Here is a 57343-nt window from a genome sequence, read left to right on the forward strand (position 1 = left end):
CTTCGCCGCCGGCCTGTGCGGCTTCAACGGCGCGCTCGCGGCGCTGGCCGCCAGCGCACTCGGGCCGCGCGCCGCGATCTGTGCGACGATGCTCGCCGCGGCGCTGCATCTGGCCGCGGTACGCCTTGGCCTGCCCGCGATGACCGCGCCATTCGCGCTCGCAGGCTGGAGCGTGCATCTTGCCTGGCGCTGGCTGGATCAAAGCCTGCGCCAACCGGACAACCCCACCGCGCGCTGAAGGAGCCGCCATGTCATTCGCCCATCGCCCGACCGGCATCGCCGACGCCACGCCGGTTAGCGCAGCGGAGCGGCAACTGCGCATCGATCTGGCCGCCGCCTACCGCCTGATCGCGCTCTACGGCTGGGACGACCTGATCTACACGCACGTTTCCGCCGCCATACCGGGCGAGCCGGGCCGCTTCCTGATCAACCCGTTCGGCCTCGCCTTCGACGAAGTGTGCGCCTCGAATCTCGTCAAGATCGACACGGAAGGCCGCATCGTCGGCCATAGCGATCACCCCGTGAACGCGACCGGCTTCGCGCTGCACGCCGCCGTGCACCTCGCGCGCGCCGATGCCGTCTGCGTCATGCATCTGCACAACACCGCGGGCATCGCCGTGTCGATCCAGCGCGACGGCCTGCTGCCTGCCTCGCAGCATGCGCTGCGCTTCTACGGCCAACTGGCGTGGCACGACTACGAAGGCCTCGCGTTTACGCCCGCCGAAGGCGCGCGCCTCACGACGAGCCTGGGCAACAAACCCGCGATGCTGCTGCGCAATCACGGCACCCTCACCACCGGCCGCACCGTCGCCGAAGCCTTCGTGCTGATGGCGACGCTCATCAAGGCCTGCGAGATCCAGTTGCAGGCGCAGGCAGGCGGCGTGCCGCTCGTTACGCCGCCGCCCGAAGTCTGCGCGCGCACCGCCACGCAGCTGTTCGACGGCGGCGCCATCGAAGGCGAACTCGAATGGCCCGCGCTGCTGCGCAAGCTCAATCGCCTCGACCCGTCGTATCGGGACTGAATTCGCCTACATCGCTTTCCACTTCAACCCAGGAGCTCTTCATGCCCACGTTCCACGTCGAACTGTTCGAAGGCCGCAGCGTCGAGAAAAAACGCGAACTCGCCGCCGCACTCACCGAAACCACCGTCAAAGTGCTGGGCTGCGACGCCCAATCCGTCGACATCATTTTCCACGACGTCAAGCCGGAAAACTGGGCGACAGCCGGCAAGCTCTGGAGCGATCCGCGCTAATCCCGCGCTAATCGCTTCCAGGCTGATTAAATCGGTATCCTGATTATTTTTATGCGAAGCGCCGCCTTGCCGTCGGTGCTTCGCCTCCCCTCCAGGCTAAGTTCCAAAAATCCGGTTCGAACACCGTTTCTTCGCGCACCTGGGCCAATTGACGCACCACGCGCGCGCACCTTGAAAATTGACGCATATTGCCGCAGCGCGCACCTCTTGCGCTAGATCAAGTCTCAGCAACACTCGCGTTTAAATTAATCCATATCAATGCTTTAGCGCAGTCAATCGCCGCCTGATGATTGACTACTGCGACATGCTGGCGCATATCGCGGCGCAGCAAAACGCACGCGCTTCCCCTACGCTTACGTCCATTCGCACGACGCTTCGCGCGACGGTTTCCCCGCCGCCGCACTGCGCGCGCCGTGCAGAGTTTTCCGACGCATAAGCAAGCAACACGTACGCATAAGGCACGCACATGCCCCCGTCACTCCCCGCACTGCCGGCCATATCGGCATTCGATCTGGCCCGGCTCCAGTTCGCCTTCACGGTCTCCTTCCACATCGTCTTTCCGGCGCTCTCCATTGGCCTCGCGAGCTTTATCGCGGTGCTCGAAGCGTGCTGGCTCAAGACGCGCCAACCCTTCTACAAAGAGCTCTGCCACTTCTGGTCGAAGATCTTCGCCGTGGCCTTCGGCATGGGCGTCGTCTCCGGCGTGGTGATGAGCTATGAGTTCGGCACCAACTGGGCCGGCTTTTCTTCGTTCGCCGGTCCCGTCACCGGGCCGCTGCTGATGTACGAGGTCATGACCGCGTTCTTCCTGGAAGCGGGCTTCCTCGGCATCATGCTGTTCGGCTGGAACCGCGTGAGCGAGCGCGCCCACTTTGGCGCGACGCTGATGGTCGCCATCGGCACGCTGATTTCGACGTTCTGGATTCTCGCCTCCAATAGCTGGATGCAGACGCCGCAAGGCTTCAAGATCGAAGATGGCCACGTGGTCCCCACCGACTGGTTCAAGATCATCTTCAATCCGTCGTTTCCGTACCGCCTCGCGCATATGGCGATCGCCGCGTTTATCGTCGCCGCGCTCGTGGTGGCCGCGACGGGCGCATGGCACCTGCTCAAGGGCCGCCGCGATCCGGCCGTGAAGAAGATGTTCTCGATGGCGCTGGGTCTGCTGTTGATCCTCGCGCCGGTGCAAGCCTTCGTGGGCGACGCGCATGGTTTGAACACGCGTGAATACCAGCCCGCCAAGATCGCCGCGATCGAAGGCATCTGGGACACCGAACACGGCGGCACCGCGCTCAACCTGTTCGGCATCCCCGACATGAAAGCCGAAACCACCCGCTACGCCGTGCAGGTTCCGCACCTGGGCAGCCTGATTCTCACGCATAGCTGGGACGGCGAAATTCGCGGCCTCAAGACCTTCCCGCCCGAAGATCGCCCGAATTCGACGCTGATTTTCTGGACCTTCCGCGTGATGGTCGGCTTAGGCATCCTGATGATCGTGCTGGGTGTGGCCGGATGGTGGCTGCGCAAACGCGGCACGCTCTATGAATCGCGTCTGTTCCAGCGCTTCACGCTGCTGATGGGCCCGACCGGGTTCATCACGCTGCTGGCAGGCTGGATCACGACCGAAGCGGGCCGCCAGCCCTGGGTGGTGTATGGCGTGATGCGCACCGCGCAGGCAGTGTCGCCGCTCACCGCGCAGCAAGTCGGCATTTCGCTGATGGCCTTCGTGTTCGTGTATTTCCTCGTGTTCGGCACGGGCATCTATTACCTGCTCAAGCTGATGCGCAAAGGCCCGGCGCTGCCCGGCGCGGGACACGACGGCAATCATGGCGGCGATGACAACCATCGCGTAGTGGAAGCCCATCCCGCGATCGCGGCGAACCAGACCGCGCGCCGTCCGATGGCCGCCGTCGACGAGCTGATCGACGCCTGACGCGCGCGGCCGTCGACTCGCAGCGATCCTACATACGCACACAGCAACCGCACACAGAAACGAGGCAACGCAACATGGATGTCACCGTCATCTGGGCCGCGATCATCGCGCTCGGTCTTTTACTCTACGTCGTGCTGGACGGCTTCGATCTGGGCATCGGCATCGTCTTCCCGTTCTTCCCGGACGAAGAAGAACGCAACCTGATGATGAACACGGTCGCGCCCGTGTGGGACGGCAACGAAACCTGGCTCGTGCTGGGCGGCGCGGGGCTGTTCGCCGTGTTTCCCATCGTCTACTCGACGGTGCTCTCGGCGCTCTATCTGCCGCTGATCTTCATGCTCGCCTGCCTGATCTTCCGCGGCGTGTCGTTCGAGCTTCGCGCCAAGGCCAATCGCACCAAGCATCTGTGGGATCTGGCGTTCATCGGCGGTTCGACCGGCGCGGCGTTCTTCCAGGGCATCGCGCTGGGGGCGTTCCTGCAAGGTATTCCGATGCAGGACGGCCATTTCGCGGGCGACGCCTTCGGCTGGCTCACGCCGTTCAGCCTGCTGACGGGCTTTGGCCTCGTGGCCACGTACGCGCTGCTCGGCAGCTGCTGGCTGGTCGCCAAGACCGAGGGCGATCTGCAACGCCGTCTGCACAAGCTCGTCTGGCCGCTGACGGTCATGCTGCTCGGCTTTATCGCGCTGGTGAGCCTGTGGACGCCGCTGCAAGATCCGTCGATCGCCAATCGCTGGTTCTACTCGGGCCTGTTCTGGCGTCTTGCGCCGGTCCCGCTGCTGGTGGTGGCCTGCACCGTCTGGATGCGCTGGGCCGTGCAGTCGCGCCATCACAAGACGCCGTTCATGGCCGCGCTCGCGCTGGTGCTGCTCGGCTATGTCGGCCTGCTCGTCAGCCTGTGGCCCTACGCGATTCCGCAGCACCTGACGCTCTGGCAAGCCGCCGCGCCGCGCGAAAGCCAGACCTTCACGCTGATCGGCGCATCGTTCATCCTGCCCATCATCCTGGCGTATACGGCGCTCGGTTACTGGGTCTTCCGAGGCAAGCTCAATCATGGCGACGCTCACCACTACCACTAAGTCCACATCGACAAAACGCGCCCTGCCCGGCTGGCTCTGGTTCGTGCTGCTGTGGTGCGGCGGCGTGGCCGGGGCGGTGTCGCTCGGCTACGTGTTCAAGATCTTCATGAACCTCACCTTGTTCGCCGTGAAATAACGCACCACCCACGCACAATCAGCCCACAACCCGCCCACAAGCGTGCGCCCAGCCGCACCTGACCCGCGCGCCGCGTTAGACTGTAGGCCATCTGTAACTTCGATCACAAGAACCATGCAACAGATGACCTTCATGGAATGCGTGAAACGCGCGTGGGTGAGCGCCGGGGAAGCCGTCACGCGCATGCCCGCCGTGGTGCTGGGCGCCTTTGTCCTCTACGCCGCGCTCGGCTGGCTCGCGCTGGCCGGCCGGCCGATCCCGGGCGAAGGCGATGTGCCGTCCGCCGGGCTGATCCTGCTGGGCAATCTGGCGTCAATCTTCAACGCCCTCGTCTATCTCTGGTTCACGCTCAAGGTCTACCGCTTTGTGCTGCTCGGCGAGCTGACGGCGCCCATCATGCCCAACGGCGCGCGTCCGATGCTGCGCATGCTGGGCCTGGGCGTACTGATGTGTCTGTTCTTTATCGGCTCCGGCGCGGGGCTGTGGATCGCACTGAGGCCACAGAACGAAGCGAGCGAGCTCTTTCTCGCGCTGGTCGTCGCGGCTATCTGGATGTTCATTGGCGTGCGCGTGTGCCTGCTTTATCCGGCGCTGGCGATTGGCGGGCGCTTTTCGCTGGGCGCGGCCTGGCGCGACACGAAAGGACACTTCTGGAATCTGCTCGGCGTCTCGTGCCTGGCGGCGCTGCCGCTGCTCGTGTGCGGTTTGATCGCGCTGATCGGCATGGGTCTCGCGGGCATCTCGCCCGCTGTGGTGCAGACGCCTGGCTGGTTCACGGCGCTGGCCATCATGCAGAGCGTCGCCAATCTGGCTTTCGCGCTGCTCACCAGCTCGGCGCTGGCGTGGCTCTATCGGCGCTATGCGAATGCGCTGGGGACGTCCGGCAATCCGGCAGCTTCCACGCACTGAGCTTGCTGCCCGGCGGTTCAAACGCCGTGCGGCCGGGGTCGACGTCCGCAAGCGCTTGCAAAGCGGACTCGACCCATGCTGATGCGCGGCGTTATCAGGCCTGAGCGACTGGGGCGACTGATTCGGCCTGCGCACCCAATAGATTGCGTCGGACCCACTCTTCGAGCGAGCAAACCCCGATCCCTCGCCGTGCGTTGAAGGTCTGGCTCATGTCCCACGCAACGCCGCGCCCCTGTGCGAACACGACGCGATACTTCCTCAAGGCATTCTGCGGCTCCCCGGCCAACTGCCGCTGCAGCTCCGGCACGCTCCATTCGCTGCGACGGACCTTGACGCCAAGGACCCTGTCGAGCGTATCGGCAACTTCCCGCCAGGTCACCGTATCGCCAGCGACATGCACGACCTGGTTCACGATGCGTGGCTCGGCGAACACGACTTCTACCGTCAATGCGGCGATGTCGTCGGCCGTCGTCACCGTGACGGCATTGTCCCAGCCGCCCAGCGCGTTCACGGTCAGAGTCGCCAGATCGACCACACCGAACGACTTCTCGAACACGAAGCTCGTGAACATGCCTGTCGAAACGATGACCCATTGGGTACGCGATTGCGCACGTAGAAGATCGCGCACGTCGAGTTGTTCGTCGAACAGATCCTGAGCGCTGCCTCTGCCGATCACGTCGTAGTCGACGCCGAACTGCCACGGAAAATATCGCTCGACGCCGGCATCCAGGGCCGCTTGCGCGATCTTGCGTTGCACGCCGGGACCGCCTGCAAATCCGGTGCACGAGATGACCGTATCGAAACGCGCGAAAATCGCGGCGAGTTCAGCACTCGTTTGCGCAGCAAGATCGGCTTCGACGAATTCAATGCCCAGCGCACGCAATTCGGCCACGTCCTTTTGTTTAGCCGGATCCGCCGACGCTATCGTCGAGGGACGAAGCAATACCGCGATGCCCAGGTTGTCCGCGTGCCTCGCACGTCGGGACAGGCTGCGCAGCATGGCCATGCCGAGTTCACCGACGCCAAGAACAAGAATTGAGCTGTTGTTCAACATATGCGTTACCCATCGAGAAAAGAGGGATTGAGGAACGGCCCCAACGCGCAAATTCATATGCAAGAGCGGCCGTCGAACGAAACGCAGTGTAGTGGCGCGCCTGCTGCCCATTGTTCGTGATGCGTGAATACACAAAGCGGTGCCAAGCGCACCGGCCGAATGCGTCGGGCGGCGTCGGGTTGGTAACATGAGGCCGTTATTGGCCAGATCAGGCAGTCGCCTCCGCTGCCCAGCGCGCTCATGGATAAACTTCAAGCGATGACCATTTTTGTACGGGTCGTCGAGGCACAAAGCTTCAGCAAGGCCGCCGAGACCTTGTCGATGCCGCGATCGTCCGTCACGACGATCGTGAAGAATCTGGAAGCGCATCTGCGCACTCCGCTGCTACGCAGAAGCACGAGAAGCCTGAGTCTGACCGAGGCGGGCGCGCGATACTTTGCGTCGTGCCAGGTCGTTCTCGCGGAAGTGGCCAACGCGGAGAGCCAGTTATCGGCTACCGCTGACGCGCCGCGTGGGCGCGTGCGGGTGGATATGCCTGGGGTGATCGGCCGGTCGATCGTCTTGCCCCGGTTGCACGAATTCGAAACCCGCTATCCGGATATCGAACTGGTGCTTGGACTGAGTGACCGGCCGTCGGATCTCATCTATGAAGGCATCGATTGCGCGATTCGCACCGGTGCGCTTTCCGATTCGACGCTGATCGCGCGACGCCTGGGGCAACTCGCCTGGTTGACCTGCGCGTCGCCCCGCTATCTGAAGCGCTATGGCGAGCCGGATTCTGTGGCGTCGCTCGACGCTCACAAAGTCATCAACTACCTGTCGAATGCGAGCGGGCGCCCCGTGGAATGGCGTTTCAGCATGGACGGCAAAGACGTGGCAATGACCATGCGCAGCCGGTTTTCCGTCAATGAGACAGAGGCTTATGTTCAATGTGGTCTGGAAGGCCTCGGCCTGATCCAGCTATCGGAGTTTGCGGTGTCGCCGTATCTTCGCAGCGGGCGGCTCAAGGAGGTGCTCGTCGACGCGAGGTGTACGCCCGTGCCGGTCTCTATTGTTTATCCGCAGGCGCGTGTGACGGTGGCGATCAGAGCGTTCGTGGACTGGATCGTCGAGATCGCAACGGCCGATCTGGCGCAGTGAACGGCTTCACCACACCCCAGGCACAAACCGATACCGCACCCGCTCCAGATACGCACGATAGCCCGGCAGCTCCGCGGCCAGTGCGCGCTCCTCACGCACCGCGCGCCAGCCTACACCCGCCACCATCACCGGCACCCACGCCAGCCCCCACCACGATCCCAGCATCAGCGGCGTGCCCGCCAGCAGCAGGATCGCGAACGCGTACATCGGATGGCGCAAGTGCTATCTATATATGCGGGCAAAAAATGTTCGAAAATCCGCCAGAAGCCTTACCCCACGGGCTTCTTGACGCAGCCCATCAGCAGTTGAGTCAGATTTTTCGCCACAAGCCGACCTGCGGAGGGGCCAATATGAGAGGCTGACCGCGGCCAAATTGAGACCCTCGACGGAGCCCCCCAGATTGCTGGCAATCGTCCGAGACCAAATGAGGTTGTCCTCAGAAACGGAAAGCGAAGCACGTCAGGCCGCTGGCAATGCACAGCCCGTCCTAGACAACGCGGACAGGAACGTCGGTGGCAGATGGGTCCCGCCTCAAATCCGTACCGTCCTGACCTGGCGGCTTGCCGAACATGCGGCGATATTCACGACTGAACTGGGATGGACTTTCATAACCTACGGCGAAACCGACCGCGGACACATCCTCGCATGTCGTCATCAGGCGCGTGCGCGCCGCCTGAAGGCGAATCTGCTTCTGGTACTGGATAGGGGTCATCGACGTGACGTTGCGGAAGTGCCGGTGGAACGATGTGACGCTCATGCCCGCTATCCCTGCAAGGTCCTCGATCCTTACCGCTTCTGCGAAATGACCGCGCAACCAGCGAACCGCACGCCCAATTTGAGACATCCGACTGTCTGCAAGGCCAATCTGCCGAACCATCGCGCCTTGTGGCCCATTGATCAACCGCCACAATATTTCGCGCTCAAGGGATGTGGCCAGGATCGGCACATCAGACGGCCTGTCGAGGAGGCGCAGCAGGCGTACTACCGGATCCGCGAGATCGCTTGACAGTTCACCTATGGCGATCCCGGAGCGGCCCTCTCCAACCGTGCGCGGGTTACCCGACTCAAGCAACAGGCCGGCGATGGCCTCTGGCCTGAGCATCAGACCCAATCCGAGATAGGGCTGCTCGGGAGTCGCCTCGACGACATATGCGTTAGCCGGCAAATCGACAGAAACGACCAGACATTGGCCGGCACGATAGCTGAACGCCTGCTTGCCGATCTCCACCCGTTTGGCGCCCTGGACAATCAGCGAAAACACGGGTTCGACGACTACCTGGCATGGCAATGTCGGTCCCGGTTCTCTGACGAGAAAAAGCCCGGGCATCAGCCTATGTGGCGCTAAATCAGGCCCGGCGTGCCTCGCAATTAGCGCTCGTAATTCATCAAGTGCAGCTGTCATCATTCGCTCAGTATCGCAGATTTGCGCGTCGCTTTTCTCCTGCCGAATAAGCGCAGCATTGGTAGGATTGTGCAGCGATTTGGCAGCTTCAATCTACCGGTGTCGATCCCGCCTTTGTTCTAATTGAACCGGAAATATTTTTCATGGAGAACGCAAATGGCACTCGATCATTACGTCACGCTCGGCCGTTCAGGCCTGCGCGTCAGCCCGCTCTGCCTTGGGGCGATGACGTTTGGTGAGGACTCTGGCTGGGGTTCGTCCGTAGAGGAATCCCAGGAGATCATGGACCGCTTCATCGCCGCCGGCGGTAACTTTATCGACACCGCGAACGGCTACACGGTAGGCCATTCCGAACAGATCATCGGCGATCACATCGGCCGCCATGCGTCGCGCCGCGATCGCCTCGTCCTGGCCACCAAATTCAGCAGCAATCTCTATCTCGGCGATCCTAACGGCGGAGGTTCAGGCCGCAAAGCCATCGTGAGCCAGTGCGAGAATTCGCTGCGTCGCCTGCAGACTGACTATATCGACCTGTACTGGCTGCACAATTGGGACATGAACACGCCGATCGACGAAACGATGGCAGCGCTCGACGACCTCATCCGTGCCGGGAAAGTGCGCTACATCGGAGTTTCGGATACCCCGGCATGGAAGATTGTGGAGGCGAACATCACAGCGCGTTTTCGAGGCTGGTCGCAGTTCATCGGCATGCAGATCGAATACTCGCTGCTGGAGCGCAGCGTCGAGGCAGAACTGGTGCCGATGGCTAGCGAACTGGGCCTTGGCATCACGCCGTGGTCGCCACTCAAGATGGGCCTTCTTTCCGGCAAATACACACGCGCCACAGCCTCCGACGCCGCGAATGCCGGTCGCGCGATGTTCATAAAAGAGCATTTCAACGAGCGCACTTACACGCTGATAGATGAACTCGAAAAGATCGCCCTGGCGCACGAATCGACCGTGGCCCGCATCGCGCTCGCCTGGGTGCGACAACAGCCTGGCGTGACGTCGACGCTCATCGGTGCGCGCCGAGTCAGCCAGCTCGACGACAACCTGCAGTCCATCGAGATCACACTGAGTGCTGAGGAGCTTGCGCATCTCGACAGCCTGACGAAGCCCTCGTTGCCATTCCCGCAAAACATGCAGTCGCTCTTTCCAGCGATCCATAACGGCGGGACGACGATTAACGGTGTCGCGGGCGGCCCTTCTATCATCATCCAGGAAGGCGTGACGCCGTACTGATGAAAATAACGCCGTCGTCGTCTGCTTTTCCTACGTATCTCATGAATGATTTGGGGCGCTGTATTTTGAGGAAGCAGGTCAAGACGTCGATGGCAATTGATGGTAACGCGATCGTCTTTTCAGGAAAGCTGCGCACCCGATCAGCTCGAATGGACGTCGCTCCGAAGGATATAAACGTCTGCTCTCGCTAGATGCAAATGACTCTTGTGGGGCCGTGCTCGGTCGGTTGCCCTACTTGATGGCGCCGCGGCTCATGCGAAACGCTTCGGGCCGCAGCCGGCCATGAGCGGTCGCTCGCGCAGCCAATGTTGTATGGCCGCTTCGGTGTCGATATGCGACAGTCATTGCGACCGCGGGCAGGTCACACAGCAATAGATAGTCAATGCACCATGAGATCGAGGAGAGCCCCCGTCTGATGGTCAGACGGGGAAAAGCAGTTGCTCCGAGCCCGCGGAACGAGCTTAGGCGCCCCGACTCCTCCCTGCCACCAGCAACACAAGAGCTGCAAGCGCGATGGGGATGAACGTAAGCCGTAAAACAGCATCCCACCCATAAGACGTCAACAGGCTGCCAGACAGGAACGAGCCCATCGCCATCGTACCGAACACGATGAAATCGTTGAACGATTGCACCTTCGCCTTCTCCTCCTCGCGATGGCTCTCCAGCACCATCGCCGAAGCGCCAACAAAGCCGAAGTTCCATCCGACACCGAGCAGTATCAACGCCAGCCAGAAATGTCGCGCATCAACACCGTGCAGCCCCGTCACCGCTGCCATTGCTGTCAGCACCAATCCGGCCGCTACGACGCGACGCGCGCCGAATCGCGAGATCAGACTTCCTGTAACGAAACCGGGCGCGTACATGCCGATGACATGCCACTGGATACCCTGGTTGGATGTAACCTGCGGCAGGCCACACATCTGCATGGCAAGCGGTGCGGCTGTCATCAGGAAGTTCATGAGCAGATAGGACACGATTGCGCACACGGCGGCGACCATGAAGGACCGCTGCCTTGCAATCACGAGAAGCGGGCGCCCGCGCGCCCTGTCCGCCACCGATGGCATCGGAATATCCATGCCTGCGAGTACAACGCCGGCCAGGGCAGCCACGACCGCCTGCGCCAGAAAGGTCGCTGAAAACGTGTGAGGCGGTGCCAGGTTCATCGTGTAGGTCACGAGTTGCGGCCCGATGACACCCGCAACCACACCACCGGCCATCACCAGCGACAGTGCATGCGCACGCTGGTCGGGCTCGACACAATCAGCGGCAGCAAAGCGAAACGAGAGCACCACTGCGGCGTAGGCGCCACCGAAAAACATCGCGGTGCAAAACAGCCAGAACGCCCCCAATACAACGGCTATCGCTGCCAGCACGCCGACGACGACACCGCATGCCGTCCCTGCGAGGAATACGGGACGCCGGCCATAGCGCTCGGACATCAACCCTGCGGGAAGTGACAGTGCCGCCATTCCCACGACGAACACCGAGATCGGTAACGTTGCCAATTCCGGAGCAGGCGCGAGCATATTGCCGATGATCGCCCCAGTCGCAAAAATGACGGCGGAGTTTGCACCGGCTAACGCCTGCGCGATCGTCAATCGTGCGATGTTTGCGCGCGAGCGCCTTGCGCCGGACACTACCACGGCGTCCAGACTTTCCAGACTCACTTCAACCACTCCTTTCGTTCAGGACCAGCGATCACACTGCTTCAGTGCCTTTCTGATTCAAATCCTGTCCGGCGAGCAAGATCAAAAAAGCCCGCGATATAAGCAATATCTTCGTCGCCGCGGCGCACACCCAGATGAATCTGTTTGTGAATGCCCTGCTCGCCAAGCCGAACCGTGCGGATCGCGTAGCCGCTGCCCTGCTCGATCACTAGCCACTGCGGCAGCACCGCCACGCCGCGCCGTGCCGCCACGAGTTGCAGCATCAACTCGATCTGCTCGGCCGTGCGGTGGAATTTCGGCTTGCAATGGGCGGGCAGCAGAAAGCGCGTGTAGATATCGAGTCGCTCCTTGCTGACCGGCACCGTAATCAGTTCTTCGTCGAGCAGATCCTGTGGCATTGCCCATTCGCGGCCAGCAAGCGGATGCGATTCGTGCACCACCAGGACGAGTTCGTAATCGATAACAGGGGTAAAGACGAGTTCCGGCAGATCGACCGGATCGGGCGTGACCAGCAGGTCGACTTCGTAGCCCAACAAGGCGGCTACGCCATCGAAACGAAACGCCGAACGCACGTCGAAATCGACATCGGGCCATTCCTCCAGATACGCGGACGTAAGTCGGGTGAGCCAGCGCTGGCACGGATGGCACTCCATGCCGATACGTAGCGCGCCGCGTCGCCCTTCCGCGAAATCGACCAGCGTGCGCTCGGCATGTTCGATCTGCGGCAGAATCCGCTCGGCAAGCGCCACCAGATACTCGCCAGCCTGCGTGAATCGCAGGCCGCGCCCGCTCTTGGTCCAGAGCTTGATGCCGTGTCGCTCCTCGAACTTGCGCACCATGTGCGACAGCGCAGACTGCGTAACATTGAGGCGTTCCGCAGCGGCGGTGAGGCTGCCATGGCGTTGGACCTCGATGAGGATCGACAGATATTGCAGATCAAGCATCCTGGTGCTCCCGTCAGCGCGTGTCCGAATTACGCGAAGTCAACACAAAAGCAGCCAGCCCGAACAGCGGTCCCGGAACCAGCAGCCAGGTGGCATCGAGCCCGATATGCGCGAGCAGTGCCGAAGTCGCGGCGATCGACACCACCGTGATGGCGAAGCCGATCGAGTTCTGGATCGCCAGCGCGCTGCCGACAAGCATGGGCGGACAGGCCCGGGCAGCCAGCGCTGAGAATTGCGGCGAATCGGCGACCACCGATGCACCCCAGACCAGCAACAGCGCCACCAGTGCCGTCGGTGGCAGTACGCGCCAGCCGAGCGCAAACAGGATCGCACACGCTCCTGAAATCGCCAGCGCGCCGCCCGCGACGCGGGCGCTGCCAATACGCCGGGATAACGCACCGCCGAGCAGCGATCCCAGCGCGCCGACGCCGATTACGACGAACGCCATACCCGACACGCCAAAGCCTGGCACCCTGGCGGGCAACGACAGTCGCGAAATCAACAGCGGCACCGCCATCCAGAATGTGTAGAGCTCCCACATATGGCCGAAATAGCCGAGCGTCGCAGCGCGGAAGGCGCGAATCCGGAATACGCTGAGCACGGACAGCTGGGCCGCGTTCTCGGTGCCAGCGCTACCTTTCGCAGACACGCGCAGCATCGCATGCGGCCCGTCGCCCAGCACGCCGATCACGCACGCGCCGACCAGCGCGAGCACAGACGAAGCGCTGATGATTGCCTGCCACGGAAAGCCGGTGCCGAGCGCACGCATCGCGTGTGGCAGCGCCGTCCCCAACGTGAGCATCGCCACTAATTGCGCCAACGCAGGGCCGGTCCGCTCAGGCGCCCAGCCGACGATCAGTTTCATCCCCATCGGGTAAATACCGGCAAGGCAGATGCCAACCCCGAAACGGAACATCGCGCCAGACACGAGCCCGGTCGATAACCACGCAAAGCCAGCGTTGAGAACCGCGCCAAGCAGCGCACTGCAAACAAAGATCTGGCTCGCCCGGTAGCGGTCGGCCACACCACTGAGCGATATCGTCAGCGTGCCGAGAATGAAGCCAAGCTGAACCGCATTCGTGAGCCAGCCAATGTCGGCGGCACTCGCGTGCCAAAGCCGCATCAGATCGTCGGCGGTGCTGTTTGCGCTGAACCAGAGGGCGGTGCCGAACAATTGCGCGATGGAAATGGCACCCACGGGACCCAGCCCCTCGACCAGCCATTTCCTGAGGCCGGATGGCCTCGCTGATACGCTCGAATTCATCGAAATCTGAATAACTAGAATGACGGGGCAATTGCGTAGTAGCACGAAACGTAAACCGCGCCCTTATATCGCCCCGAGAAGATGATGCCGACCGTGCGATTAACGGCCGGCAAGCTCCGCTAACTCAGCGGACCCTTCGCACGCCAGCATTCAGGCTGCCGACAGTTGTTCGCGCCAGCGCGCGTCGCGCGGCGAGGGGCGACGATGCAGGCGCCGGTCGAGCAGATCGCGCGCCCTCCTGGCTTCGCCGCTGCGCATCAACGCCACCAGCAACGTGTCCTGAACGATCTCGCGCTGCGCGCCGCTGCCACCGATCCGCACCACGTCATGCGCCACCGGTTCAAGAATTTTGGCCGCCAATCCATACTGTTCGTCGGCAAACGCTACCGCCGCCCGGCAAATCGCTGGCACCATCGATCCAGCCGGCAAGCTACCCTGCTCGATCAGTGCGTTCAGTCCGTCGACGCGGGCTTCCACGGCACCACGATTGCCGGTCGCAGCAGCGAGCAACGCCATATGGAAATCGGCGAAGGGGAACCCGGCATCCTTGAAATAGCCAGAAGCGTAATTCGCCGCCTCATCCCACTTGCCTGCCGGTACGGCGTGACCGTAGGCCTGCATGCGCCAGAGGAAAGAGGCGGTGTCGCTGACGATATTGACCGGTGTGCCCTGAGACACGGAAGGCGCGACATGCTCGTCGTACACCGCGAGTGCACGCGCGGTGTCGCCCCGCTCCAGCGCAATCAGCGCGGAATGCCACGCGATGTGGCCGTGCAGCACGCCGGACTTCGGATATTCGGGCAGCCAGCCCGTGATGACGGTCTGAGCGTCGTCGTTCGCGCCGGTTTCGTAAAGAACGTGGGCTACCGCATGCACGGCATTGACGTTGTGGCGACGCAGTTCCAGCGCGCGTTGCGTCATTTCGCGCCCCCTCGCGACATCGCCGTTTTCGCCGTGCGCCCAGCCACGGTAGGTCAGGAACCACCAATCGTCGTTGCCGAAATGGCGGGCGTGCTGCTCACACAGATCGACGCGTGCCTGGTCATGGTCCGCCATGCCGGAAAACGCGAAGAGCCCAAACGCGCCTAGCGGCATGGAGAGGATCACGATGTCGCGGGGCCACTTATCGGTGTGCTCGAGTGCGCCGGCGAGGGCCTTCGCAGACTGGCCATTGATCGCATACGAAAGCGTCTGCACGTGGCTGCGCTCGCGCTCCGTCCCGTTGCGGTCGACGAGTTCGAGCGCCAGCGCGATCTTCGCGCGCGCCTCCGCGGGCTGTGCGCTGATCGCATGCAGGCGTGCACGTGCCGCATGGGCGAGCGCGAAATCTGGATCGGCAGCGATCGCTTCGTCGAGCGCCTCACCCGCACCAGGCCAGAGCGACAGCAGCAGATCTACGCCGGTGCGATAGCGCTCAGCAGCGAGATCGGAGTTTGTCGAAAGCGGCAGGTCGTAGCGGTCAAAACGGGCCATAAAACGTAAAACTCCAGAAATTCCCAAGGCCTTCGCGTCGTCAAAGTGCTAGCGGCGCGAGTTGTGGCTCAAGAGACAGTTGTCAATTAAAGCAGCTAACGAGATGACTGTCTTTCGACTCGTCGCCACGATGTATAGAATATCTGCCAATTCAGGCAGATTGATATGAACTGGAACACCATCGAAGCACCCGCCGGTCTCTCACCGCCGCAGCCGTTGAAGGTCCGCGTCCAGTCGATCCCCGCGCGGCACTCCTTCCCGGAGCACGCCCATCGCTGGCACCAGATGGTGTATGCGATCTCGGGCGCCTTGACCGTGATATCCGAAGGCGAATCACTGGTCATCTCACCCGAACAGGCCGTGTGGTTACCCACCGGCTTGCGCCATCGCGTCGGCTCGCTGCTGGGCGCGGAATTCCGCAGCCTCTGGATCGACGATGCAACCGGGCGCGCGCTTGCCGGCGAAAGCCCGATGGTTTTCGCGGTCTCGCCTTTGCTCAAGGCGCTGATTGTCGAAGCGGCCGCCGTCGGAGACCAGCCGGACGAGGACGGATATGTTGGCAGGATCACGCGCCTCATCCTCGACCAGCTTGCCCGCGCCCGGCCTTTGCCGGCCGCACTCGCCTGGCCGCGCGACGACACCCTCGCCCGCCTCTGCGAGGCCCTGTACGCCGATCCAGCCGATCCGCGCGGCCCTGACGAATGGGGCAACGTGTTAGGCATGTCGGCACGCACGCTCGCGCGCAAGTTTCTGGCGGAGACGGGCATGAGCCTGCGCACCTGGCGCCGGCGAATGCGGCTCTTTAGAGCGGTCGAACTGCTGGGCGGCGGAATGGACGTCACCCGCACCGCGCTTGAACTCGGCTATGGCTCGACGTCCGCCTTCGTCTACGCATTCCGACTGGAAATGGGGCGCAGCCCGCAGGTCTATATGCGTGGCCGCGAGCAGAGCGGCGCGAGCCGGCTGGCCGCGGCCGCCTCGCACGTCGAACGCTCCTGACGCAGGCCCCTTTTCGCTCAGCGCGCGCATGCGTCGAATCCGGCGACTCAGGCTCACACCAGTTGATCCTGCCGATTGCCGACATCCGCGTCCTGAGCGGCATCCGCTGTCGACTTGCCCACATAGAACCGGTACGCGACATACACCAGCGACACCCAGACAGCGGACACGACCAGCGACATACGCATATCGGGCAGCAGCGCGATACCGACCAGCACCGCCGCAACAAACGCCAGCGCCAGGTAGTTGCTGTACGGGTAGAACGGCATGCGATAGGCAATCTCGTGGTCCGTGCCAGCGCGAACCCGTAGCTTCCTGAAGCGGAGATGGCTGATGACGATGGAACCCCAGGCGCAGACCAGCGCAAACACCGTGACCGACGAGAACAGTTCGAACGCCTGCTCCGGCATGAAATAGTTGAGCAGCACGCCAGCGAACATCGTCACGAAAACCATCACGATCGCGCGATGGGGCACCTTGCGGGCGTTGGTCACGCCCAGGAATGCGGGTGCGTTCTTCTGCAGCGCCAGGTTGTAGAAGGTGCGGCTGTTGGTGAACACACTCGCGTTCACGGCCGACAACACCGCCATAATCACCACGAGATTCATGATGCTGGCTGCCGCCGGAATTCCGATGCGGGTGAAGACCTGCACGAACGGGCTGCCCTTCGTCGTGAGCGACGTCCACGGGAAGATCATCAGCAACACGGCAATCGCGCCAACATAAAAAATCAGCAAGCGCCAGAACGTGGCATTGATCGCCTTCGGCATCGTCACCTTCACATCCTTGACTTCGCCCGCAGCCAGACCGAGGTTCTCCACCCCGCCGAACGAGAACGCGACCATGACCACCGCGAGGAACGTCCCACTCGCGCCCTTCACGAAGAAGCCACCGTTGTCGACCAGGTTGTGATAGCCGACCGGCACACCGTTGTTACCGATGCCGAACACAATCATGCCGAAGCCGAAGAGAATCAGCGCGACGATCGCTACCACCTTGACGAGCGCAAACCAGAACTCAGCTTCGCCGTAGATCTTCACGCCGATGATATTCACCGCGAACATCAGCGACACCGCCGCGCCGGCCGTTACCCATATTGGAATATGGGGGAACCAGAAATGCACGTAATTCCCGAGCGCATTCAGGTCGGCAGCGCTTGTCGCTAGCAGAAAGATGAACGCGTTCCAGCCGTTGAGAAAACCGGCAAACCGGTGAATATATCGATTGGCATACGAGACATAGGATCCAGATACCGGTTCCTCTACCGCCATCTCGCCAAGGGCCCGCATCACGAAGTAAATCGCAATCGATGCGAGCGCAAAAACGAGCAGGATTGCGGGACCAGCCGTCCTGATTGCCCACGAGGAACCATAAAACAAACCCGTGCCGATCGCGCCGCCGATGGCAATCATCTGCACATGGCGATTCTTCAGATCTCGCTTGAGATCTTCCTGCTCGTAGACAGGTGTATTGGGGTGCTTATCCATATCGTCTCCACATGAATCTCACGTATTGTTTTTTCGAATCGGGATTCAGCTTTCTCACTTCGCCCGATTGCTTCGCATCACTAATTTATAAAATGAGTCTCCACCTCTTTTAGTGAACCGTCGTGGCTAGATCACGGCCAGCGCGCCCGCCAGTCTGCGCACGGCCTCATCGATTGTCGAGCGCGGACAGCCGAGGTTCGCGCGCATATACCCATGCCCGTCCATGCCAAATTTCTGCCCCTTGTCGAGCCACAATCTGGCCTGGGTCAACATGAACGTGTTCAATTCGTCCGGATCCAGACCGAGACCGCGACAGTCCATCCAGGCTAGATAAAGGGCATCCGTGGGCAGCACCTCGATCTTGGAGGTCAAGCCGTTCACGGCCTGCCGGAAAACGTTCTGGTTTTCACGCAGGTAGGGCAACAAGGCCTCAAGCCAGAATTCCCCATGCGAATAGGCAGCCTCTGCCGCCACCATGCCAAGGCTATTCACCGACTGATACATATTGCGGTCGAACTGTCGACGCAGTTCTTCTCGCAGGCGTGCGTTCGGCACGAAGAGGTTCGCGCTTTGCAGACCGGGAAGATTGAAGGTCTTGCTCGGCGCCGTGCAGGTGATGCTCATGTCGGCAAACTGCGAACTGAGCGACGCGAACGGAATGTGCTTCTTGAGCGGATTGAGAATCAGGTCCTGATGAATCTCGTCCGATATCACAATCACGCCATGTCGAAGACAGATTTCGCCCATTGCGCGCAGCTCCGCTTCAGACCAGACATTCCCGGTAGGATTGTGCGGATTGCTCAGAATGAACAGCCTGGTGTCGGGCTTGATCGCGGCTTCGAATATTTTCTCGTCGAAGCGATACACAGCCCCCTTGCGTTCAAGCGGTGCGCAGACCACTCGCCGCCCATTCAGCACTACGTCATCGTGGAAATGGGCATAAACGGGCGTCTGGATCAGCACCGAGTCGCCCGGCGCGGAGAACGCCTGGATCGCATTCTTCAAAGCCGTGATGATGCCGCTCGACTGCAGCACCCATTCGCTGGACACGTCCCAACCAAAGCGTTTTGCCTGCCATTCGATCACAGCCGAAACGTAGCGCTCCGTTGCTCCTCGGGAGTATCCGAACACGCCGAATTCGACAGCCTCATGCAGTGCGTCGATTACCGGCTGCGGAGTGCGGAAATCCATATCCGCCACCCACATTGGTAGCGGGTCAGCAGCATATTCTTCAGCGCTCAACAGCTTTTCGCCAAACGCCCACTTCAACGAATTCGAATTCCTGCGGTCAATCACCTGGTCGAAAATCGAACGGTAGCCGCCCGAAGCGGCACCGGCGCCTTGCTCTTCAAACTGTAACTTCACGATGGTTTCCATCCGAAAAACGGCACGCCCATGGCGTGACTTCGTATGGACTGGAGCGTATCAGCGCGGAATTTTGAATAACAATGGTATGTTCTCACGCGCCTATGAGCAGCGCTCATCGATGCCCGTCCGACGGGGCATCGAGCCTGTCCCCGCTTCAGATTGCCAGCGCGACGAGAAAGCGGGACACCATGTTGTAAGCCGCCACGGTGGCCACTGCCTCAACCGTTTGCGCCTCGCCGAAGTAGCCCTTGAGTTCGTCGATGACGTCTGCATCCACGCTCACGTTCCGGGTCGACTGATCGGTCAATCGGATCAAAGCCAGCTCGCGCGCATCGAATACGGTATTGTCAGGATGTTCCGCCTTGATCTCTTGCGCCTTCCGCACGCTACCACCGGCGTCTAGGTAAGCCGGGTAATGCACGCCCCACTCGAAGTCGGCCTTGTTGAGAATGGCCACGCGCAACATGATCAACTCGCGTAATTCGAGTTCGAGCTGAAAGTCGGCGCGCACGCGGCGAAGCAGTTCATTCCAGCCGGTCGCAAGCGGAAAGCTCCTTAATAGAACACGGTCGATACCGATCAACTCGCCGTTGGGACGGCGCGCCCGCATCCCTGCAAGCAGATCAGCGGGAACGTCATCGCCGTCGTTCCATGGGGTCACCCGTACGTCGTTGCTCATCGAATACTCCTGAAAATGTGATTGCGCGGCGAGCATCGCTCCTGCCGCGCATGCGTCTGACCTCATCGCCCGTGCGCATAACGCAGCCAGGGCGAAGGGTTCGTCATTGATGAAGGGGCCGTCAGGGCTTCATGACGTCGCCGTCGTAGAGCATCTGATAGTGCTGCTGGCCACCGGCCCGGAACGTATTGAAGCCGTTCTCCAGGAAAGCCGAAACCAGATTGGCGGCGACCAGCAGAATGAACAGCGCTGAAGCCGCCGAACGCGCCATCGAAAGTGCCAGCCAAAGTGCGTCAACGTCTGGCGATTCATCGGCGCTTTTCGCTCCTGCTGAGAGCGCCAGCATGACAACGCAGAACATGATTGCTGCCGTGAAGATGATGTAAGTCCACGTATACATATGCAGACCCAGCACGGCTGACCCGGTCGGTGTCGTCCACGAAGGCGCCTTCGCGAACATGAACAGCAGGCTTATGAGGCTGCCGATCAGCGCACCCACCGCACTGAGCACGTAGTTCGAGGCCTTGGTTCCATGATGCAGATTCAACAGGAACCCGCTGCCCAGAAGCATGAAGCCGACGCGAATGAGATTGCAGAACGCGCAAGGAAGCTCACCTTGAACGAGCTGGTAATAGAACGCTCCGAGCAAAACGATCGAAATTCCCAACAGAACCGCAGCATCGATGGCTTTCAGGTGTCGTGAGTCGATTGTCATTACCAGGACCCCAGCGTAGCGAGGTCGGGCACGTGATGGAAGCCATGATGGACAGTCCATACCACGACGAGCAATGCGGAGACGATCCACAGAATGCGAGCAATTTTCTGGTTACGCAGCGAAGTCAGTGCGGCGAAAAATGCGACCAGCACCGGGATAAATCCAATGTACATTCGACAACACCTTTTTTGGACAGGACGAAAGGAGCGGGATTGCAGACTGGAATTTATCTCGATGAGTGAGGAGCGTCTGTTGAGCAACGGTCGAACTGTGTCGACGAATCGCCAGTGGGCAGGAGGGGGGCTTAGAAACGCGCCGAAGACGCGAACCCGGCTGTTTTCCGGTCAGAAGCAGTCACTCAAGATGAGCAGGTCTTGTGGCCGCTTCGGGTCGCCTACTGCCGTTGGAGTCATCACTACGCCCCACGAAGCAATCTCTGCATTCGATAGTTACACAAACGAAAATATGTTCGTCGGATGGCGCAAGTGCTATCTATATATGTGGGCAAAAAATGTTCGAAAAACCACTGAACACCCTACCCCACGGTCTTTTTGACGCAGTTCACCAGCAGTTAAACCAGATTTTTCACCACAAGCCGACTTGCGGAGGGCCCGATATACCCTTTTAGCTGCCGTGTGAGACGACCCGTCGACCGGCGTAACGAGTTAGACCATGGCACGCAGTACCCGTGCCCTGCAGGCCAACAGGCGATCTACCCGGTTCAGTTCCGTCGAGCGCGAAAATCCGATAACTTTGCGTACCCATGTGAGGGCACACTCCGCCTATCAAATCACGGTCACGGCGAGTGCCGACTTAGCATCAACAGACTTTTATTGGCTCGCCCCTATGAACTGACCATCCTGATATCTATAGAAATGTGAAACGTCATTTTTAGAACCATAGACATCCCAATTAATCTTGATTCCTATCGGATTAACCTTCCACTCTATCGCCAGGTATTTCGACTTCTGGTTGGAATCGGTAGCCAAATCAAGATCATTCAGACAGCTCTGAACGGGTACGAAAAAAATTGGCGTCGCGATATTGTTGCGCAATTCGAGTACATATAGCGCCCCCTCTTCGCCCGCGCCACAGTAGCCGAGTGGGTTGGTGCTCGATGACTGATTAACAACGAGAAGAATATACTCTTTCCCGCCTATCAGGCGTGAGTGGTCGGCAGGAAAGCCAATGCTTGAAGATTTCTTGAGAACTCGAATCAGTGGGATCGGCACCTGCACGGGAAATACCTCCCGCTTACCGGCATCCACAATGTAAAGTCGATGGTCCTTTTGTTGCACAAATCGGCCTCCCTCCAGATCAACCTGCGCGGGCGAAGGTACCTTCGCGAACACACTCGCGCCACTCACACTCAGCATCAAAAGAAAAGCAAGTTGCTTAATTCCCGGCGACATGATCCGCATAGCAAATTCCCGAGTAAATCCAGACATGATCCTTGTTACACCTCTTTTGCATATTTTTGTAAGTGTCCTTATCGCGTTCGTGCAATTGATTGGCAATCTCCCCATAATTAGAGATTCAGCAATATCAACAGGATGCGGTCGATTTCAGCGGGCGCCCCGCGATCAGCAGGTATGCGGCGCCAATAGAGCAGCATAGCTACTGCACGGCACACGGCGGCCCGCTAATCAGCGAGGCGGGTCAAAAGGGAGTCTCGGGTTACGTGGATGCCAATTGGTCAACAGTCAACGCGATGTACCTTAAAGAACCGTGTTCGGGTCAAACAACAGAGGGAAAGTCGCAGCGAGCCTCACAAGCGCGTCCTCGCAGACTCAAATTCTCCCACGCGCGGCGCACGTAACCGCTCCCTGTGCGGGCGCACTCAATCACCACACCCCAGGCACAAACCGATACCGCACCCGCTCCAGATAAGCACGATAGCCCGGCAGCTCCGCGGCCAGTGCGCGCTCCTCACGCACAGCGCGCCAGCCTACACCCGCCACCATCACCGGCACCCACGCCAGCCCCCACCACGACCCCAGCATCAGCGGCGTGCCCGCCAGCAGCAGAATCGCGAATGCATACATCGGATGGCGCACATACGCATACGGCCCGCTGTCGCTCACCGCATGACCGCGCTCCCGCTGGATCTTCACAACCGGCGCGGCATAGCGATTCGCGGCGAACACGCCCCGCGTCGCATAGATATCGATAAAAATCGCCACTGCGCCGCACACGCTGAGCCACGTCGGTACATGCGACCAGTGAAAGCGCACCGCATCGAGGCCGATAAAACATAGCCATGCGCACCACATCAACGCGACCGCCATCATGAACACGCGATCCCATCCAGCCTGCTCGCGCTGCGTAAGCGGCGCAAGACGCTCGGCGAGCAGACCGGGATCGGTGCGCGCGAGCCACATGCCGATCCACGCGCAACTCGCCGCCCACTCAAGCAGCCAGAGCCACGCGGCGGCCCACGCCCACGTACCCGCCCCAACAAACAGCAGGACACCCTGAAACATCAGCCAGATGAAGGTTTGCGCGAAGAGCCGCGCGACCAGCGGCGTGTTCATCGTCTCCTCATTCGCGCCGGTTGTCAGCGGCGGTAACGCGATGCGTCAGCGATCGCTGCTCTGTTCGCGCCCTTCCACACGGGCGAACAATGCAGGCAGATCGAAACCTGCCGTATCCAGATTGAAGTTTTCCTGCAAGCATCGCGCGAGATCCTCCACGCTTTCCATGAAGCGTTCGGTCAGACGCTGGCCCTGGCCGTTGCGCTCCGTGTAGCGATCGTTGAACAGCACGGCACGCCGCCCTTCATGCGCGATGCATGCGATCAGGTTATCCCTGAAGAACGATTGCGGCGATGCGGACGTGTACCAGTTCGCCACTTCGTAGTCGACCCACTGCGCGAGTTTGTCGTCGAAGCGATAGACATCGAGCCACACATTGCCGTCGAAGCTTTCCAGCTTCCATTCGGTTTCATCGATGGGCGTCAGTCGTGCCGGTTCGAGCAGCGTCTGCTGCACGCCGCGCTCGGCGAACGCGAGCGGCGCGCTGAGCGATGCGCCGCCGAAGCCAACATCGGCAAGCCACGCCTGGCCGTCGACCTTCACGCGCAGCAGCATGTGTGTACGCGGCGTGCTGGCGCCGGCCGGCTGACCGAACAGCACGCGGGCCGCCATCGGCTCCACCTCGAAACCCAGTTGCATCAGCACGTTCGCAAACAGCGTGTTGTGCTCGAAGCAATAGCCGCCGCGCCGCGACTCGACCAGTTTCTCCACGACGGCAGGCAAGGCCACCGACACGCGCCGCGCAGCAAACGGATCGAGATTCTCGAAAGCGATCGCCCGCGGATGCAGATCATGCAATGCGCGTAGCACGTCCAGCGTCGCCGCGCGCGGACCGTCATAGCCGATGCGGGAGAAATAGTCGTTCAGATTGACCTGGTAGTTCTGGTTAGCGGACATCGATTACCTGCATGCAAATAAATGAAATAACGACATCAGAAAATGTCGTCCGAAACGGCAATTTTCGCGTTAATTCGTCATACCGTACAGCGTCAAAACTGTCCGACTGTAATGATCAGGATCGCCGATGAAAGCACTGTGTAAACAACGCGCTTACGGCACGTAATTAATGTGAGAATCATTCTCATTTGTGTTGACGCCTATATTTGCGATGAGTACGATTGCGCCGTCTCGGAGACAAACGATTCACGCCTGCTGATGAAGCGGGTATGGAGATTCAATCCCGCTATAAAGAATTAAATAAGTAAGGAATACGATGAAACTCAACCGGTCATCCCGTTCGTTCGGACGGCGTGCGCCTGCCCTGCGCGGTCTCGCGCTGTGGGCCGCCTGTGCGACCTTCGCATGCGGCGCTGCGCAAGCCCAGACGAGCAACCCCGATGCCGCGCCCGAAGCCCCCGAGGCCGATCTTTCGATCAAGGCGCAACCGTCGAATTTCATGACCGGTATCTGGTCGCGCCAGAATCTGCTCGGCGATATGGGCGGCCTGCGTCCGTGGCTCGGCAAGTATGGCGTCACGTTCCAGTTGACCGAGACGAGCGAATATCTCGCGAACCTGCGCGGCGGTCTGAACCGCGGGGGCACGTATGACGGTCTCACCACGGCGACGGTTCAGCTCGATACGAGCAAGGCACTCGGCATTCCGGGCGGCCTGTTCAATATCAGCGCATTGCAGATTCACGGCTCGAATCTGAGCGCGCGCAATCTCGGCACGCTGAATACGGCGAGCGGCATTGAAGCGCAGGACACCACGCGTCTGTGGGAGATGTGGTACCAGCAGTCCTTCCTCGACAAGAAGCTCGACGTCAAGGTCGGTCAGCAGAGTATCGACCAGGAATTCATCACCAGCCAGTACGCGGCGCTGTTCGTCAACACGATGTTCGGCTGGCCCGCGCTGCCTTCGTACGACATGCCCTCGGGCGGTCCGGCGTATCCGCTTGCGGATCTCGGCGTGCGTGTGCGCGGCCAGATTACGCCTTCGCTGACCGGCTTGATCGGCGTGTTCGATGGCGATCCGCTCGGCAACAATCCGAACAACCTTAGCGGTACGAACTTCAATCTGCACAACGGCACGCTCGTGATCGGCGAACTGCAGTACGCCATCAACCAGCCGTCGGATGGCGAACTCGTGAGTGCCGACAATCACGGTTTGCCGGGCACGTACAAACTGGGCTTCTGGTACAACAGCAATTCGTTCGCCGACCAGCACTACGACAACACGGGTCTGTCGCTGAACAATCCGGCTACGACAGGTATCGCAGCGCAGCATCATGGCGACTACAGCATCTACGCTGTGGCCGACCAGATGATCTGGCGTCCCGATCCGGACGAGCCGCGCAGCATCGGCGTGTTCGCACGCGTGATGGGCGCGCCGGGCGATCGCAATCTGGTGAGTTTCTCGGCCAATGCGGGTATCGTCATGAAGGCGCCGTTCAAGGGTCGCGACAACGACAGCGTCGGTCTTGCGGTCACCTATATCAAGGTCAGCAACGCAGTTCAGGACCTCGATCTGGACTATCGCAACTTCAACGCGTCGCCGTATGGCGTGCGTACGCAGGAAACCACACTGGAAGCGACGTATCAGTACCAGGTCAATCCGTGGTGGCAACTGCAGGCCGATGCGCAATACACGTTTAATGCCGGCGCCGGCCAGAATCCGAGCGATGCGACCGCGCCGCTGCGCAACACCTTCGTGTTGGGCGTGCGCACCAACATCACGTTCTGATATCGCGTTCCGATCGCTGCAACCGTTTATGTCTAATACAAAGTCCTCACGCCCTCACGCCGCTCGCATCGATGCCATCAATGCGGTTGCGTGCCCGCGTGAGGCACGGAGAAATACAATGAATCACGCCATGCGCAAGCTGCTGCTGTGCTCGGCTCACGCCACCCGCGCGGCGCTCGCGCTCTCCGCTGCCGCCATGCTCGGCGCGCCGCTCGCGGCTCATGCCGATCCGCAAGGTCTGCTCGAAACCGTCCACCATCACACCACGCTCATCAACACGGTGCCCGATAACGGCGACCAGAACCCGTACGCGATCTTCGTCGCGCCGGTGAGCGCGGGCAGCATCAAGCAGGGCGACGTGCTGGTCGACAACTTCAACAACGCCGCCAACCTGCAAGGCACCGGCAGCACCATCGTCGACTATCACCCTGATACGAAGCAGATGACGCTGTTCGCGACGATCCCGCGCGACCTCAAGGAATGCCCCGGCGGCGTGGGCCTGTCCACGGCGATGACGATGCTGAAGTCGGGCTGGGTGATCGTCGGCAGCACGCCCAGCAATGACGGCACGACCGGCACCAAGGGCGCGGGCTGCATGATCGTGCTCGACAGCGGCGGCAAGATTGCGAAGGTCATCAGCAGTCCGAACATCAACGATCCGTGGGGCAACATGGCGGTGGTCGATAACGGCGACCACGCTACGCTGTTCGTGAGCAACGCCGGCTTCGGCGTGGGCAGCGCGGACGGCGAACCACCCGTCTTCAAGCAGGCCACGGTGCTGCGCATGGATCTGGACATCCCGAGCGGCCAGGCGCCGGTCGTGAAGAGCGAAACGGTGGTGGCGAGCGGCTTCGGCGCGCAGGCGGACAAGGGCGTGTTCCTCGTCGGCCCGACTGGCCTCGCGCTCTCTGCCGATAACAAGCTGCTGTACGTGTCCGATGCGATCGGCAACCGCATCAACGTGATCGAAGACCCGCTCACGCGCGACACGAGCGCGGGCGTGGGCCGCCAACTCACCGCCGACGGCCTGCTGCATCGACCGCTGGCGATGATTCTCACGCCTCAGGGCCACCTGCTGGTGACGAACGCGCTGAACGGCCAGGTCGTGGAAATCGACCCGGTCGCGGCGAAGCAACTGTACGCACGCTGGATCGATACCGACAAGGCGCAGTCGCCCCCGGGCAACGGCGACCTGTTCGGCATCGCACTGACTCCGGCTGGCGACGGTTTTTACTACGTGCAAGACGACGTCAATACCCTGGTGTTGGCGAAATAAAGCTGGCGAAATCAATCATGTCCTCCGATGATTCCCAAGACCGGCCGCGGCAACCCGCGCGGCGCGGTTTCCTGAAGGCGGGCGGCGCGGCCGTCGCGGCGAGCGCTACGCTCGGCGCGACGCTCACGCAATCGCAGGCGGCGCAAGCCGCCGAAGCGAAGCACCGCATGGCGGCAGCGGACCCGTTCGCTGCCGTCGAACCGTTTTATGCGCCGCATCAAGGCGGCATCGTCACGCCGCAGCAGGCCCATACCTATGTGGCCGCGTTCGACCTGACGACCACCTCGCGCGACGACGTCATCAAGCTGCTGCGTCAGTGGACCGACTCGGCCGCGCGCATGACGCAAGGCCAGAGCGCGGTCGCGCTCGAAGGCGTGAGCGACGGACAACCCGCGCCCGATTCGGGCGACGTGCTGGGCCTCGGGCCCGCGGGCCTGACGGTGACGTTCGGCTTCGGCCCGGGCCTCTTCATGTCCGAAGGCAAAGACCGTTACGGCATCGCGCACAAGCGCCCTGCTGCGCTCGTCGATCTGCCGCGCTTTAACGGCGACCAGTTGATCCCCGAGAAAACCGGCGGCGATCTCTACGTGCAGGCCTGTGCGAACGACGCGCAAGTGGCCTTCCACGCGGTGCGCCAGCTCTCGCGTCAGGGCTACGGCATGCTGCGCATGCGCTGGGGCCAGGCGGGCTTTCTGTCCGGTCCGCGCGGTCAGACGCCGCGCAACCTGATGGGCTTCAAGGACGGCACCAACAATCCGCCGACCAGCGACGCCGCCGCGATGAAGGAATTCGTCTGGGCCACCTCCGCCGATACGCCGTGGATGCAGGGCGGCACGTACACGGTCGTGCGCCGCATCCGCATCACGCTCGAACACTGGGACCAGATGGAACTGGGCTTCCAGGAGCAGGTGTTCGGCCGCCACAAATACAGCGGCGCGCCCATCGGCAAGGAAAAAGAGTTCGACACGGTCGATCTCAACGCCGAGGACAAGGACGGCAATCCGCAGATTCCCGACAACTCGCACGTGCGTCTGTCGAATCGCGCATCGAATAATGGCGCGCAGATCCTGCGCCGCTCGTATTCGTACAACGACAGCACGAACTTCTATATCGAGCGCTGGCCGCCATGGCGTCAGGAAACCGAATATGACGCGGGCCTCATCTTTATCGCCCACCAGGCCGACCCGCGCACGGGCTTCATTCCGATCAACGAGAAGCTCGCGAAGTTCGACATGATGAACCAGTTCACCACCCACGTAGGCAGCGCGGTTTTCGCGTGCCCGCCGGGTGCGAAGCCGGGTTCGTACATTGGCGCAGAACTGTTCGAGGCCTGAAAAACAGGCCCATTTCGAAGATATTGAAGCTTTTGACACACGCAATCGACAAGAACGGATAACGACCGATCATGAAAACAACATTCCTTGGCGCGCGTCTGCGCGCCGCCGCTCTCGCGCTGGCTGTCGCCGGCCTCGCGCCGCTGGGCGCGCACGCCGCATCGATCACGCTCTATAACGCCCAGCACGAGCAGGTCGTGAACCAGCTTGCGAAGGACTTCGAACAACAGACCGGCATCGACGTGAAGATCCGCAGCGGCGAAGGCCCGGCACTGGCCGCTCAGCTCGTGGCCGAAGGCGAGAAGACGCCCGCCGACGTGTACTTCACCGAAAACTCGCCGGAACTGATGCTGCTCGAAGAAAAGGGCCTGCTTGCGCCGGTGCAGAAAAGCACGCTGGGCGTGGTGGCCGATCGCTACAACTCGCCGGCTGGCCAGTGGGTCGGCGTGACCGCGCGTGAAAACGTGCTCGCCTACAACACCACCAAGGTGCAGGCCGCGCAACTGCCGCAATCGATCTTCGATCTGGCGAAGCCGGAGTGGAAGGGCAAAGTGGGCATCGCGCCGAGCGACGCCGACTTCCTGCCGCTGGTCGACGCCGTGCTGGCCTCCAAGGGCGAAGCCGCCACGCTCGCCTGGCTCAAGGGCCTGAAAACCAATTCGCAGGTGTTCGACGACGACGAAGGCGTGGTCGCCGCCGTGAACCGCGGCGCGGTGGCCACGGGCATCATCAACAACTACTACTGGGACCGCCTGCACGCCGAAATCGGCGACAAGCAGACGCGCAGCGCCGTGGCGCACTTCGCCGATGGCGACGTGGGCGCACTCGTGAACGTTTCGGGCGCGGCAATCCTGAAGAACGCACACAACCAGGATGGCGCGCAGAAGTTCCTCGCCTACCTCGTGAGCGAGCGCGCGCAGAAACTCATGGCGCAAGGCCACATCAGCTTCGAGTATCCGCTGCGTCCGGGCGTGGCAGGCGATCCGATCAACAAGCCGTTCGATCAACTGAAGCCGCCCGCGCTGACGATCCAGCAACTCGGCGACGACAGCCAGGCCGCACGTCTGCTGCGTCAAGCCGGTCTGCTCTGATCGCATTCTAGATTCACAAGGATGTCTGAATAAATTGTGAGTGAAGCTGTTTCACCGGCACCTCCCCTGCCGGACACTTTGGAAGGCCAGGACGGCGTAACGGGCAAGCCCGTGCGCCGGCGGGCGCCGCGTGCCTTGTTGCTGGCCGCGGCGCTCGGCCCGTTACTGGTCCTGTTGCCGCTCGCGCTGACGTTCTGGCGCGCGCTTTCGTATGGGCAGGATTCCGGTTTCGCCGATGCCGCCGACCTGATCTTCCGGCCGTTGGTGGGCGAACTGCTCGTCAATACGCTCGAAATCACGTTGAGTGCGACGCTGGCTTCCGCTGTGCTCGGCACAGCCTGCGCGTGGTTCGTCGAACGCACCGATGTGCCCGGCCGACGCGCCTGGGCGCTGCTCGCCGCCGCGCCGCTGGCGATGCCCGCGTTCGTCACGAGTTACGCGTGGGTCTCGCTGAGCCTCGATTTGCAGGACTTTCTGGGCGCGCTGATCGTCATCACGACCGCGTATTTCCCGCTCGTCTATCTGCCCGTGGCCGCCGCGCTGCGTGGGCTCGATCCCGCGCTGGAAGAAACCGCGCGTGCGCTGGGCTGCAATCGCTGGACCACCTTCGTGCGCGTAGTGCTGCCGCAACTGCGCCCTGCCCTGCTCGGCTCGATGCTGCTGGTGGCGCTGGGCGTGCTGTCCGAATTCGGCGCTTTCACGCTGCTGCGCTTTCGCACCTTTACCACCGAGATTTACGCCGAATACCGCACGAGTTTCGATGGCGGTGGCGCGTCGCTGCTCGCCTGCGTGCTGATTCTGCTGTGTCTCGTGTGTCTTGTTTTCGAATTCCGTGTGCGCGGCAGCGCGCGCTATGAACGCGTCGATCGCGGCACGCGCCGCGCGAGCGTGCGTCATGCGCTCGGCCGCTGGCGCTGGCCGGTTGCACTGGGTTTCGTCGCGCTCAATATCGGCACACTGGGCGTGCCGCTCGGCATGATCGGCTACTGGCTCACGCAGCCGGGCGCAGCCGCCATCACGCCCGCCGATGTCTCGGCCGAATTGCTGGTCTCGACCACCTTCGCCTCGCTGCGTCTGGGCCTGATTGCCGCGGTGGTCACGACGCTGCTGGCGCTGCCGCTCGCGTATCTGCTCGCGCGTTTTCCAGGCCGCGCGGCCACGTTCCTCGAACGCACTACCTTTATCGCCCAGGGCGTGCCGGGTCTCGTGATTGCGCTGGCCATCGTGTCGCTCGCGGTGCGCGCGCTGGAGCCGCTTTATCAGGGCACCACGCTACTGATCGCGGCCTACGCGATCCTGTTCCTGCCGCTCGCGCTGGTGAGCGTGCGCGCGGCGCTGTTGCAGGCGCAGCAGCGCCTGGAAGAAACATCTCGCGCGCTTGGGCTGGGCTGGTTCGCCACGCTGCGGCGCGTCGTGCTGCCGCTCGCGGGACCGGGGCTGGGCGCAGCGGCGTCAATGGTCTTCATCTCCGTCGTCACCGAACTCAACGCCACGCTGCTGCTCTCGCCTATCGGCACGCACACGCTCGCCACCCAGGTCTGGTCCGATACCTCGACGCTCGCCTTTGCTGCGGCCGCGCCCTATGCGGCGCTGCTCACGGCGCTCTCGCTCGCGGCCTCCGGCCTGCTGTTCGCGTTTGCGGGCAAGTCGGCGCTTGCGGCGCACGCGTCCGCGCCCTTGCCCGCGCAACCGGCTGACGCGCCGCCGGGCGACGCAGTCTGATCGACGTTATCAAGTTTCTATGAGCACACTTCGCATTTCCGGCGTCTCCAAGTCCTTCGACGGCCATCCCGTGCTGCACGACGTCCATCTCACGGTGAAGTCGGGCGCGCTGGTCGCCCTGCTCGGCCCGTCGGGCAGCGGCAAGACCACGCTGCTGCGCCTGCTATGCGGTTTCGAGCGCGCCGATGCGGGCACGATCGAAATCGGCGGACGGCGCGTGGCGGGCGATGGGCTGCATCTGCCTGCCGAGCAACGCCAGATTGGTTATGTGCCGCAGGAAGGCGCGCTGTTTCCGCATCTCACGGTGGCGGAAAACATCGTGTTCGGTCTGCCGCGCGCGCAGCGTCGCGCGGGTCATCGCGTGGCCGAATTGCTCGAACTCGTGGGGCTGCCGCAGTCGTATGCGAGCCGCGCGCCGCAACAACTGTCGGGCGGCCAGCAGCAGCGCGTGGCATTGGCGCGCGCGCTGGCGCCCTCGCCGGGTCTGGTGATGCTGGACGAGCCGTTTTCATCGCTCGACGCCGCGCTGCGTCTGGAGACGCGCGAAGCCGTTGCACGTGCGTTGGCGGCAGCGGGCGCGACCGCTGTGCTGGTCACGCACGATCAAGCGGAAGCGCTCTCGCTCGGCCATGAAGTGGCGGTGCTGTGGCGCGGACGCCTGGTGCAGACGGCCGCGCCGCAGACGCTTTATCGTCGCCCTGTGACGCGCGAACTGGCCGCGTTTGTCGGCGAAGCGGTGTTGCTGCCTGGCCGCGTGACGGCGGGTCGCGCGCATTGCGCGCTCGGCGAATTGCCGCTCGCAGAAGGCGCACGGCCCGCGGATGGCGACGTCGACGTGATGCTGCGCCCCGAGCAGATCGATGTTCTGACTCACGGCGCGCAAGGACTCGAAGCCCTCGTGCGCGATGTCACCTTCCAGGGCCAGGACGCCGCGCTCACGCTCGAACTCGCGAATATGCCGACATCGACGACGCCTATGACGATCCGCGCCCGTGTGCCCGGTTATCGCACGCCGCGCGCGGGCGAGCGCGTGCACATCGCAGTGGGCGGCGAAGTCAACGTTTATCCGCGCTGACGCTTGATCGAGAGATCCTGCATCATCTGTTCTACGAAGTAATCGCAGGTGGGCCGGTTCGATTTCACGCTGCGCGCAACCACGATATCGAGCGGTTCGATCTTCGGAAGACCGTGCGCCTCGCCCAGCATCTCGAAGCGAGGCGGCACGCTGCAACGCGTGAGCGCCACCACCGCGATTCCCGCCTCCACCGTCGCCATCAGACCCATCAGGCTCGCGCTGCTATACGCGGCGCGATAGCGGATGCGCGCCGCATCGAGCGCCGCCACCGTATGCGCGCGCGCCACGCTACCGTGCTCGTACAGCCCCACCGGTAGCGGCGACATCGCCAGCGGCGCGGGATCGTCGGGCGAGCCGACCCACACCATGTCCTCGCTGCGCACGAATTCGCCGCGTATCTTGCGGTCGCGCGTGACGAAGGCCACATCGATCTTGTTGTCCGCCAGCATCGGCCCGAGCGCCACGCTCTGCGCGCAGACGATCTCGATCTCCACATGCGGATAAAGCGTCGAAAAGCGTCGCAGCACTGGCGAGAGCAGTGCGGCCATGTAGTCGTCCGGCGCTCCCAGCACCACACGCCCCGTCACCTCGGGCCGCACCAGCGCCGACCACGCCTCCTCCTGCAGATCGAGCGCGCGCCGCGCATATTCGAGCAGCGTATTGCCGGGCCGCGTGAGCGCCAGATTGCGCGTATCGCGCGCAAACAACGTGGTGCCCAGCATCTGCTCCAGCCGCTTGATCTGCATGCTCACCGCCGCCTGCGAGCGATGCACGGTCACAGCGGCCCGGGTGAAACTGCCCGCATCCGCCACCGCGGCGAAGGTGCGCAACAGATCGAGATCGAACTCAGGATTCATGATTCATCAGCTGCATTCATCAGCTGCATTGATGGAATTCTTCAATTTAATTCGTTTGCCGATACCCCGCAACTGACGAATACTGGGGCTGTTTTCAACCTGCTTTCCGCTTATCGCCATGCAGCCCGATCTCCAGTACAGCCGTCGACACGGCGTCGCCATGCTCGCGGGCGGCGGCCTGCTGATGGGCACCATCGGCGTGTTCGTCGAAGAGGCGCATCTGGGCGCGCTCACGCTGGTGTTTTTCCGCTGCCTGTTCGGCATGCTCGCGCTTGCAGCGTATTGCGCGTGGCGCGGCTGGCTCGCGCCACGGCAGCTCGCGCAGCAGTTCACGCGCCGCACGTTCGCGCTGGCCTTTATTTCGGGCCTGCTGATGGTCACGCAATGGGTCGGCTTTTTCGATTCGATCCATCGCACCAGCATTGCAGTGGCGACAGTCGTGTTTCATGTACAGCCGTTCTGGGTCGTGCTGATCGGCGCGGCGCTCTTTCATGAGCGACTGGGCGCGGACCGGCTGGTCTGGATCGCCATTGCGTTCGTGGGTCTCGTGCTGGCCTCGGGCGTGCTATCGGAAAGCCATGTGACCGATCATGCGCGCTATCTGATCGGCCTCGCCGAAGCGCTGGGCGGATCGGTGCTGTATGCGAGCGTCACGCTGATCGCCAAGAGCCTGCACGATTTTCGTCCGCATCTGCTCACGCTCACGCAATGCGCGGTGGGCGCGATATGTCTGCCGCTGATCGCGCCTTTCGTCGCGCCGCTGGAACTTGCGCATATTGCGCCGGTGCAATGGGGCTGGTTGATCGGCATGGGCGTGCTGCATACGGGGCTCTCGTATGTGCTGATCTACGGCGCGTTGCCGAAACTCACGACGCCCGTAATCGCCGTCCTGCTGTTCGTTTATCCGCTTACAGCGATTGCCGTCGATGCCATCGTTTATGGCCGCGCGCTGAGCGTGCCGCAATGCGCGGGCATGGTGCTGATCGTCGCCGCGAGTCTGGGCGTGAATCTGGGCTGGCGTTTGCTGCCGCCTGGCCTTGCACTCAAGCGGCGATAAAAAAGGCGCGTGCAACGCACGCGCCTTTCAAAGCGGCATGACCTCGACGATCAAGCCGGCAGCTTTTCGCCGCGCGTTTCCGGCGCGAACGGAATGATCAGCAGGCCGATCACAAACGCAATCGCCGTGAGCGCGACCGGCACACCCAGCGTGTGCATATGCAACACGGCAGCGCCCAGCAGGAAGTTCACGCCCGCGCCCACGAAGCGCCCAAACGACGTGCAGAACGCAAACGCCGTGGCCCGCACGCGCGTTTCGAACTGCTCCGGCAGCCACAGACTGAACAGCGCGAAATTCCCGCCGAAGAAGCCCAGCACGAACAGCAGCGCGATAAACGGCACCAGCCCGTTCTGCAGGTAATAGGCCCAGCCAAAGCTCGCGGCAATCGTCACCGCCATACCCGCGAAATAGACCGCAAGCGTCCAGCGCCGGCCGATGCGCTCGGCCATCGGCGGCAGCGCGAGGCAACCGAAGATCGTGCCGATCGAGAGAATGCCGGTGGCAATCGACGCCGTGCGGATTGCTTCGGCTTTATTCGCCCCCGCGCGCGTCGCCAGTTGAATCACCGCCGACGGCTCGTACACCGCGCCCGCCCACAAGCCGATAATCGCAATCGTCAGCAGCGCGCAAGCCACGACCGTACGCTTGCGATAAGCACTGCCGAAGATCTCGCGAAGCGGGCTGCCGCGATGTACATGGCTCGCTTCCGACTTCTTCCACGTCGTCGGTTCTTCAACGCGCGTGAGCACCAGAATCGCCACCACGACGGGAACTGCGCCCGTCAGGAACATCGCGCGCCAGCCGAAGTGCACGCCCACCGTGTAGTTGAGCGCTGCCGCGATAAAGAAGCCCGCGTAGTAGCCCGTCTGCAGATAGCCCGCGCCCATCTTGCGACGGTCCTCGGGCCACGATTCCGCCACGTAGGTGCCCGCCAGCGCCCATTCGCCGCCAATCCCCACGCCCGCCAGAAAGCGATAAAAGCCCAGCGCCCACACGCTTTGCGCGGTCGCTGATAGCCCCGTGAAAATCGCGAACATGAAGATGGTGCCCGCCAGCACGCGTGTGCGGCCGAAGCGGTCGGCCATCGGCCCCCAGATGAACGACAGCCCCCAGCCCACCAGGAACAGCGCGAACAGGATCGACCCCGCCAGCCCGACGTTCGACGCAGTGGCCGCGTAACCCGACTTGGGCAGCAACTCGGTGAGTGCGGGCGTGAGCACGAGCGCGTAGATGAACGAGTCCATCCCGTCGAGCGTCCAGCCAGCCCATGCGCCCCAGAAACCGGCGATCTGTGAACGGTTCAGCGGCGTCTTCTGCGCTCGTCGCGCCGACCCGGTAATCGAATTCATGATGCTTGTCTCCTCCGTGGGGCGGCGCTGTGCCTGGGCACTTTGGCCGATCCCGTGCAACGTGGTTGCTTGATCGCTCGCCTCGCGTCCGACGGACGCCGCGCAGCGTGGAATGCGCGCCGATCCACGAGCTGCATGATCTGCACGCTGCGGAAGCTCGCTGTAAGGCACTTGCGAGCGTCCTGTTGTCTATCCCGTCTATGCTGGGTTGCGGGTTTGCGAGACTTCCAATGTCACCGTTTTATATATAATATTCGATGTCATGAGTAACGCAACGAATGGTTTTCCCCTGGATGGCGCCCAGGCGTCGACCTCGCGAACGGCATTGCTGGGCGTGGCGGCGCCGCTTGCGCCGCCGATCAGCACCTCGCACGTGATCGCGGACGCGCTGCGCACCGCCATCGTCGAGGGCACGCTCGCGCCCGGCGCACCGCTGCGCCAGGACGCCATTGCGCGGCATTTTTCGGTCAGTGCAATTCCTGTGCGCGAAGCGCTGCGCCAACTGGCCAGCGAAGGCTGGGCGCGCATCGAACTGAATAAAGGCGCGAGCGTCGCGCCGCTCTCGCGCGACGAAGCACGCGAGATCTATGAAATCCGCTCGGCGCTGGAAAGTCTCGCGCTGGGTCTCGCCATTCCCAATCACACTGACGAAACATTGCGCGAAGTCAGCGCGCTGGCCGCGTCCGGCTTGCACGAAACCGATCCGTCGCTGTACGTGGAGCGCAACGAGGCCTTCCATATGAGCCTCTACGCGCCTGCCGGACGTCCGCAACTGATGGAGATGCTGAGCACGCTGCATCGGCGTGGCGAGCGCTATCTGCGCCTCAAATTCGGCTTTCCCGCCTATAAGGGCGAGTCGGATGCCGAACACGTCGAAATCCTCGCCGCCGTCCAGCGCCGCGATATACCCACCGCCCAGGCGCTCGTGGCCGAGCATTTGCTTGGGACGGGCGAACTGATCTACCGTTTCCTGACCGAGCGCGAGGCGGCGCAACCCGCGCACAAAAAGCGGCGTGCGGGCCAGTCCACGCGCGCCGCCGCTTCGTCAGCTTCCCCCGCTGGTGATCCCGCCTCTCCCGCAACACCCCGTTCCCGGAGCCGAACTCCCGATGAAGCCTCAAGCTGAAACGCCCTCCACGGCGAATGCGGCCACCGCCGCGCCGCGTTCGTGGACCACGCGCCGCGACGAGAAGAACCGCCGCCTCGCCTCCGTCGCCCACTGGCTGGAAGACGGCATATTGCCCGCCGCGCGCATGACTGAAGCGCTCGAACTGCTGATCCGCCCGGGTGACCGCGTCGCGCTGGAAGGCGACAACCAGAAGCAGGCCGATTTCCTCTCGCGCTCGCTCGCCAAAGCCGATCCCGCGAAGCTCAACAACGTCCACCTGCTCATTTCGACGATCAATCGTCCCGAGCATCTGACGCTGTTCGAGCGCGGCATCGCACATCGCGTGGATTTTTCGTTCGCGGGTCCGCAGAGCCTGCGCGTAGCGCAACTGCTCGAGGACGGCAAGCTCGAAGTGGGCGCGATCCACACCTATGTGGAGTTGTACGCGCGCATGTTCGTCGATCTGATTCCGCAGGTCGCGCTCCTGTGCGCCGAAAAAGCCGACCGTCACGGCAATCTCTACACCGGCCCGAACACCGAGGACACGCCCACGATTGCCGAAGCCGCTGCGTTCAGTCAGGGCATCGTCATCGTTCAGGTCAACGAAATTGTCGATGAACTGCCGCGTGTGGATATTCCCGGTTCGTGGGTCGACGTGGTCGTGCAGGCCGATCGTCCTTTCGCAGTGGAGCCGCTGTTTACGCGCGATCCACGACATATCGGCGACTTGCAGGTGCTCACGGCGATGATGACCATCAAGGGCATTTACGCGCCGTACAACATCACCTCGCTCAATCACGGCATTGGTTTCGACACCGCCGCCATCGAACTGCTGCTGCCCACGTATGGCGAATCGCTCGGGCTGCGCGGCAAGATCTGTCGCAACTGGACGCTCAATCCGCATCCCACGCTGATTCCCGCCATCGAATCGGGCTGGGTCGAAAGCGTGCACTGCTTCGGCAGCGAAGTGGGCATGGAAAACTATATTGCCGCGCGCCCCGATGTGTTTTTCACGGGCAATGACGGCAGCCTGCGCTCGAATCGCGTGCTGTGTCAGCTTGCGGGCCAGTATGGCGTCGATCTCTTCATCGGCTCGACGCTGCAGATCGATGCCGATGCGAATTCGTCCACCGTCACGCGCGGGCGTCTGGCCGGTTTTGGCGGCGCGCCGAACATGGGTCACGATCCGCGCGGACGCCGTCATGCGAGCGAAGCGTGGCTGAAGCTGCTGCGCAAGTCCGATCCGCAATCGCCGATCGCGCGCGGCCAGAAGCTCGTCGTGCAACTGGTGGAGACGTGGAAGAAAGGCGGCGAGCCGACTTTCGTCGATGAACTCGACGCCATCGCCGTGGGCGAAAAGAGCGGCATGCCAGTCGCGCCCGTGATGATCTACGGTGACGACGTGAGCCACGTGGTGACCGAGGAAGGCATCGCGCACCTGCACCGCGCGGAAGGCATCGACGAACGTCGCGCGGCGCTTGCGGCCGTGGCGGGCGTGACGCCCATCGGCCTGCGCGCGAAAGCGGATAAGACCGCTGAATTGCGCCGTCGCGGCATCGTGCAATTCCCCGAGGATCTCGACATCCGCCGCGGCGACGCCAAGCGCTCGCAGCTCGCGGCGCGCAGCATCGACGATCTGGTCACGTGGTCGGGCGGACTCTATACGCCGCCCGCGCGCTTCCGTAGCTGGTAAGCGTCATGCAGACTTTTTTGCTGGATACGCCCGCCCACCGCGACGCGCCGCATTACGCGCGCGAGGCGGCAACTGGCCCCGAAGCGCTGCTGGCACGCTTCGCGCGCGACGCGCTAATCGAAGAGGCGCGTCTCACGCCCAAGCCCGCGCTGGTGGATGCGCGCGGCAGCGGCGCGCATGTCGATCTCGATCTCGCGACCATGCTGCGCTCGGCGCACGCGCTCGAACCCACGTTTGAAGCGCTCGCACGCGCCTCGCGCGGCGCGACGCCCTGTAGCGCGCTGCGCACCGATCTCGCCCGCATCGGCCGGGCGGGCGAAGCGGCGATGATGCGCGCCACGGGCGGCAGCAATGCGCATCGCGGCGCGATCTGGATCGTTGGCTTGCTGGTTGCCGGCGCAACGATCACGCACACGCCCGCCGATGACTCAAGCGCGTTGGCACACGCCCATGCGATCGCCGAAACGGCCGCGCAGATCGCGCGCTTCGACGACCGGCTGGCGACGGCCGCCGCGCCCAGCAACGGCGAGCGCGTGCGGGCGCGCTACAACGTGGGCGGCGCGCGGCACGAAGCGCAGAGCGGCTTCCCCCATGTAATCCGCGTCGGGCTGCCCGCATTGCACGCGGCCCGTGCGCACGGTCATGACGAAGCCACCGCGCGCGTCGATACGTTGCTCGCCATCATGGCCTCCCTCGACGATACCTGTGTGCTGCATCGCGCAGGACTTGCGGGCCACGAGGCCGCAAAAAGCGGCGCGCAAGGCGTGCGCGACGCGGGCGGCATCGCCACGCGCGCGGGCCGCGAAGCCTTCGACGCGCTCGAACGCACGCTGCTCGCCCTCAACGCATCGCCAGGCGGCGCGGCCGATCTGCTCGCCGCGACGCTCTTCATCGACAGACTGCTTCAGCACCGCATTGGCGGAAGGACGCTTTCATGGAACAACTGACATTCGACTATCCGGCGCAGCGCGCCGTGACGACGCGTGCCCACGTGGGCGTGGTGGGTTCGGGCGATCTCGAAGTGCTGCTGCAACCCGCCGCCGACATGCAGGCGCGCGTGGTCGTGCATACGAGCGTGGACGGCTACAGCCATATCTGGAAGAGCGTGCTGGACCGCTTTTTCACGCGCTACGACGGCGCGGCGCTCATCGAGATCAACGACTTCGGCGCAACGCCTGGCGTGGTGGCCTTGCGGCTTGCCGAGGCCGTTGAAGCGACAGAGGGAGAGCCGTCATGAGCGCACTTCCCACCGCGGCGCTCCTGCGCGAAAGCTTTATCGAATTGAGCGCGCGTGAGCGCGCCGCTGCCCTGCTCGACAAAGGCAGCTTCCGCGAGTTGCTCGGGCCGTTCGACCGCATCGAATCGCCATGGCTGCCCTTGCAGGGCATCGTCTGCCAGGCCGACGACGGCGCGGTCATCGCGCGCGGCACCATCGACGGCGAACCCGCCGTGGTGTGCGCAATTGAATCGGCATTCCAGGGCGGCAGTATCGGCGAAGTGTCGGGCAGCAAGATCGCCGCGGCGCTCGAACTCGCGCTCGCCGACTGCGAGCGCGGCAAGATCGTGCGCCCTGTCGTGCTGTTCGAAACCGGCGGCGTACGCCTGCAGGAAGCGAATCTCGGCCTCGCCGTGATCTCGGAGATTCAATCGGCCATCGTCGCCCTGCGCCGTTACGTACCCGTGGTTGGCGTGATCGCGGGCATGGTGGGCTGCTTCGGCGGCATGTCCCTCGCGGCGGCGCTGTGCTCGTATCTCGTGATGACGAAGCAGGGACGCCTGGGCATGAATGGCCCCGAGGTGATCGAGCAGGAAGCGGGCATTGAGGAACTCGATTCGAGCGACCGTCGCCGCGTCTGGCAACTGATCGGCGGCGAACAACGCGCGCGCACCGGTTTCGCCGATGCGCTCGTCGACGACGCCGTGGATGACGTGCGCGCCGCCGTGCAGGCCGCGTTCGCGCAAGGCCTGCCCGCCGCGCATCGCAGCGAGCGCTTCGAGGCGACGCTCGCAAAGCTTGCGCAGATCGATCCGGCGAGCGTCACGCCCGAAACGATGCGCGAGGTGTTCGCTGCGTCGCCGCTGAATTTCCCCGGAGAAAAGGCATGAACGATACGACGATTAGCCGGGGTGCGAAGTGGCTGCGCGCGCTTGCGGGCAACCAGGTGCAAGGCGCTTGCGTGCAATACGCCGATGCGACGCTCGACGGCGAGACCGCGCGCTTCATCGCAGTCGTGCCCGATGCGGACAACCGCTTTCCTCGCGCGCGCGACAACGTGGTCGGTCTCGAACAGGGCTGGCGCCTGGCCGAAGCCGTGCGTACCGCCATCGCCGAAGACGAAGCCAGCGGCAAGCGCCGCCCGATCATCGCCGTGGTCGATGTGAAGAGCCAGGCGTACGGCTTTCGCGAGGAAATGCTGGGCATTCATCTGGCCTGCGCGGCCGGTGTCGATGCGTATGCGAGCGCGCGGCTTGCGGGTCATCCCGTGGTCGCGTTGATCGTCGGCCCGGCGATGTCGGGCGCGTTTCTCGCGCACGGCTATCAGGCCAATCGCATCGTCGCGCTGGACGCGCCGGGCACGATGGTGCACGCGATGGGCAAGGAAGCGGCGGCGCGCGTGACGCGTCGCAGCGTTGACGATCTCGATGCGCTGGGCGAAAAGATCGTGCCGATGTCGTACACGATGGCCTCGTTCGCGAAGCTCGGTCTGCTCGACGAGCTGATTCACGGCGTCGATGCGGATGCGCCCAGCGATGCGCAGATCGACCAGGTGCGCGACGTTCTCGCGCAGAAAGTGCGCGAGGCGCGCGGCGACGCAAGCGGTCTCTCGCATCGTCTGCAAGGCGAAGCGGCGCAGCGTACGCGCGCGGCGTCGATCGAGGTGCGCAAGCGTCTTGCACAGCAGTGGGATGCGGCCTGATGCGCGTGTGCGCCGCCCCGCCGTTTGCCGTCGACGCACCGCGCGTGCGTGAATCGCGGTGGCGCGCGCACGATCTGCTGCGGCTGGCGCGGCTCGCGCCGGTGGACGACGAGCCGTCGTGGGTGCGCGAGGCGTTCGCGCACGCGCCCTTCGCGGTGGTCCGGCGCGCCGAAGCGGCGGCGGGATTCGTTGCGGCGGGCGTGCGCGGCGCAACACGCGCGCAGCGCTTCGGCACATGGATCAACGTTCAGGATATCGAATCGTCCAGCTCTCCTGAATCGCTGCTTGCCTTGGAGCCGTTGGCTGAGCGCGCTTCGTTCGCGGCCTTTGTGGCACTTGCGGCCTTGCGCGAAAGCCACGCTATCCTGAACACCTTCGCGTGGGGGCCCACGGGCAGCGCGGGTTTCGAACTCGCCACGCGCGTGCCCACGATCAGCGCGTCCAGCGATCTGGACTTGCTGATCCGCATGCCCGAGCGCTGCGATCGCGCGACGATACAGGCGCTTTTTGAAGCGCTCGCGCAGGCCGCTCAACACGCCGGCACACGCGTCGACGCGCAGATCGAAACCCCTTCAGGCGGCGTCGCGCTCGCTGAACTCGCGGCGGGCAAGGCGCGCGTGCTGGTGCGCGCGAGCGACGGTGCGCGCCTTGTCGGCGATCCCTGGCAGCCGTCATGACACTCGCTTGCCTCTTTCCCGGCCAGGGCGCGCAAAGCCCCGGCTTTTTGCATCGACTGCCCGAGCATGAGGTCGTGCGCGCGACGCTCGATGAAGCCTCGGCGGTGCTCGGCAGCGATGTGCTCGCACTCGATAGCGTCCAGGCGTTGCAATCGACGGTTGCCGTGCAGATTGGCCTCGTCGTCGCGGGTGTGGCTCATGCGCGCGCGCTAGCACATGCGGGGTTGGTGCCGCAGTTCAGCGCGGGGCTGTCGGTGGGCGCGTATCCCGCAGCCGTGTGCTGCGGCGCGCTCGCCTTTAACGACGCGCTGCGCATGGTGAGCAAGCGCGCCGAACTGATGGAAACCGCGTGGCCGTCGGGCTATGGCTTGACGGCGGTGTCGGGCTTGAGCGAAACGCAGATCGAAACGCTTGCGGCGACGTGCGCTCAGGAAGGCGGCGAACACGTTTATGTCGCCAACGTCAACGCGCCACGCCAGATCGTCGTGGCAGGCTCGGACACGGCGCTCGACGCCTTCGCCGCGCGTGCCCTCGCCGCCGGTGCGCGCAAGGCACAGCGCCTGGCGGTTTCCGTTCCTTCGCATTGCGAATTATTAGCCGATGCCGCCGAACAGCTCGTGGCGTGGTCGCGCGATATCCCCTTCCGTTTGCCCGAAGGCGCATACATCGACAATCGAGGCGGGCGGCCGCTTTATAGCGGCGACGCCATTCGCGCGGATCTGGCCACCAATATGCGTTACACGGTGCGCTGGTTCGATGCGCTCACCGTCATGGTCGAATCGGGCGCAACGGTGCTGGTGGAAACGCCGCCGGGTCAGGTGCTGACCGATATCGCGCGGGAGCACTATCCAGAGTTAACGGCGCTGAGCACGTCGACTTTGCCGCTCGACCGTTTGGTGGCGACAGTCAAGCGACGGCTGGGCGACGATTGACGTGCCAAAGCGCTAAATTTCGAATTGGATTTTTATGCGCATAAAGTCAGATATGTGACATCACGGCATCGCGCCGCGCATCGTCCTGCAACTTGACGCGATCGCCAGTCAAACCACCTACTTCTTACGCAATTCCGGCATCACTACCCGAAACGTAAGATTGACGCGCTCGCCGCTGATCGTGGGTTCTTTCGGCACCCGATGCCGCCATTGCGCCTGCGTCTGACCGCGCATCACCAGCAGGCTGCCGCCCGAAAGCGCAAACGAGCGCGTCACGCCACTCGCGGTATGGCGCAGATCGAAGCGCCGCGTTGCGCCCAGGCTCAGGGAGGCGATGACCGGTTCGGGGCCAAGTTCGGGTTCGTGGTCGGCGTGCCAGCCCATGCTGTCCGTGCCGCCGCGATAGCGGTTGAGCAAAACGCTGTTGAATCGCACCTTGCACAGCGACGCGATCGCGTCGCGCAATTCAGCCACCGCCGGCGTCCACGGCTGCGGCACATTGCGAATACCCGAATAGATATAGATCGCGCCGGGATCGCCCTGCCAGGCCGTCAGGCGCGGCTGGTCGACCCAGCCGCCCGGCGTGCGGATACGCTCCTGCTTCCACTCGGTTTCAGCCACGATGCGCGCGAGGTAATCGGCTGCCGCGGCGGCGTCGAGCCACGCGGGATGCCAGTCGACATCGGGCTGCGGAGTGTCGTCGAAGAGGTCGAACATCGGGGACGCTTGCATGAAGCCTGCAGCGAAAAGCCAAAGCGTCAGTGTCGCACGCCCGCACGTTGCGTAGCGGCGCGCTTCACTCGTCAGGTCATGAGCGCGATGTAGAACACCACTGCGCCGATCAGCGCGCCTACGAAGCAGAACCCCTCGGGCGCGTCGTCGGTGGTGCGCGAACGCAGCCAGCCGCCCGCCACGCCGAACAACCCCGCGATGCCTAGCGCGACAAACACCATCACGATATCGAATAGCGCGCTACGGCCAATTTCGAGGATATCGAACTGCTTGACGGCGTAATACAGCGCGATCGCCATGATCGACAGCACGACGAGCGGCAGCATAACGTGACTGCCCTCATGCCCTACGTGACGACCATGAAGCCCTTGTCCCGCCGGTCTGGTATTTTTCATGACCCGTCTCCCCCAGAGCGCCCGAAACCGCACGGGCCTCGATTCGAGCATAGTCCACAGATTGCGTGGGTTCAATGAACGTTTAATTGCGCGCATTGCTCACGGGAAAATAGTGCTGCGCGTCCCACATTTTGGCAATCCAGGGTTATGCCGCAGTGCCACACCCACCGCGTACGGCATGCTGCAAGGCTCGCGCAAGGCCCCTGCAAGCTGGCTCGGCGCGCAATGCCGCGCTGCGCAAAACACGCTGCCCGCCACCACGCTGACCACTTCGGCGCGTCGCTCGCCTGCTGACGGCACGAAGTCTGCTCTGTAGCTAGAATGCATCGTGACTCGCGCGCCGCTTGTGCGACGCTCGCCCCCCTCCTCCGCTGTCTTCGTCCATCGTTCCCGCGCCCGCCATGCCCCGACTTTCGTTTCTGGTCCGCTTCGTCTCCATCGGTGTGCTGCTGCATATCTATGTGGGCTTCCGGCTCATTCCCGATCTGCCCGTGCCCGCTGCCGGCAAATGGCTCGCGGCGCTCTGGCTCGTGATGTCGGTACTGGTGATTCCGCCGGGTCTGCTCGCGCGCCGCTTCGAGCGTCAGCCGTTGGGCGACCGCCTTGCGTGGATCGGCATGCTGGCGATGGGCTTCTTTTCGTCGCTGCTGATGCTGACGATCCTGCGCGACCTCGTGCTGGCTTCGCTCATGACGGTCGAATCGCTCTGGCCGGGCATTGTGAGTCTGGCGCATTGGCGCATCGCCAGCGCGGCACTGGTCGTTGTGCTCGCATTCTGTTCGAGCGGCATCGGCTTTTTCAATGCGCGGCGACGCGCGCCCGTACGCAACGTCGAAGTGCCGATCCGCAATCTGCCCGCCGCGCTCGACGGCTTCACGATCGTGCAATTGAGCGACATTCACGTCGGGCCGACCATCAAGCACGATTACGTCGAAGCGATCGTGCGCGCCGTGAATCAGCTGGACGCCGATGTGGTGGCCATCACCGGCGATGTGGTGGACGGCAGCGTGCAGCATCTGTCGAATCACACCGCGCCGCTCGGGCAGCTTGCCGCGCAGCATGGCGTGTATCTGGTCACCGGCAATCATGAATACTATTCGGGCGCCGATGCCTGGATCGCCGAGTTTCGCCGTATCGGCCTGACCGTGCTGATGAATCAGCATGTGGTGATCGAGCACGACGGCGCGCGTCTGGTGCTCGCCGGTGTGACCGATTACACGGCGGGCCATTTCGACCCCTCGCATCGCAGCGATCCGCAAGGCGCGCTGCGTGGCGCCCCCGACGATGTCGACACGCGCGTGCTGCTCGCCCATCAGCCGCGCACCGCCCACGCCGCCGCCGATGCGGGCTACACGCTGCAACTATCGGGTCACACGCACGGCGGGCAGATTTTCCCGTGGAATTTCATGGTGCGGCTGCAACAGCCGTTCACGGCGGGGCTCGAAAAACTCGGCAGTCTGTGGGTCTACACGAGCCGCGGCACGGGTTATTGGGGGCCGCCGAAGCGCCTGGGCGCGCCTTCGGAAATCACGCGCGTACGGCTTGTCGGTGCACATTGAGTCGCACCGCATTCTCGTTGCTCACGCATCGAATTCGCCCCGCCGACGCCTTCGCCTGGCGGCATGCGTAAAGCCGCTATCATGTTCTGACTAGTCCTTGCCCGGAACCACAGGAATCCATCGCTCATGGACGGCAACAAGTCACTTCATCAAACCGCCTTTTATCTACTGCTTTTCGTTGTTTCCATTGCGCTGTGCTTCGTGCTTGCACCGTTTTTCAGCACCGTGCTGTGGGGCGCGATACTCGCGCTGATCTTCCAGCCCGTGCAGCGGCGCCTCGTTGCACGCCTGGGGCGGCGACGCAATCTGGCTGCCCTCATCACGCTCGCGATCTGTCTGGTGATCGTGATCTTTCCGCTCACGCTGGTGGCGGGCACGCTGATCCAGCAAGTGGGCTATGCGTATGCACAGGTGCGTGCGGGAAGCCTCGATTTCGGCGCGTTTTTCAGCCAGATCGTGCATGCGCTGCCGCAGTCGATCCAGAACGTTCTCGCGCGTTACGACCTGATGGATTTGCCCGGCCTTCAGCAGCGTCTCTCGGCGGGCGCGGCGCAGATCAGCCAGTTCGTCGCCACGCGCGCGCTCAGTCTCGGCCAGAATACCGTGCAGTTCGTGGTGAGCTTCTGCGTGATGCTCTATCTGTTCTTCTTTCTCGTGCGCGACGGCCGCGAAATCTCGCATCTGATCCGCGATGCCATTCCGCTCGACGAGTCGCATAAGCAACACCTGATCCGCAAATTCACCACGGTGATCCGCGCGACGGTCAAGGGCAATGTGGTGGTGGCGGTCGTGCAGGGGACGCTGGGCGGCATCGCGCTGTGGGTGGTCGGCATCCAGGGCGCGCTGCTGTGGGGCTTCGTGATGATGCTGCTTTCGCTGCTGCCGGCCGTCGGCGCGGCGCTCGTCTGGCTGCCGGTGGCGATCTACTTCATTTCGACGGGCGTGCTGGTGAAGGGCATCGGGCTCGCGTTATTCGGCACGCTCGTGATCGGTACGGTCGATAACGTGTTGCGACCCGTGCTGGTCGGCAAAGATACGCGTCTGCCCGACTGGGTCGTGCTGATCTCTACGCTTGGCGGCATTTCGCTTCTCGGCATCAACGGCTTCGTGATCGGGCCGCTGATTGCCGCGCTCTTTATCAGTTGCTGGGATCTGCTGCGGCGCGACCAGCATAGTCAGATCAACCAGAGCGACGCCGTCGCCGCGACCGATCCGGACGATGATCCGGTCTGACGCGGCGCGCGGCTTTGAGAGCGCTTATGAGGAGACGTGCATCGGCACGCCAGCCCGTCCCTGACGCGGCGGTTCTGGCACGACCGGCGCGCTCGCACCAGGCGACGGACCTCCCTGCGCGGAGACTGAAAAACCGAATGTATTGATACCGTTTGCACTCCGCACGAATACCGTGCCACCGTGCATTTCTGCGACGGCCTTGACGATCGATAGTCCCAGACCGTGATTCTCGTGGCTATTCGAGCGTGCTTCCTGAATGCGGTAAAAGCGGTCGAAGATATGTTCGCGCACATCCGGATCGAGCGGCTCACCGGGATTCGACACCGCAATCTCCACATGCCCGTCCTGCGGCGCGATGGTGGCCTGCAGAAGCGTGCCCGGCGACGAATGCTGGATCGCGTTCACAAACAGATTGCTCACCGCGCGGCCAATCAGCGAAGTATTGACCCACGCGCGCGCATCGCCCTGCACTTCGACGCGCAGTTGTGCTTCTTCCAGCGGCATATCGAGGAACTCCAGCATGCGCTCGACTTCGCAGCGCAGCGAGACTTCCGCGAGTTCGGTCGCACGTTCACCGCGATCGCTGCGCGAGAGGAACAGCATGTCGTTGACGATTACGCGCAATCGTTCGAATTCCTCAAGATTCGACTGCAGCGTCTGTTGCAACTGTTCGACGGATCGGTCGCGCGTGAGCGCCACTTGAGTCTGCCCGATCAGGATGCTCACGGGCGTGCGCAATTCATGCGCGACGTCGGCGTTGAACGATTCGAGCCGTTCGTAGGCTTTATCCAGACGTTCCAGTGCGCCATTGAACGACGTCGCCAGTTCGTGCAGTTCTTCGGGCAATTCACCCGAATGCAGACGTTGACGCCGGTTCGACGGGCTCAATTGCGCCGCTTCGCGCGAAAGCCGCGTGAGCGGTGCGAGGCCAAAGCGCGTGACGGCGCGGCTCAGCAGCGCCACGGCAATCGTGGACAGCGCAATCAGCACGCCCAGCGCGATACCGAAGCGCCGCAGCATGCTTTCGGTACGCACGCAGTCGCTCGACACCGTGAGTTTGACTTCGGGGCGGTCGCCGCTAGCCGGTACGACGATGCTCGTGACGATCACGTCGTAATTGCAGCCCGGCGGGCGCACGAGTTGATGATTCGGGCCAACGTCGCCGGTGACCTTGCCCGCAACGGGCGCGCCAAAGCGAAAACGTGGATCGGGGCCATCCACGTAGTAATGCATGCGGCTATCGGCAGGCGAGAGATCGCGCAGTTTTTCCTGCACGAAGGCCCACTTTTTCACATCGGGCGCGTGCGAGACGATCAGGCTCGCGATGCGCGCGCGCGTATCGAGCGTCTCGCGCAACTCGTTGAAAAGCTGTCCCTGCATCAGCAGAAAGAGGCCCGTGCCCGTAAGCGTGAACACGACGAGCGACACCGCTGCGAACATCGCGGAAAGCCGCAGCGAGATCGAGCGTTTCATGACAGCGTGCCCCCTTCTTCGCGCACTTCGAGCACATAGCCCATGCCGCGGATCGTGTGCAGCAGCTTCGCCGCATGCGGCCCGTCGAGTTTCGCGCGCAGGCGCTTGATGGCGGTTTCCACCACGTTGGCGTTGCTTTCGAAGTTCACGTCCCAGACCAGTTCGGTGATGAGCGTCTTCGACAAAATCTCGCCGCGCCGCCGCGCCAGCACGGAAAGCAATTGAAACTCCTTCGCCGTGAGATCGAGACGCACGCCGTCACGCGTCGCGCGGCGGCTGATCAGATCGACCTGCAGATCGCCCACGGAAATCAGCGTCGATTCCTGGGCGCGCGCGCGGCGCGTCAGCGCGCGCAACCGCTCGACCAGTTCGAGGAACGAGAACGGCTTGGTGAGGTAGTCGTCGGCGCCATCGCGCAGGCCATGCACGCGATCATCCACGCGGTCGCGCGCGGTCAGCATGATGACGGGCGTTTCCTTTTTTGCCCGCACCGCGCGCAGCACGCCGAAGCCGTCGAGCTTCGGCAGCATCACGTCGAGCACGATCACGTCGAAATCGTATTCCGTGGCCATCCACGCGCCCTCTTCGCCGTCCATCGCCACATCGACGATCCAGCCTTGTTCGCTCAAGCCGCTGCGCAAATAGTCCACGACTTTGCGTTCGTCTTCGATCACCAGTACTTTCATGCTTGCCCTCCACTTCGCGCGCGGCATCAAAGGCCGCGTCGAATCATATTTGTGTTGCCGTCAGCCGCGTCCGGGCGCGGCGGTTTGCGTGTTCTGCATTCCCTGGCTCCCTTCGCCACCTTCCGCACCGCTCGCCGGTACTTCATGACAGGTGCCCATGCTGCAGGCGAGCGCGCGGTCGTCCGCGCTCCAGCCGCCGCCCAGCGCCTTCGCCAGATATACCACCGTGGCGGCCTGCTGTCCGTGAATCTGCACCTCCTGGCGCTCGCTGGCAAGCAATTGCTGCTCGGCGTTGAGCACGTCGATGAAGGCGACGAGCCCGCCCTGATAGCGGTCGTTGGCGAGATCGAAGGACTGGCGGGCGTCGTCGACCGCAGCCTGGCCGTCGGTCGAGGCGCGATCGAGCACGGAGAGCCCGGTCACCGCATTCTGCACTTCCTGGAACGCCGTGAGCACGGTTTGCCGATACGAGGCCTGCGCCGATTCGTAGCCCGCCTGCGCGTAATCCACGCCGGCTTTTCGCTTGCCGCCGTCGAACAGCACTTCGCCCGCGCCGGCACCCAGCGACCAGAGCAGGCTGGGCGCGGTGAAGAGATTGCTAAAGCGCGTCGATTCCCAGCCTAGCGTGGGCGAAAGCGTGATGTCCGGGAAGTAGGCAGAGCGCGCCACGCCGATCTGCGCGTTGGCCGCGGCCATCGCGCGCTCAGCCGAGGCTACGTCGGGGCGGCGCTGCAGGAGTTCACTGGGCAAGCCGGTGGGCAAAGCGGGCGTTGGCAACGGCGTGACGTGCGGCGCAAGCGCGAATTCCGGCGCGGGCTTGCCGATCAGCACGGCAATCGCATGTTCGTCCTGCTGGCGCTGGTTTTCGAGCAGATGCACCTGCGTTCTCGTGGCATCGAGTTGCGCTTTTTGCTGCAGCAGCGTGAGGCCCGATACCGCGCCCAGGTCGTGCTGCGCCGTGACGAAATCAAGCGCCTTCTGTTGCAGCGCCACCGAGCGATTCACCACGTCGATTTCATCATCGAGTTCGCGCAGCGCGAAGTAATCGGTGGCGAGTTCGGCGGTCAGCACGAGGCGCGCGTTGGCGAGATCGTCGCCCGCTTCCTGCGCCGACGCTTGCGCCGATTCCACCATGCGACGGATGCGACCGAACAGGTCGAGTTCGTAGCTGATGGTTGGCCCGACCTTGATGTCGTTCTGCACCGTCGACATATTCGGCGTCACGTAGGTGGTCTGCGGGCGATTCGCGGAGATGCGCTCGCGCGCGAGGCTGCCGTCGAGCGACACCTGCGGCGCCTGTTGCGAGGACACCGATCCCAGCGTGGCGCGCGCCTGGGCGTAGTGCGCGGCGGCCACGCGCAGCGTCTGGTTTTCCGCCAGCGCAGCGTCTTCCAGACCGTTCAGCTCCGTATTACCAAACACCTTCCACCACTGCGGATCGAGCGGCGCGTGCGAAGGCTGCGCGCCATGCCAGTACGCATCGGCGGGATCGACCTGCCACGCGGCGGGGCTGGCCGTTTGCGGCGCGCGATAATCGGGGCCGACCGTGCAGGCGGCGAGCGTCGCCAGCGCGCTCGCCAGCAGCGTCGCGCGCGTGGATTGCAGCGGAAAACGCACGGCCCTCACGTCGTGCCTCGCGGCGCGGAGGCCGCGCCCTTCTGCGGCGCGACCACGACGACGTTGTCGCCGTCGGCGATCGAATCACCTGGGTTAAGCACGACGCGGTCGCCCGGATCGAGTCCCCGGCTGATTTCCAGCGTCTGCCCGAGGTCTTGGGCGATTTCCACGGGCTTCAGCTTGATCTTGCCGTTCGCATCCACGACGGCCAGACGCGGGCCTTCCGCACGAAACAGCAGCGTGTTGCCAGGGACCGTCAGGAGTCCCTTCGAATCGGTTTGCAACGCCGCCTGCACGTAAGCGCCTGGCAGCAGCTTGCCGTCGTGATTGGGCAGCGAGATTTCCACCTGCAGCGTGCGCGTAGCGACGTCGATGGCCTGCGCCGTGCGCGTGACGGTGCCGTCGAACACCACGCCCGGCATTTCCTGCTCGCTCACACTAACGTGCTGGCCCACCGCCACTTGCGGCGCGTAGGTCTGCGGCACGTCCAGATAGAGGCGCAGCGGGTCGGACTGCGCAATCGCAAACAGCGCGCGGCCCGCGCCGCCATTGCCCGCATTGACCAGATCGCCGATATCGACATTGCGTTGCGTGATCACGCCTGTGATCGGCGCAACAATGCGCTGAAACGATTTGGTCTGCTGAAGACGGCGCACATTGGCGTCGGCGGCGGCGAGGTTGGCGACGTCCTGGTTATACGCGCCCTGGCGATCGTCGAGTTCCTGCTGCGAGACCGCATCGCGCTGGCGCAACTGCTGCGCGCGATCGAACGAGGTCTTGGCAAGCGAGAGTGTCGATGCAGACTGATCGCGCTGCGCCTGTGCCTGCGCAAGCTCCTGATCGATCTCGGGCGTATCGATTTCGGCGAGCAACTGGCCTTGCTGCACATGCGCGCCGATATCGGCGTACCACTTGAGCACGTAGCCGTTCGCGCGGGAGTAGATCGGCGCTTCCACGTAGCCGCGCAGCGTGCCCGGCAAAACGATGCGGCCATCCGCGCCGGCCGGTACGGGTTGCACGACGCTCACATACTGCTTCGCGTTCTGCTTGGTGACATCGGCGAGATTGTGGGCGTTGAGCACGTTGGAGACGATCGTGCGCGCCGCGCCCGCCGCCAGCAGCAAGGCGATCACGATCACCGCGATGCGCGCACGTCGGCCCGCCTGGGCGCGCGCGGGCAAGTCGAGGCCCTGATCGCCGCCCACGGAGATGTCGAGGGAAGAATGATGGTGGGGTTCGTTCATGTCGTCGGCCAGAAAATTCGTCAGCGTTGGCTTATGCATCATCGGTCGTTACGGCGCTGTGCAAGGCGCGCCTGCTTCGCCTGCGCGCGATACGCGAGTCGTGCATGCACCGTCGCGAACATCAGCGGTACGAACAAAAGTGTGGAGACGGTGGCGAACAGCAGGCCGCCGATCACGGCGCGCCCGAGCGGTGCGTTCTGCTCCGCGCCTTCGCCCAGACCCAGCGCCATCGGCACCATGCCGATCATCATCGCGAACGCCGTCATCAGCACCGGGCGAATCCGCGTGGCGCCGGCTTCGAGCGCGGCCGCCAGCGGCGTTGCACCATCGGCCAGACGCTGACGCGCGAACGACACCACCAGAATACTGTTGGCGGTCGCTACGCCCACGGTCATGATTGCGCCCGTCAAGGCGGGCACGCTCAGATGCGTGCCGGTGATGAACAGCATCCACGCGATGCCCGCGAGCGCCGCCGGCAATGCGCTGATGATGATGAGCGGGTCGGCCCACGACTGAAAGTTCACGACGATCAGCAGATAGACCAGCACCACGGCCATCGCAATGCCCACGCCCAGACCAATGAACGAGGAGCGCATCGTGTCGATCTGGCCGCGCATCGTCACGGTGGTGCCGCGCGGCGCGTGCGCCTGAACCTTCTTGATGAGGTCGTCGATCTGCGCGCCCACCGCGCCAAGATCGCTGCCTTCCACGCTCACCAGCACGTCGATCACGGGACGGATGTTGTAGTGCGTAACGATGGCCGGGCCGTCGTGCGGCTTGAGTTGCACGAGATTGCTCACCAGTTGCAGCGGCGCAGCGGCATTGCCCTCACGCGCGGAAACCGGCGTGCCCATGACTTCATTGAGCGATGCTTCGCGATACTGCGGCGTCTGCACGGCGAGCGGATATTCCACGCCGTTTTGCGGACTGACCCAGAAGGCGGGCGAGGTCTGCGAACTGCCCGAGAGCGCAATCAGCACATCCTGCGCCACGTTTTGCGGGCTCAAATTCAATTGCTGCATGCGCGAGCGATCCATCGCCAGCATCAGCGCGGGCTCGTTGTTGCGTTGCTCGATATGCGCATCGACCGCGCCCGGCAACTGTCGCACCTGCTTGAGCAGCGTGCTCGCCAGCGCCATGTTCTTGCCGAGATCGGAACCCACCACCTGCACGTCGATCGCCGCGGGCTGACCGAAGTTGAGAATCTGCGTAATGATGTCGGCGGGCTGGAAGAAGAATTCGACGCCCGGAAAGCGCTGCGGCAGCACGGTGCGCAGCTTGTCGATATAGACGTGCGAGGGATCGTGGTCGGGCTTGAGCGCAATCTGGATTTCGCCGTCGAGCGTGCCCATCGTGCCCGAGTTGCTGTATGAAAGGTTAATGCCGCTGTACGGCAAGCCAAGGTTGTCGACGATGGTCGCCAGTTGGTCCGGTGGCACGACAGTGCGAATCGTGCGTTCGACTTCATCGGCGAGACGTGCAGTTTCTTCGATGCGATAACCCGTTGGCGCGCGCATATGCAGGCGGATATTGCCCGCATCGACCGAAGGGAAGAAGTCGCGTCCCAGGAAGAACACCAGACCGAGCGAGAGCACGCAGAACGAGAGAAACGACACGCCGAAGAAACGCCGCCGCGCCAGCAAAACGCTTAGCAAAGCGATGTAATTCGCGCGCACGCGCTCGAAGCCGTGATTGAAGCGCTGATGCACGCGCGTGAACATCGACGCGCGCGCGCCCGCCTTGGGGTGCGCCGAAGGATCGTGGCCCGCGAACAGCAGCATCGCGAGCGTTGGCACCAAGGTACGCGAGAGAATGTACGAGGCGATCATCGCGAACACCACCGCTTCCGCCAGCGGCACGAACAGGAAACGCGCCACGCCCGTGAGGAAGAACATCGGCACGAATACGATACAGATACACAGCGTGGATACCAGCGCGGGCACGGCAATTTCGCCTGCGCCTTCCAGAATGCCGGCGTGCAGATCGGCGCCTAAATGCAGGTGCCGTTCGATGTTTTCGATCGTGACCGTTGCGTCGTCAACCAGAATCCCCACCGCAAGCGCCAGGCCGCCGAGCGTCATGATGTTGATCGTTTCGCCCAGCGCGTAAAGCGTGATGATCGACGCCAGAATCGAGAGCGGAATCGACACCGCGATGATGAGCGTGCTGCGCCAGTTGCCGAGAAACAGCAGGATCATCGCGGCCGTGAGCGCGGCGGCGATCAGCGCTTCGCGCACCACGCCCTGCACCGCCGCCGACACGAAGATCGACTGGTCGAACAGCGGCTGGATCACGAGGTCCGACGGCAGCGTATTACGCACTTGCGGCAGCAGGCTCTTGAGCTTGCCCACCACTTGCAGCGTGGACGCATCGCCGCTCTTGAGGATCGACATCAGCACGCCGCGCTGTCCGTCCTGACGCACGATATTGGTTTGCGGCGTGAAGCCGTCGCGCACGTGCGCGACGTCGCCCAGATAGGTGGTCGCGCCGTTCACCGTCTGCACGGGAATGCGGTTCAGGCCCGCAATGGTGTCCGGCGACGCATTGGTGTCCACGCGGTATTCGGTCTGGCCGAGCTTGGCCGTGCCGGTCGGCAGGATCAGGTTCTGCGTGCTGACGGCGTTGACGATGTCGGCGGGCGTAAGGCCTTTGGAAATGAGCGAACGCGTGTCGATATCGACGGAAATCACCCGCGTCTTGCCGCCATACGGATACGGCACCTGCGCGCCCGGGATCGTGATGAGCTGCGGGCGCAGGAAATTCATGGCGATGTCGGCGAGCGCCTGCTCACTCATCGACTTACTCGACAGCCCGAGCTGGATCACCGGAATGCTCGACGCCGAATAGCTGATGACGAGCGGCGGCGTCGCGCCCGGCGGCATCTGCTTGAGCTGCGCCTGTTCCGATGCCACGGCCTGGGCGATGGCGGTTTGCAAACTCGCGCCCGGCTGCAGGAACAGTTTGATGATGGCGATGCCGGGCAGCGACTGCGATTCGATGTGCTCGATATTGCTGACCGTGGTCGTGAGGCTGCGCTCGTTGACCGAGGTGATGCGCTGGGCCATGTCCTGTGCGGAAAAGCCCGTGTACGACCAGATGATGCTGATGACCGGAATATTGATGTTCGGCAGCACGTCGGTGGCCATCGACATCAAGACGAACGGCGTGGCCAGCACGATCATGATGGCCATCACGATGAACGTGTATGGCCGCTTCAGCGCGAGGTTGACTATCCACATGAGGCGGTTTCGGGCAAATCAGACGAAATCGGGCAAGAGGAAATACGCGCTTGCAGTGTGCGCTCGAAACACGCGCAGGAATGCGCATGAATACACGCATGAATACACATTGCGCATCGATCAAACGGTGCCGCATCATAGGCAATCGCAGTGGCAGGTTGCTGGCGCGAATATGGCGAAATTGCCAGCCTCGCCAGTCTGCGAAAGCGCGGCTTATCGGGCGTGCCTTTGCCGAGCGTTAGCAAACGTCGGACACGCCTCTCCCTGCACGCCGTGCGCGCGTATTTTTCTGTTCGTGCTTACTGGACGAGCGCCTAATTCACGAGGCGCAGACGCTCCATCTCGTGCTTTTCGTGTTTATCGGCCGGGGGCGGTGTTTTGGCGTGCGAACCGGCGTGCAGTTGTCGCGCTTCGCGCAGCGCCGTGGTCGTGCCGCGTCGCGTCGGCGCATTGCAGCTTGCAAGTGCGCTTTCCTGCTCGGCGAGCACGAGCGGCACCTTCTCGCGCAGGAACTCGACGAAGGTGCGGATCTTCGCGTCCAGATAGCGGCGCGATGCGTAGAGCGCGTAGATGTTGAGCGTCTGCAGGCGGTGCGTGGGCAGCACGCGCACGAGCGAGCCGTCGGCGAGACCCGGCAGCGCAACGGGCACCGGCAGCGGCCCGATGCCCATGCCTTCGCGTATCGCCAGCGCGAGCGCTTCGGGGTTGTTCACCTGGAAGGGCGTGACGCCGGTATGCCGGAAGGTTTCGCCATGCGGGCCTTCGGAAACCCATTGTCCGGCTGGCAGACTGGCATCGGTGAGATGCAGGCAGGTGTGCATGTCCAGATCGTCGAACGACTGCGGCACGCCGCGCGTGCGCAGATATTCCGGCGACGCGCACAGGATGGCGGCGGTGCTGCCAAGCTGCTGCGAGATCAACGCCGAATCCTCAAGCTCGGCGGCCACCACCACGGCGACGTCATAACCTTCCTCGATGATGTCGGGCATCTCCTGCGCGATGGTCAAGTCGACGGCGACATCGGGCAGATGTTGCTGGTAGCGCGCAATCAGCGGCATCACGTAGTGCTGGCCGAAACTCGTGCCGCCATAGACGCGCAGTTTGCCCGCCGGGTTCGCGTGCGCGGCGGCGGCTTCGGCTTCGGCCTGATCGATGTCGGCGAGAATGCGCTTGCAGCTTTGCAGATAGCGCTCGCCCGCTTCGGTCAGCGACATGCGCCGGGTGGTGCGATTCAGCAGGCGCGTGCGTAGCCGCGATTCCAGATCGGTGACGGCGCGCGAGACCTGCGCGGTCGTCATCGTTTCGTTCGCGGCAGCGCGCGTGAAACTCCCCGACTCCACCACTCTTACGAAAATACGCATGTTGCGCAGCGTGTCCATCAGCGGCTCCTCTCCATCGTCTTGCTCTTCCCGGCGTCATTCATTGTGGATCGTTCAATGGCGCCAGTCTCGCCTGGAGGCCGTGGCCAGATGCTGACTTCTAAATGGCAGACGTGTCAGCTTGGCGTGCGGCCTTGTCCCGCGTATGATCCACCGCGCCACCTGCACGGCGAATCGCCCGAACGACAAGCGTTTTGAGGCATCTCGCGTGCCGTTTTCATGACAGAACGATGACTTACGAATTCGCCTTGCGATTACTCGCGGCGTTCGCCTGCGGCGTCGCCATCGGACTGGAACGCCAGATGCGTCAGCGCACGGCGGGCCTGCGCACCATCACGCTCGTCGCCAGCGGCGCGTGTCTGTTCGTCACGCTCGGCGTGTTGACGGGCAATGGCACGAGCGGCGTCACGCAGATCGCCGCGTATGTGGTGTCGGGTGTAGGCTTCCTGGGCGGCGGCGTGATCATGCGCGACAAAGGCTCCATCCAGGGGATCAACACCGCCGCCACGCTGTGGTGTTCGGCTGCCGTGGGCGTGCTATGCGGCGCGGGGCATTACGTGCCGGCGGTCGCGGGCACGGCAGTCGTGCTGCTCACCAACACCGTGCTGCGCGAGGTGAGCCGCATCATCAACCAGTCGCCGATCTCGAATGCCGATCTCGTGCGCGTCTACGAACTGACGGTGGTGTGCCGTGAAGAGGACGAGATCCACATTCGCACCGTGCTGTCGAATTCGATG

Annotated in this window: 53 protein-coding genes and 1 pseudogene (1 of these 54 cut by a window edge); 29 read left to right on the forward strand and 25 right to left on the reverse strand. The window is 63.1% G+C overall.

Annotation, left to right across the window (positions count from 1 at the left end; translation table 11 throughout):
- The 7 genes from F3J17_RS32765 to F3J17_RS32795 all read left to right on the forward strand — a co-directional run.
- A partial coding sequence (locus F3J17_RS32765; RefSeq protein ID WP_205195067.1) for an urea transporter occupies positions 1-238 on the forward strand: 238 nt, incomplete at its 5' end.
- A gap of 10 nt (positions 239-248) precedes the next feature.
- Positions 249-1022 (forward strand): class II aldolase/adducin family protein, encoded by a 774-nt coding sequence (locus F3J17_RS32770; RefSeq protein WP_167069479.1) that lies wholly within the window; start codon positions 249-251, stop codon positions 1020-1022.
- Between the two features lie 41 nt (positions 1023-1063).
- Positions 1064-1252 carry a 4-oxalocrotonate tautomerase gene (locus tag F3J17_RS32775; protein ID WP_027819518.1) on the forward strand — a complete coding sequence of 63 codons (189 nt, stop codon included), beginning with the start codon at positions 1064-1066 and terminating at the stop codon, positions 1250-1252.
- Positions 1253-1718: 466 nt separating this feature from the next.
- Complete coding sequence (locus tag F3J17_RS32780; protein WP_167069481.1) at positions 1719-3185, forward strand: cytochrome ubiquinol oxidase subunit I; 1467 nt, start codon at positions 1719-1721, stop codon at positions 3183-3185.
- A 74-nt stretch (positions 3186-3259) separates the two neighbouring features.
- Entirely contained in the window at positions 3260-4264 is a 1005-nt protein-coding gene (gene cydB / locus F3J17_RS32785) for a cytochrome d ubiquinol oxidase subunit II (RefSeq protein WP_167069483.1), read from the forward strand.
- Positions 4239-4400 carry a hypothetical protein gene (locus F3J17_RS32790; RefSeq protein WP_167069485.1) on the forward strand — a complete coding sequence of 54 codons (162 nt, stop codon included), beginning with the start codon at positions 4239-4241 and terminating at the stop codon, positions 4398-4400. The genes cydB and F3J17_RS32790 overlap by 26 nt, the downstream gene beginning before the upstream one ends.
- 114 nt (positions 4401-4514) lie before the next feature.
- Positions 4515-5309, forward strand: coding sequence for a hypothetical protein (locus F3J17_RS32795; RefSeq protein ID WP_167069487.1), 795 nt, complete (start codon positions 4515-4517; stop codon positions 5307-5309).
- Between the two features lie 94 nt (positions 5310-5403).
- Here the strand turns inward: F3J17_RS32795 and F3J17_RS32800 are convergent, their stop codons facing one another.
- Entirely contained in the window at positions 5404-6363 is a 960-nt protein-coding gene (locus tag F3J17_RS32800; RefSeq protein WP_167069581.1) for an aromatic alcohol reductase, read from the reverse strand.
- A gap of 240 nt (positions 6364-6603) precedes the next feature.
- Between F3J17_RS32800 and F3J17_RS32805 the strand changes: the two genes are divergently transcribed.
- Positions 6604-7503, forward strand: a complete 900-nt coding sequence (locus F3J17_RS32805; protein WP_167069489.1) for a LysR family transcriptional regulator — start codon at positions 6604-6606, stop codon at positions 7501-7503.
- Between the two features lie 6 nt (positions 7504-7509).
- Here F3J17_RS32805 and F3J17_RS32810 read toward each other — a convergent pair.
- Positions 7510-7725, reverse strand: a pseudogene (locus F3J17_RS32810) (methyltransferase); the annotation flags it as partial.
- 265 nt (positions 7726-7990) lie between these two features.
- Positions 7991-8908, reverse strand: coding sequence for an AraC family transcriptional regulator (locus F3J17_RS32815; RefSeq protein WP_167069492.1), 918 nt, complete (start codon positions 8906-8908; stop codon positions 7991-7993).
- Positions 8909-9061: 153 nt separating this feature from the next.
- Here F3J17_RS32815 and F3J17_RS32820 point away from each other — a divergent pair, with 153 nt between their 5' ends.
- Entirely contained in the window at positions 9062-10147 is a 1086-nt protein-coding gene (locus F3J17_RS32820) for an aldo/keto reductase (RefSeq protein ID WP_167069494.1), read from the forward strand.
- Between the two features lie 461 nt (positions 10148-10608).
- Here the strand turns inward: F3J17_RS32820 and F3J17_RS32825 are convergent, their stop codons facing one another.
- The 4 genes from F3J17_RS32825 to F3J17_RS32840 all read right to left on the reverse strand — a co-directional run bounded on the left by F3J17_RS32825 (position 10609) and on the right by F3J17_RS32840 (position 15495).
- The gene (locus F3J17_RS32825) at positions 10609-11814 is read right to left on the reverse strand and encodes an MFS transporter (RefSeq protein ID WP_345891279.1); all 1206 of its coding nucleotides are present in this window, start codon (positions 11812-11814) and stop codon (positions 10609-10611) included.
- A 41-nt stretch (positions 11815-11855) separates the two neighbouring features.
- The gene (locus tag F3J17_RS32830) at positions 11856-12758 is read right to left on the reverse strand and encodes a LysR family transcriptional regulator (RefSeq protein ID WP_167069498.1); all 903 of its coding nucleotides are present in this window, start codon (positions 12756-12758) and stop codon (positions 11856-11858) included.
- A 13-nt stretch (positions 12759-12771) separates the two neighbouring features.
- Positions 12772-14022 (reverse strand): MFS transporter, encoded by a 1251-nt coding sequence (locus tag F3J17_RS32835; RefSeq protein ID WP_167069500.1) that lies wholly within the window; start codon positions 14020-14022, stop codon positions 12772-12774.
- A gap of 150 nt (positions 14023-14172) precedes the next feature.
- Positions 14173-15495, reverse strand: coding sequence for a tetratricopeptide repeat protein (locus F3J17_RS32840; protein ID WP_167069502.1), 1323 nt, complete (start codon positions 15493-15495; stop codon positions 14173-14175).
- Positions 15496-15660: 165 nt separating this feature from the next.
- Between F3J17_RS32840 and F3J17_RS32845 the strand changes: the two genes are divergently transcribed.
- Positions 15661-16494, forward strand: a complete 834-nt coding sequence (locus tag F3J17_RS32845; protein WP_167069504.1) for a helix-turn-helix transcriptional regulator — start codon at positions 15661-15663, stop codon at positions 16492-16494.
- Between the two features lie 53 nt (positions 16495-16547).
- Here the strand turns inward: F3J17_RS32845 and F3J17_RS32850 are convergent, their stop codons facing one another.
- The 8 genes from F3J17_RS32850 to F3J17_RS32885 form a co-directional block, all read right to left on the reverse strand.
- Entirely contained in the window at positions 16548-17981 is a 1434-nt protein-coding gene (locus F3J17_RS32850; RefSeq protein WP_167069506.1) for an amino acid permease, read from the reverse strand.
- A gap of 126 nt (positions 17982-18107) precedes the next feature.
- Positions 18108-19346 carry a MalY/PatB family protein gene (locus F3J17_RS32855; protein ID WP_345891280.1) on the reverse strand — a complete coding sequence of 413 codons (1239 nt, stop codon included), beginning with the start codon at positions 19344-19346 and terminating at the stop codon, positions 18108-18110.
- Positions 19347-19503: 157 nt separating this feature from the next.
- The gene (locus F3J17_RS32860; protein WP_167069510.1) at positions 19504-20028 is read right to left on the reverse strand and encodes a carboxymuconolactone decarboxylase family protein; all 525 of its coding nucleotides are present in this window, start codon (positions 20026-20028) and stop codon (positions 19504-19506) included.
- Between the two features lie 121 nt (positions 20029-20149).
- Entirely contained in the window at positions 20150-20743 is a 594-nt protein-coding gene (locus tag F3J17_RS32865; protein ID WP_167069512.1) for a disulfide bond formation protein B, read from the reverse strand.
- Complete coding sequence (locus tag F3J17_RS32870; RefSeq protein ID WP_167069514.1) at positions 20743-20916, reverse strand: hypothetical protein; 174 nt, start codon at positions 20914-20916, stop codon at positions 20743-20745. The genes F3J17_RS32865 and F3J17_RS32870 overlap by 1 nt, the downstream gene beginning before the upstream one ends.
- Before the next feature lie 657 nt (positions 20917-21573).
- Positions 21574-22191 carry a hypothetical protein gene (locus F3J17_RS32875; RefSeq protein WP_167069517.1) on the reverse strand — a complete coding sequence of 206 codons (618 nt, stop codon included), beginning with the start codon at positions 22189-22191 and terminating at the stop codon, positions 21574-21576.
- A gap of 396 nt (positions 22192-22587) precedes the next feature.
- Entirely contained in the window at positions 22588-23265 is a 678-nt protein-coding gene (locus tag F3J17_RS32880) for an isoprenylcysteine carboxylmethyltransferase family protein (protein WP_167069585.1), read from the reverse strand.
- A gap of 57 nt (positions 23266-23322) precedes the next feature.
- Positions 23323-24174 (reverse strand): arylamine N-acetyltransferase, encoded by an 852-nt coding sequence (locus F3J17_RS32885; protein ID WP_167069519.1) that lies wholly within the window; start codon positions 24172-24174, stop codon positions 23323-23325.
- A gap of 316 nt (positions 24175-24490) precedes the next feature.
- Here F3J17_RS32885 and F3J17_RS32890 point away from each other — a divergent pair, with 316 nt between their 5' ends.
- The 6 genes from F3J17_RS32890 to F3J17_RS32915 all read left to right on the forward strand — a co-directional run bounded on the left by F3J17_RS32890 (position 24491) and on the right by F3J17_RS32915 (position 32458).
- Complete coding sequence (locus F3J17_RS32890; protein WP_167069521.1) at positions 24491-25960, forward strand: carbohydrate porin; 1470 nt, start codon at positions 24491-24493, stop codon at positions 25958-25960.
- Positions 25961-26156: 196 nt separating this feature from the next.
- Entirely contained in the window at positions 26157-27236 is a 1080-nt protein-coding gene (locus F3J17_RS32895; protein ID WP_240161244.1) for a hypothetical protein, read from the forward strand.
- A 17-nt stretch (positions 27237-27253) separates the two neighbouring features.
- Positions 27254-28570, forward strand: a complete 1317-nt coding sequence (gene efeB / locus F3J17_RS32900; protein WP_167069523.1) for an iron uptake transporter deferrochelatase/peroxidase subunit — start codon at positions 27254-27256, stop codon at positions 28568-28570.
- A gap of 71 nt (positions 28571-28641) precedes the next feature.
- Positions 28642-29661: an iron ABC transporter substrate-binding protein gene (locus tag F3J17_RS32905; protein WP_167069525.1), complete on the forward strand. Its 1020-nt coding sequence runs from the start codon at positions 28642-28644 to the stop codon at positions 29659-29661.
- Between the two features lie 78 nt (positions 29662-29739).
- The gene (locus F3J17_RS32910; protein WP_240161243.1) at positions 29740-31383 is read left to right on the forward strand and encodes an iron ABC transporter permease; all 1644 of its coding nucleotides are present in this window, start codon (positions 29740-29742) and stop codon (positions 31381-31383) included.
- Positions 31384-31402: 19 nt separating this feature from the next.
- Positions 31403-32458, forward strand: coding sequence for an ABC transporter ATP-binding protein (locus tag F3J17_RS32915; RefSeq protein ID WP_167069527.1), 1056 nt, complete (start codon positions 31403-31405; stop codon positions 32456-32458).
- On the opposite strand, the gene F3J17_RS32920 is transcribed toward F3J17_RS32915, so the two are convergent.
- Positions 32446-33315 carry a LysR family transcriptional regulator gene (locus F3J17_RS32920; protein WP_167069529.1) on the reverse strand — a complete coding sequence of 290 codons (870 nt, stop codon included), beginning with the start codon at positions 33313-33315 and terminating at the stop codon, positions 32446-32448. The two genes, F3J17_RS32915 and F3J17_RS32920, sit on opposite strands and share 13 nt — an antisense overlap.
- A 118-nt stretch (positions 33316-33433) precedes the next feature.
- Between F3J17_RS32920 and F3J17_RS32925 the strand changes: the two genes are divergently transcribed.
- Positions 33434-34372, forward strand: a complete 939-nt coding sequence (locus tag F3J17_RS32925; protein ID WP_167069531.1) for a DMT family transporter — start codon at positions 33434-33436, stop codon at positions 34370-34372.
- Between the two features lie 50 nt (positions 34373-34422).
- Here the strand turns inward: F3J17_RS32925 and F3J17_RS32930 are convergent, their stop codons facing one another.
- Positions 34423-35721, reverse strand: coding sequence for an MFS transporter (locus F3J17_RS32930; protein ID WP_167069533.1), 1299 nt, complete (start codon positions 35719-35721; stop codon positions 34423-34425).
- Positions 35722-35983: 262 nt separating this feature from the next.
- On the opposite strand from F3J17_RS32930, the gene F3J17_RS32935 reads away from it, so the two are divergent.
- Genes F3J17_RS32935 through mdcH form a run of 8 tightly spaced genes read left to right on the forward strand, consistent with a single transcriptional unit; the run spans position 35984 to position 43049 of the window.
- Complete coding sequence (locus F3J17_RS32935) at positions 35984-36847, forward strand: GntR family transcriptional regulator (protein ID WP_167069535.1); 864 nt, start codon at positions 35984-35986, stop codon at positions 36845-36847.
- Positions 36831-38522: a malonate decarboxylase subunit alpha gene (mdcA, locus tag F3J17_RS32940; RefSeq protein ID WP_167069537.1), complete on the forward strand. Its 1692-nt coding sequence runs from the start codon at positions 36831-36833 to the stop codon at positions 38520-38522. Before F3J17_RS32935 ends, mdcA begins: the two co-directional genes overlap by 17 nt.
- A 5-nt stretch (positions 38523-38527) precedes the next feature.
- Positions 38528-39469: a triphosphoribosyl-dephospho-CoA synthase gene (locus F3J17_RS32945; protein ID WP_167069539.1), complete on the forward strand. Its 942-nt coding sequence runs from the start codon at positions 38528-38530 to the stop codon at positions 39467-39469.
- Positions 39457-39759, forward strand: coding sequence for a malonate decarboxylase subunit delta (locus F3J17_RS32950; protein ID WP_167069541.1), 303 nt, complete (start codon positions 39457-39459; stop codon positions 39757-39759). Before F3J17_RS32945 ends, F3J17_RS32950 begins: the two co-directional genes overlap by 13 nt.
- Positions 39756-40628 carry a biotin-independent malonate decarboxylase subunit beta gene (locus F3J17_RS32955; protein WP_167069543.1) on the forward strand — a complete coding sequence of 291 codons (873 nt, stop codon included), beginning with the start codon at positions 39756-39758 and terminating at the stop codon, positions 40626-40628. Before F3J17_RS32950 ends, F3J17_RS32955 begins: the two co-directional genes overlap by 4 nt.
- Complete coding sequence (gene mdcE / locus F3J17_RS32960) at positions 40625-41440, forward strand: biotin-independent malonate decarboxylase subunit gamma (protein WP_167069545.1); 816 nt, start codon at positions 40625-40627, stop codon at positions 41438-41440. The genes F3J17_RS32955 and mdcE overlap by 4 nt, the downstream gene beginning before the upstream one ends.
- A complete protein-coding gene (locus tag F3J17_RS32965; protein WP_167069547.1) occupies positions 41440-42117 on the forward strand; it encodes a malonate decarboxylase holo-ACP synthase in 678 nt (225 codons plus the stop codon). Before mdcE ends, F3J17_RS32965 begins: the two co-directional genes overlap by 1 nt.
- Positions 42114-43049 (forward strand): malonate decarboxylase subunit epsilon, encoded by a 936-nt coding sequence (mdcH, locus tag F3J17_RS32970; protein WP_167069549.1) that lies wholly within the window; start codon positions 42114-42116, stop codon positions 43047-43049. The genes F3J17_RS32965 and mdcH overlap by 4 nt, the downstream gene beginning before the upstream one ends.
- Positions 43050-43166: 117 nt before the next feature.
- Here mdcH and F3J17_RS32975 read toward each other — a convergent pair whose 3' ends face one another.
- Both F3J17_RS32975 and F3J17_RS32980 read right to left on the reverse strand, forming a co-directional pair.
- Positions 43167-43766, reverse strand: coding sequence for an alpha-ketoglutarate-dependent dioxygenase AlkB (locus F3J17_RS32975; protein ID WP_167069591.1), 600 nt, complete (start codon positions 43764-43766; stop codon positions 43167-43169).
- Positions 43767-43852: 86 nt separating this feature from the next.
- Entirely contained in the window at positions 43853-44176 is a 324-nt protein-coding gene (locus tag F3J17_RS32980; protein WP_167069551.1) for a hypothetical protein, read from the reverse strand.
- Positions 44177-44354: 178 nt separating this feature from the next.
- Between F3J17_RS32980 and F3J17_RS32985 the strand changes: the two genes are divergently transcribed.
- From F3J17_RS32985 to F3J17_RS32995, 3 genes are all read left to right on the forward strand, one after another.
- Positions 44355-44492 carry a hypothetical protein gene (locus tag F3J17_RS32985; protein WP_167069553.1) on the forward strand — a complete coding sequence of 46 codons (138 nt, stop codon included), beginning with the start codon at positions 44355-44357 and terminating at the stop codon, positions 44490-44492.
- A gap of 85 nt (positions 44493-44577) precedes the next feature.
- Positions 44578-45735 carry a metallophosphoesterase gene (locus F3J17_RS32990; RefSeq protein ID WP_167069555.1) on the forward strand — a complete coding sequence of 386 codons (1158 nt, stop codon included), beginning with the start codon at positions 44578-44580 and terminating at the stop codon, positions 45733-45735.
- A 126-nt stretch (positions 45736-45861) separates the two neighbouring features.
- Positions 45862-46968, forward strand: coding sequence for an AI-2E family transporter (locus tag F3J17_RS32995; protein WP_167069557.1), 1107 nt, complete (start codon positions 45862-45864; stop codon positions 46966-46968).
- Between the two features lie 24 nt (positions 46969-46992).
- On the opposite strand, the gene F3J17_RS33000 is transcribed toward F3J17_RS32995, so the two are convergent.
- The 6 genes from F3J17_RS33000 to F3J17_RS33025 form a co-directional block, all read right to left on the reverse strand.
- Positions 46993-48441 (reverse strand): heavy metal sensor histidine kinase, encoded by a 1449-nt coding sequence (locus F3J17_RS33000; protein ID WP_167069559.1) that lies wholly within the window; start codon positions 48439-48441, stop codon positions 46993-46995.
- Positions 48438-49127 carry a heavy metal response regulator transcription factor gene (locus tag F3J17_RS33005; RefSeq protein ID WP_167069561.1) on the reverse strand — a complete coding sequence of 230 codons (690 nt, stop codon included), beginning with the start codon at positions 49125-49127 and terminating at the stop codon, positions 48438-48440. The genes F3J17_RS33000 and F3J17_RS33005 overlap by 4 nt, the downstream gene beginning before the upstream one ends.
- Before the next feature lie 60 nt (positions 49128-49187).
- On the reverse strand, positions 49188-50744 hold the full coding sequence (locus tag F3J17_RS33010; protein WP_345891281.1) for an efflux transporter outer membrane subunit: 1557 nt from the start codon (positions 50742-50744) through the stop codon (positions 49188-49190).
- A gap of 5 nt (positions 50745-50749) precedes the next feature.
- Positions 50750-51988: an efflux RND transporter periplasmic adaptor subunit gene (locus F3J17_RS33015; protein WP_167069565.1), complete on the reverse strand. Its 1239-nt coding sequence runs from the start codon at positions 51986-51988 to the stop codon at positions 50750-50752.
- A 38-nt stretch (positions 51989-52026) separates the two neighbouring features.
- Entirely contained in the window at positions 52027-55227 is a 3201-nt protein-coding gene (locus tag F3J17_RS33020) for an efflux RND transporter permease subunit (protein WP_167069567.1), read from the reverse strand.
- 314 nt (positions 55228-55541) lie between these two features.
- On the reverse strand, positions 55542-56606 hold the full coding sequence (locus tag F3J17_RS33025; protein ID WP_167069569.1) for a LysR family transcriptional regulator: 1065 nt from the start codon (positions 56604-56606) through the stop codon (positions 55542-55544).
- 230 nt (positions 56607-56836) lie between these two features.
- On the opposite strand from F3J17_RS33025, the gene F3J17_RS33030 reads away from it, so the two are divergent.
- A protein-coding gene (locus F3J17_RS33030) for an MgtC/SapB family protein (protein WP_167069571.1) crosses the window boundary here: on the forward strand, positions 56837-57343 show its 5' portion. Its footprint extends 201 nt past the window's final position; the window shows 507 of its 708 coding nt (coding positions 1-507); its start codon is at positions 56837-56839; its stop codon lies beyond the right edge, outside the window.

Origin of the sequence: Burkholderia sp. Ax-1719 (genome assembly GCF_011753055.1) — a bacterium.
Lineage (GTDB): Bacteria > Pseudomonadota > Gammaproteobacteria > Burkholderiales > Burkholderiaceae > Paraburkholderia.

Bases quoted from the DNA above. Each gene is read 5' to 3' on its own strand.
- F3J17_RS32770 (WP_167069479.1), top strand. From the start codon at position 249: ATGTCATTCGCCCATCGCCCGACCGGCATCGCCGACGCCACGCCGGTT.
- F3J17_RS32775 (WP_027819518.1), top strand. From the start codon at position 1,064: ATGCCCACGTTCCACGTCGAACTGTTCGAAGGCCGCAGCGTCGAGAAA.
- F3J17_RS32780 (WP_167069481.1), top strand. From the start codon at position 1,719: ATGCCCCCGTCACTCCCCGCACTGCCGGCCATATCGGCATTCGATCTG.
- cydB (WP_167069483.1), top strand. From the start codon at position 3,260: ATGGATGTCACCGTCATCTGGGCCGCGATCATCGCGCTCGGTCTTTTA.
- F3J17_RS32790 (WP_167069485.1), top strand. From the start codon at position 4,239: ATGGCGACGCTCACCACTACCACTAAGTCCACATCGACAAAACGCGCC.
- F3J17_RS32795 (WP_167069487.1), top strand. From the start codon at position 4,515: ATGCAACAGATGACCTTCATGGAATGCGTGAAACGCGCGTGGGTGAGC.
- F3J17_RS32800 (WP_167069581.1), bottom strand. From the start codon at position 6,363: ATGTTGAACAACAGCTCAATTCTTGTTCTTGGCGTCGGTGAACTCGGC.
- F3J17_RS32805 (WP_167069489.1), top strand. From the start codon at position 6,604: ATGGATAAACTTCAAGCGATGACCATTTTTGTACGGGTCGTCGAGGCA.
- F3J17_RS32815 (WP_167069492.1), bottom strand. From the start codon at position 8,908: ATGATGACAGCTGCACTTGATGAATTACGAGCGCTAATTGCGAGGCAC.
- F3J17_RS32820 (WP_167069494.1), top strand. From the start codon at position 9,062: ATGGCACTCGATCATTACGTCACGCTCGGCCGTTCAGGCCTGCGCGTC.
- F3J17_RS32830 (WP_167069498.1), bottom strand. From the start codon at position 12,758: ATGCTTGATCTGCAATATCTGTCGATCCTCATCGAGGTCCAACGCCAT.
- F3J17_RS32835 (WP_167069500.1), bottom strand. From the start codon at position 14,022: ATGAATTCGAGCGTATCAGCGAGGCCATCCGGCCTCAGGAAATGGCTG.
- F3J17_RS32840 (WP_167069502.1), bottom strand. From the start codon at position 15,495: ATGGCCCGTTTTGACCGCTACGACCTGCCGCTTTCGACAAACTCCGAT.
- F3J17_RS32845 (WP_167069504.1), top strand. From the start codon at position 15,661: ATGAACTGGAACACCATCGAAGCACCCGCCGGTCTCTCACCGCCGCAG.
- F3J17_RS32850 (WP_167069506.1), bottom strand. From the start codon at position 17,981: ATGGATAAGCACCCCAATACACCTGTCTACGAGCAGGAAGATCTCAAG.
- F3J17_RS32860 (WP_167069510.1), bottom strand. From the start codon at position 20,028: ATGAGCAACGACGTACGGGTGACCCCATGGAACGACGGCGATGACGTT.
- F3J17_RS32865 (WP_167069512.1), bottom strand. From the start codon at position 20,743: ATGACAATCGACTCACGACACCTGAAAGCCATCGATGCTGCGGTTCTG.
- F3J17_RS32870 (WP_167069514.1), bottom strand. From the start codon at position 20,916: ATGTACATTGGATTTATCCCGGTGCTGGTCGCATTTTTCGCCGCACTG.
- F3J17_RS32875 (WP_167069517.1), bottom strand. From the start codon at position 22,191: ATGTCTGGATTTACTCGGGAATTTGCTATGCGGATCATGTCGCCGGGA.
- F3J17_RS32885 (WP_167069519.1), bottom strand. From the start codon at position 24,174: ATGTCCGCTAACCAGAACTACCAGGTCAATCTGAACGACTATTTCTCC.
- F3J17_RS32890 (WP_167069521.1), top strand. From the start codon at position 24,491: ATGAAACTCAACCGGTCATCCCGTTCGTTCGGACGGCGTGCGCCTGCC.
- F3J17_RS32895 (WP_240161244.1), top strand. From the start codon at position 26,157: ATGCTCGGCGCGCCGCTCGCGGCTCATGCCGATCCGCAAGGTCTGCTC.
- efeB (WP_167069523.1), top strand. From the start codon at position 27,254: ATGTCCTCCGATGATTCCCAAGACCGGCCGCGGCAACCCGCGCGGCGC.
- F3J17_RS32905 (WP_167069525.1), top strand. From the start codon at position 28,642: ATGAAAACAACATTCCTTGGCGCGCGTCTGCGCGCCGCCGCTCTCGCG.
- F3J17_RS32915 (WP_167069527.1), top strand. From the start codon at position 31,403: ATGAGCACACTTCGCATTTCCGGCGTCTCCAAGTCCTTCGACGGCCAT.
- F3J17_RS32920 (WP_167069529.1), bottom strand. From the start codon at position 33,315: ATGAATCCTGAGTTCGATCTCGATCTGTTGCGCACCTTCGCCGCGGTG.
- F3J17_RS32925 (WP_167069531.1), top strand. From the start codon at position 33,434: ATGCAGCCCGATCTCCAGTACAGCCGTCGACACGGCGTCGCCATGCTC.
- F3J17_RS32930 (WP_167069533.1), bottom strand. From the start codon at position 35,721: ATGAATTCGATTACCGGGTCGGCGCGACGAGCGCAGAAGACGCCGCTG.
- F3J17_RS32935 (WP_167069535.1), top strand. From the start codon at position 35,984: ATGAGTAACGCAACGAATGGTTTTCCCCTGGATGGCGCCCAGGCGTCG.
- mdcA (WP_167069537.1), top strand. From the start codon at position 36,831: ATGAAGCCTCAAGCTGAAACGCCCTCCACGGCGAATGCGGCCACCGCC.
- F3J17_RS32945 (WP_167069539.1), top strand. From the start codon at position 38,528: ATGCAGACTTTTTTGCTGGATACGCCCGCCCACCGCGACGCGCCGCAT.
- F3J17_RS32950 (WP_167069541.1), top strand. From the start codon at position 39,457: ATGGAACAACTGACATTCGACTATCCGGCGCAGCGCGCCGTGACGACG.
- F3J17_RS32955 (WP_167069543.1), top strand. From the start codon at position 39,756: ATGAGCGCACTTCCCACCGCGGCGCTCCTGCGCGAAAGCTTTATCGAA.
- mdcE (WP_167069545.1), top strand. From the start codon at position 40,625: ATGAACGATACGACGATTAGCCGGGGTGCGAAGTGGCTGCGCGCGCTT.
- F3J17_RS32965 (WP_167069547.1), top strand. From the start codon at position 41,440: ATGCGCGTGTGCGCCGCCCCGCCGTTTGCCGTCGACGCACCGCGCGTG.
- mdcH (WP_167069549.1), top strand. From the start codon at position 42,114: ATGACACTCGCTTGCCTCTTTCCCGGCCAGGGCGCGCAAAGCCCCGGC.
- F3J17_RS32975 (WP_167069591.1), bottom strand. From the start codon at position 43,766: ATGTTCGACCTCTTCGACGACACTCCGCAGCCCGATGTCGACTGGCAT.
- F3J17_RS32980 (WP_167069551.1), bottom strand. From the start codon at position 44,176: ATGAAAAATACCAGACCGGCGGGACAAGGGCTTCATGGTCGTCACGTA.
- F3J17_RS32985 (WP_167069553.1), top strand. From the start codon at position 44,355: ATGCTGCAAGGCTCGCGCAAGGCCCCTGCAAGCTGGCTCGGCGCGCAA.
- F3J17_RS32990 (WP_167069555.1), top strand. From the start codon at position 44,578: ATGCCCCGACTTTCGTTTCTGGTCCGCTTCGTCTCCATCGGTGTGCTG.
- F3J17_RS32995 (WP_167069557.1), top strand. From the start codon at position 45,862: ATGGACGGCAACAAGTCACTTCATCAAACCGCCTTTTATCTACTGCTT.
- F3J17_RS33000 (WP_167069559.1), bottom strand. From the start codon at position 48,441: ATGAAACGCTCGATCTCGCTGCGGCTTTCCGCGATGTTCGCAGCGGTG.
- F3J17_RS33005 (WP_167069561.1), bottom strand. From the start codon at position 49,127: ATGAAAGTACTGGTGATCGAAGACGAACGCAAAGTCGTGGACTATTTG.
- F3J17_RS33015 (WP_167069565.1), bottom strand. From the start codon at position 51,988: ATGAACGAACCCCACCATCATTCTTCCCTCGACATCTCCGTGGGCGGC.
- F3J17_RS33020 (WP_167069567.1), bottom strand. From the start codon at position 55,227: ATGTGGATAGTCAACCTCGCGCTGAAGCGGCCATACACGTTCATCGTG.
- F3J17_RS33025 (WP_167069569.1), bottom strand. From the start codon at position 56,606: ATGGACACGCTGCGCAACATGCGTATTTTCGTAAGAGTGGTGGAGTCG.